The sequence below is a fragment of the Cytobacillus oceanisediminis genome (assembly GCF_004366035.1).
GTDB lineage: Bacteria > Bacillota > Bacilli > Bacillales > Cytobacillaceae > Cytobacillus > Cytobacillus oceanisediminis_C.
Genome location: NZ_SOEE01000002.1, coordinates 519,045 through 576,715 on the forward strand (window position 1 = coordinate 519,045; position 57,671 = coordinate 576,715).

The 57,671-nt window shown below is 40.3% G+C and carries 54 protein-coding genes and 1 pseudogene (1 of these 55 only partly in view); 9 read left to right on the top strand and 46 right to left on the bottom strand.

What is annotated here, in order from left to right; genetic code table 11:
* The 30 genes from DFO72_RS06900 to DFO72_RS07045 form a co-directional block, all read right to left on the bottom strand.
* Positions 1-491, bottom strand: the 5' portion of a protein-coding gene (locus DFO72_RS06900; RefSeq protein WP_113880782.1) for a homogentisate 1,2-dioxygenase. It extends 664 nt beyond the left edge of the window; only the first 491 of its 1,155 coding nucleotides appear in the window; its start codon is at positions 489-491; the stop codon falls past the left edge of the window.
* A gap of 9 nt (positions 492-500) precedes the next feature.
* Positions 501-1,424: a fumarylacetoacetate hydrolase family protein gene (locus DFO72_RS06905; RefSeq protein ID WP_113880781.1), complete on the bottom strand. Its 924-nt coding sequence runs from the start codon at positions 1,422-1,424 to the stop codon at positions 501-503.
* A 4-nt stretch (positions 1,425-1,428) separates the two neighbouring features.
* Positions 1,429-2,049 carry a flavin reductase family protein gene (locus tag DFO72_RS06910; protein WP_113880780.1) on the bottom strand — a complete coding sequence of 207 codons (621 nt, stop codon included), beginning with the start codon at positions 2,047-2,049 and terminating at the stop codon, positions 1,429-1,431.
* A gap of 5 nt (positions 2,050-2,054) precedes the next feature.
* The gene (gene hisC, locus DFO72_RS06915; protein WP_113880779.1) at positions 2,055-3,149 is read right to left on the bottom strand and encodes a histidinol-phosphate transaminase; all 1,095 of its coding nucleotides are present in this window, start codon (positions 3,147-3,149) and stop codon (positions 2,055-2,057) included.
* Between the two features lie 152 nt (positions 3,150-3,301).
* Positions 3,302-4,417 (bottom strand): 4-hydroxyphenylpyruvate dioxygenase, encoded by a 1,116-nt coding sequence (hppD, locus tag DFO72_RS06920; protein WP_113880778.1) that lies wholly within the window; start codon positions 4,415-4,417, stop codon positions 3,302-3,304.
* Positions 4,418-4,531: 114 nt separating this feature from the next.
* Positions 4,532-5,974, bottom strand: a complete 1,443-nt coding sequence (gene lpdA / locus DFO72_RS06925) for a dihydrolipoyl dehydrogenase (protein ID WP_113880777.1) — start codon at positions 5,972-5,974, stop codon at positions 4,532-4,534.
* Positions 5,975-7,198 (bottom strand): dihydrolipoamide acetyltransferase family protein, encoded by a 1,224-nt coding sequence (locus tag DFO72_RS06930; RefSeq protein ID WP_113880776.1) that lies wholly within the window; start codon positions 7,196-7,198, stop codon positions 5,975-5,977.
* 11 nt (positions 7,199-7,209) lie between these two features.
* Positions 7,210-8,205, bottom strand: coding sequence for an alpha-ketoacid dehydrogenase subunit beta (locus DFO72_RS06935; RefSeq protein WP_113880775.1), 996 nt, complete (start codon positions 8,203-8,205; stop codon positions 7,210-7,212).
* Positions 8,205-9,272, bottom strand: a complete 1,068-nt coding sequence (gene pdhA, locus DFO72_RS06940) for a pyruvate dehydrogenase (acetyl-transferring) E1 component subunit alpha (RefSeq protein ID WP_113880774.1) — start codon at positions 9,270-9,272, stop codon at positions 8,205-8,207. The genes DFO72_RS06935 and pdhA overlap by 1 nt, the downstream gene beginning before the upstream one ends.
* A gap of 75 nt (positions 9,273-9,347) precedes the next feature.
* Positions 9,348-10,457: a Leu/Phe/Val dehydrogenase gene (locus DFO72_RS06945; protein WP_113880773.1), complete on the bottom strand. Its 1,110-nt coding sequence runs from the start codon at positions 10,455-10,457 to the stop codon at positions 9,348-9,350.
* Between the two features lie 88 nt (positions 10,458-10,545).
* Positions 10,546-10,935 (bottom strand): thioesterase family protein, encoded by a 390-nt coding sequence (locus DFO72_RS06950; protein WP_113880772.1) that lies wholly within the window; start codon positions 10,933-10,935, stop codon positions 10,546-10,548.
* Between the two features lie 166 nt (positions 10,936-11,101).
* A complete protein-coding gene (locus DFO72_RS06955; protein ID WP_113880771.1) occupies positions 11,102-11,896 on the bottom strand; it encodes an ABC transporter ATP-binding protein in 795 nt (264 codons plus the stop codon).
* A complete protein-coding gene (locus DFO72_RS06960; protein ID WP_113880770.1) occupies positions 11,871-12,902 on the bottom strand; it encodes an ABC transporter permease in 1,032 nt (343 codons plus the stop codon). Before DFO72_RS06960 ends, DFO72_RS06955 begins: the two co-directional genes overlap by 26 nt.
* Positions 12,903-13,131: 229 nt before the next feature.
* Positions 13,132-14,148: an ABC transporter substrate-binding protein gene (locus DFO72_RS06965; protein ID WP_113880769.1), complete on the bottom strand. Its 1,017-nt coding sequence runs from the start codon at positions 14,146-14,148 to the stop codon at positions 13,132-13,134.
* Between the two features lie 259 nt (positions 14,149-14,407).
* Positions 14,408-15,358, bottom strand: a complete 951-nt coding sequence (locus tag DFO72_RS06970) for an NAD(P)H-dependent flavin oxidoreductase (RefSeq protein ID WP_113880768.1) — start codon at positions 15,356-15,358, stop codon at positions 14,408-14,410.
* Positions 15,359-15,503: 145 nt separating this feature from the next.
* Positions 15,504-16,004: a hypothetical protein gene (locus tag DFO72_RS06975; RefSeq protein WP_113880767.1), complete on the bottom strand. Its 501-nt coding sequence runs from the start codon at positions 16,002-16,004 to the stop codon at positions 15,504-15,506.
* Positions 15,988-16,470 carry a hypothetical protein gene (locus DFO72_RS06980; RefSeq protein WP_113880766.1) on the bottom strand — a complete coding sequence of 161 codons (483 nt, stop codon included), beginning with the start codon at positions 16,468-16,470 and terminating at the stop codon, positions 15,988-15,990. Before DFO72_RS06980 ends, DFO72_RS06975 begins: the two co-directional genes overlap by 17 nt.
* Positions 16,471-16,600: 130 nt before the next feature.
* Positions 16,601-17,476, bottom strand: coding sequence for a phenylacetic acid degradation operon negative regulatory protein PaaX (paaX, locus tag DFO72_RS06985; RefSeq protein WP_113880765.1), 876 nt, complete (start codon positions 17,474-17,476; stop codon positions 16,601-16,603).
* A gap of 185 nt (positions 17,477-17,661) precedes the next feature.
* Entirely contained in the window at positions 17,662-18,864 is a 1,203-nt protein-coding gene (locus tag DFO72_RS06990) for a thiolase family protein (protein WP_113880764.1), read from the bottom strand.
* Positions 18,861-19,727, bottom strand: a complete 867-nt coding sequence (locus tag DFO72_RS06995; RefSeq protein WP_113880763.1) for a 3-hydroxyacyl-CoA dehydrogenase — start codon at positions 19,725-19,727, stop codon at positions 18,861-18,863. The genes DFO72_RS06990 and DFO72_RS06995 overlap by 4 nt, the downstream gene beginning before the upstream one ends.
* A gap of 114 nt (positions 19,728-19,841) precedes the next feature.
* Positions 19,842-20,615 carry an enoyl-CoA hydratase-related protein gene (locus tag DFO72_RS07000; RefSeq protein WP_113880762.1) on the bottom strand — a complete coding sequence of 258 codons (774 nt, stop codon included), beginning with the start codon at positions 20,613-20,615 and terminating at the stop codon, positions 19,842-19,844.
* A gap of 18 nt (positions 20,616-20,633) precedes the next feature.
* Positions 20,634-21,413 carry an enoyl-CoA hydratase-related protein gene (locus DFO72_RS07005; protein ID WP_113880761.1) on the bottom strand — a complete coding sequence of 260 codons (780 nt, stop codon included), beginning with the start codon at positions 21,411-21,413 and terminating at the stop codon, positions 20,634-20,636.
* Positions 21,406-21,714 carry an EthD family reductase gene (locus DFO72_RS07010; RefSeq protein ID WP_113880760.1) on the bottom strand — a complete coding sequence of 103 codons (309 nt, stop codon included), beginning with the start codon at positions 21,712-21,714 and terminating at the stop codon, positions 21,406-21,408. The genes DFO72_RS07005 and DFO72_RS07010 overlap by 8 nt, the downstream gene beginning before the upstream one ends.
* Positions 21,715-21,898: 184 nt before the next feature.
* Positions 21,899-22,396 (bottom strand): 1,2-phenylacetyl-CoA epoxidase subunit PaaD, encoded by a 498-nt coding sequence (gene paaD / locus DFO72_RS07015; protein WP_113880759.1) that lies wholly within the window; start codon positions 22,394-22,396, stop codon positions 21,899-21,901.
* 21 nt (positions 22,397-22,417) lie between these two features.
* A complete protein-coding gene (gene paaC, locus DFO72_RS07020; protein WP_243856097.1) occupies positions 22,418-23,218 on the bottom strand; it encodes a 1,2-phenylacetyl-CoA epoxidase subunit PaaC in 801 nt (266 codons plus the stop codon).
* 13 nt (positions 23,219-23,231) lie between these two features.
* Positions 23,232-23,582 (bottom strand): 1,2-phenylacetyl-CoA epoxidase subunit PaaB, encoded by a 351-nt coding sequence (gene paaB / locus DFO72_RS07025; protein WP_113880757.1) that lies wholly within the window; start codon positions 23,580-23,582, stop codon positions 23,232-23,234.
* Positions 23,583-23,607: 25 nt separating this feature from the next.
* Complete coding sequence (paaA, locus tag DFO72_RS07030) at positions 23,608-24,567, bottom strand: 1,2-phenylacetyl-CoA epoxidase subunit PaaA (RefSeq protein ID WP_113880756.1); 960 nt, start codon at positions 24,565-24,567, stop codon at positions 23,608-23,610.
* 34 nt (positions 24,568-24,601) lie between these two features.
* The gene (locus DFO72_RS07035; protein WP_113880755.1) at positions 24,602-25,909 is read right to left on the bottom strand and encodes a phenylacetate--CoA ligase family protein; all 1,308 of its coding nucleotides are present in this window, start codon (positions 25,907-25,909) and stop codon (positions 24,602-24,604) included.
* 254 nt (positions 25,910-26,163) lie between these two features.
* Positions 26,164-27,129, bottom strand: coding sequence for a hypothetical protein (locus DFO72_RS07040; protein ID WP_113880754.1), 966 nt, complete (start codon positions 27,127-27,129; stop codon positions 26,164-26,166).
* A gap of 327 nt (positions 27,130-27,456) precedes the next feature.
* Positions 27,457-28,527 (bottom strand): glycosyltransferase family 4 protein, encoded by a 1,071-nt coding sequence (locus DFO72_RS07045; RefSeq protein WP_113883865.1) that lies wholly within the window; start codon positions 28,525-28,527, stop codon positions 27,457-27,459.
* A 608-nt stretch (positions 28,528-29,135) separates the two neighbouring features.
* Between DFO72_RS07045 and DFO72_RS07050 the strand changes: the two genes are divergently transcribed.
* The gene (locus DFO72_RS07050) at positions 29,136-30,521 is read left to right on the top strand and encodes a peptidase G2 autoproteolytic cleavage domain-containing protein (protein WP_243856081.1); all 1,386 of its coding nucleotides are present in this window, start codon (positions 29,136-29,138) and stop codon (positions 30,519-30,521) included.
* A gap of 485 nt (positions 30,522-31,006) precedes the next feature.
* Here DFO72_RS07050 and DFO72_RS07055 read toward each other — a convergent pair whose 3' ends face one another.
* From DFO72_RS07055 to DFO72_RS07070, 4 genes are all read right to left on the bottom strand, one after another.
* Positions 31,007-31,930, bottom strand: a complete 924-nt coding sequence (locus DFO72_RS07055) for an NAD-dependent epimerase/dehydratase family protein (RefSeq protein WP_113883866.1) — start codon at positions 31,928-31,930, stop codon at positions 31,007-31,009.
* Between the two features lie 263 nt (positions 31,931-32,193).
* Positions 32,194-32,634, bottom strand: a complete 441-nt coding sequence (locus DFO72_RS07060; RefSeq protein ID WP_113883867.1) for a hypothetical protein — start codon at positions 32,632-32,634, stop codon at positions 32,194-32,196.
* Between the two features lie 938 nt (positions 32,635-33,572).
* Positions 33,573-34,649: a glycosyltransferase family 4 protein gene (locus DFO72_RS07065; RefSeq protein ID WP_113883868.1), complete on the bottom strand. Its 1,077-nt coding sequence runs from the start codon at positions 34,647-34,649 to the stop codon at positions 33,573-33,575.
* 33 nt (positions 34,650-34,682) lie between these two features.
* Positions 34,683-35,735 carry a glycosyltransferase gene (locus tag DFO72_RS07070; protein WP_113883869.1) on the bottom strand — a complete coding sequence of 351 codons (1,053 nt, stop codon included), beginning with the start codon at positions 35,733-35,735 and terminating at the stop codon, positions 34,683-34,685.
* Between the two features lie 510 nt (positions 35,736-36,245).
* On the opposite strand from DFO72_RS07070, the gene DFO72_RS07075 reads away from it, so the two are divergent.
* Complete coding sequence (locus DFO72_RS07075; RefSeq protein ID WP_113883870.1) at positions 36,246-37,031, top strand: glycosyltransferase; 786 nt, start codon at positions 36,246-36,248, stop codon at positions 37,029-37,031.
* A 420-nt stretch (positions 37,032-37,451) separates the two neighbouring features.
* Here the strand turns inward: DFO72_RS07075 and DFO72_RS07080 are convergent, their stop codons facing one another.
* A complete protein-coding gene (locus DFO72_RS07080; protein WP_113883871.1) occupies positions 37,452-40,838 on the bottom strand; it encodes a hypothetical protein in 3,387 nt (1,128 codons plus the stop codon).
* A gap of 357 nt (positions 40,839-41,195) precedes the next feature.
* On the opposite strand from DFO72_RS07080, the gene DFO72_RS07085 reads away from it, so the two are divergent.
* Both DFO72_RS07085 and DFO72_RS07090 read left to right on the top strand, forming a co-directional pair.
* Positions 41,196-42,380, top strand: coding sequence for a processed acidic surface protein (locus tag DFO72_RS07085; RefSeq protein ID WP_113883872.1), 1,185 nt, complete (start codon positions 41,196-41,198; stop codon positions 42,378-42,380).
* The gene (locus DFO72_RS07090) at positions 42,377-42,973 is read left to right on the top strand and encodes a class D sortase (protein ID WP_113883873.1); all 597 of its coding nucleotides are present in this window, start codon (positions 42,377-42,379) and stop codon (positions 42,971-42,973) included. Before DFO72_RS07085 ends, DFO72_RS07090 begins: the two co-directional genes overlap by 4 nt.
* Before the next feature lie 53 nt (positions 42,974-43,026).
* Here DFO72_RS07090 and DFO72_RS07095 read toward each other — a convergent pair whose 3' ends face one another.
* From DFO72_RS07095 to DFO72_RS07105, 3 genes are all read right to left on the bottom strand, one after another.
* On the bottom strand, positions 43,027-43,218 hold the full coding sequence (locus DFO72_RS07095) for a hypothetical protein (protein WP_113883874.1): 192 nt from the start codon (positions 43,216-43,218) through the stop codon (positions 43,027-43,029).
* Positions 43,219-43,577: 359 nt separating this feature from the next.
* Entirely contained in the window at positions 43,578-44,297 is a 720-nt protein-coding gene (locus DFO72_RS07100) for a YebC/PmpR family DNA-binding transcriptional regulator (RefSeq protein WP_113883875.1), read from the bottom strand.
* A gap of 193 nt (positions 44,298-44,490) precedes the next feature.
* Complete coding sequence (locus DFO72_RS07105; protein WP_113883876.1) at positions 44,491-45,447, bottom strand: Gfo/Idh/MocA family protein; 957 nt, start codon at positions 45,445-45,447, stop codon at positions 44,491-44,493.
* 165 nt (positions 45,448-45,612) lie between these two features.
* On the opposite strand from DFO72_RS07105, the gene DFO72_RS07110 reads away from it, so the two are divergent.
* Both DFO72_RS07110 and DFO72_RS07115 read left to right on the top strand, forming a co-directional pair.
* Positions 45,613-45,843 (top strand): hypothetical protein, encoded by a 231-nt coding sequence (locus tag DFO72_RS07110; RefSeq protein WP_243856082.1) that lies wholly within the window; start codon positions 45,613-45,615, stop codon positions 45,841-45,843.
* Between the two features lie 270 nt (positions 45,844-46,113).
* Positions 46,114-47,367: pseudogene (locus tag DFO72_RS07115) on the top strand (cytochrome P450).
* A 95-nt stretch (positions 47,368-47,462) separates the two neighbouring features.
* On the opposite strand, the gene DFO72_RS07120 reads toward DFO72_RS07115, so the two are convergent.
* From DFO72_RS07120 to DFO72_RS07140, 5 genes are all read right to left on the bottom strand, one after another.
* Positions 47,463-48,590, bottom strand: coding sequence for a thermonuclease family protein (locus DFO72_RS07120; protein WP_113883878.1), 1,128 nt, complete (start codon positions 48,588-48,590; stop codon positions 47,463-47,465).
* A 114-nt stretch (positions 48,591-48,704) separates the two neighbouring features.
* Complete coding sequence (sdaAA, locus tag DFO72_RS07125; RefSeq protein WP_113884089.1) at positions 48,705-49,580, bottom strand: L-serine ammonia-lyase, iron-sulfur-dependent, subunit alpha; 876 nt, start codon at positions 49,578-49,580, stop codon at positions 48,705-48,707.
* A gap of 34 nt (positions 49,581-49,614) precedes the next feature.
* Positions 49,615-50,277, bottom strand: a complete 663-nt coding sequence (gene sdaAB, locus DFO72_RS07130) for an L-serine ammonia-lyase, iron-sulfur-dependent subunit beta (RefSeq protein WP_113883879.1) — start codon at positions 50,275-50,277, stop codon at positions 49,615-49,617.
* Between the two features lie 71 nt (positions 50,278-50,348).
* The gene (locus DFO72_RS07135) at positions 50,349-51,053 is read right to left on the bottom strand and encodes a helix-turn-helix transcriptional regulator (RefSeq protein WP_113883880.1); all 705 of its coding nucleotides are present in this window, start codon (positions 51,051-51,053) and stop codon (positions 50,349-50,351) included.
* A 139-nt stretch (positions 51,054-51,192) separates the two neighbouring features.
* Positions 51,193-51,426 (bottom strand): group-specific protein, encoded by a 234-nt coding sequence (locus DFO72_RS07140; RefSeq protein ID WP_113883881.1) that lies wholly within the window; start codon positions 51,424-51,426, stop codon positions 51,193-51,195.
* 161 nt (positions 51,427-51,587) lie between these two features.
* On the opposite strand from DFO72_RS07140, the gene DFO72_RS07145 reads away from it, so the two are divergent.
* Genes DFO72_RS07145 through DFO72_RS07155 form a run of 3 tightly spaced genes read left to right on the top strand, consistent with a single transcriptional unit; the run spans position 51,588 to position 54,201 of the window.
* Positions 51,588-52,982 (top strand): HAMP domain-containing sensor histidine kinase, encoded by a 1,395-nt coding sequence (locus DFO72_RS07145; RefSeq protein ID WP_113883882.1) that lies wholly within the window; start codon positions 51,588-51,590, stop codon positions 52,980-52,982.
* On the top strand, positions 52,960-53,637 hold the full coding sequence (locus DFO72_RS07150) for a response regulator transcription factor (RefSeq protein ID WP_113883883.1): 678 nt from the start codon (positions 52,960-52,962) through the stop codon (positions 53,635-53,637). The genes DFO72_RS07145 and DFO72_RS07150 overlap by 23 nt, the downstream gene beginning before the upstream one ends.
* 3 nt (positions 53,638-53,640) lie before the next feature.
* Positions 53,641-54,201: a TVP38/TMEM64 family protein gene (locus DFO72_RS07155; protein WP_113883884.1), complete on the top strand. Its 561-nt coding sequence runs from the start codon at positions 53,641-53,643 to the stop codon at positions 54,199-54,201.
* A gap of 39 nt (positions 54,202-54,240) precedes the next feature.
* Here the strand turns inward: DFO72_RS07155 and DFO72_RS07160 are convergent, their stop codons facing one another.
* The 3 genes from DFO72_RS07160 to DFO72_RS07170 form a co-directional block, all read right to left on the bottom strand.
* Positions 54,241-54,840 carry a YdhK family protein gene (locus tag DFO72_RS07160; protein WP_113883885.1) on the bottom strand — a complete coding sequence of 200 codons (600 nt, stop codon included), beginning with the start codon at positions 54,838-54,840 and terminating at the stop codon, positions 54,241-54,243.
* Positions 54,841-55,035: 195 nt separating this feature from the next.
* Positions 55,036-55,365, bottom strand: coding sequence for a four-helix bundle copper-binding protein (locus DFO72_RS07165; protein ID WP_113883886.1), 330 nt, complete (start codon positions 55,363-55,365; stop codon positions 55,036-55,038).
* Positions 55,366-55,494: 129 nt separating this feature from the next.
* A complete protein-coding gene (locus DFO72_RS07170) occupies positions 55,495-57,462 on the bottom strand; it encodes an LTA synthase family protein (protein WP_113883887.1) in 1,968 nt (655 codons plus the stop codon).
* Positions 57,463-57,671: the final 209 nt, after the last annotated feature.

Consider the following 57,671-nt stretch of genomic DNA (forward strand, 5'->3'; position numbering starts at 1 on the left):
AATTGCTCTTTGTCAGGAATTACCCGGTAAATAGTGCCAATTGGAATAATGACGTAGTCACTCGGATGATAGGTTAATGTTCCGAACATGGTCTGAATTTTCCCTGTGCCATAGTGAATGTAGAGCATCTCATCGCCATCACCATTACGGTAGAAGCTCTTCATCGGCTCTGTAATATTTATAGTGCCTATTAATAGATCATCATTCCCAAGCAGATATTCCCTGGCTGAAAGTGCATTTCCTTTCTTTTCGATTTTATCTGTAAACAAATGGCGATGCTTCAAGCTTTCCTGCTCCTCATACTCGGGGACATATTTTCCTATCAGCTCAGTACGTGCTACTTCTGTCGGCATGTAGTGATGATAAAGAATGGATTGGGTGCCGGAAAAACCCTTTGTCCCCATAACCTGTTCCCTGAAAAGGGTTCCATCCGATTTTTTGAAAGTCGTATGCCGTTTGTGCGGGATTCTTCCCATTTGACGATAAAACATATTTCCACCTCACTTGTTTGCAATTCGATTTTTTAAGACTCCAAGACTTGCAATCTCAAGCTCAACTTCATCTCCATGTTCAAGCCAGCGGTGTATATCTGTACCTAGCTCAAGGATGCAGCCGCTGCCAACAGTCCCAGAGCCTATCAATTCACCAGGGCAAAGGGTCACACCCTCAGAAGCACGCTCAATCATTTCATAAAAAGAATAGTAGAGATCCTGCATATTCCCATCTGATAGAAGAGTTCCGTTTACTTTTGCTGTCATCGGCAAATCATAGCCATTTTCAACACGGAAATGCTCCAGCTCATCTTTTGTAACGATATATGGCCCTGCAGAAGTGGCAAAATCCTTCCCTTTTGCAGGGCCAAGACCTACCTTCATTTCTTTGCGCTGAATGTCTCTTGCACTCCAGTCATTTAAGATGCAATAACCGAAAATATAATCATCCGCTTCAGAAGCTTTGATATCCTTTCCTTCTTTTCCAATGATACAGGCAATTTCCAGCTCATAATCAAGCCATTCGCATTGGCTGGGGCATGAAATTTCTTCATTTGGCCCCTTGATGCTTAAATGATTTGAGAAATAAAAAACTGGTATGTCATACCATTCGGGTATCATATCAAGTCCGCGGTTAGCTCTTGCCGTTTTTACGTGTTCCTCGAAAGCATAGAAATCCCGGAAGCTTTTGGGATTTGGAAGTGGAGCTTTTAAGGTGACTTCTGATAAAGGATATACCCCTCTATCAGTGTCCTTCAGTTTTTTGCTGGAAGATAAGTATTCCATAAAAAACTCATGATTCTCCAGGAATGCCAGCATTGTTTTGGGCAGAACACCATTGGTCGCTTCATGCATATCAACGGCATACTCCTCATTCTTCAGCCAGCCAGCTCTAATGGATCCATCTGATTTTTGAAAGGTTATGAATTTCATAGCATCACCTTGGGTCTGTGTTTCGGATTAATTCAAATACATCCGTCATCGGCCTGGTATAAATATGTCCTGCCATTCGGCCAACTGGCTTCAGTTTCTCAGAATTAATCCTTCCATTTTCATATAGCCCTTCAGCAACATGCACATGCTCCACTTTTCCAATCACCAGGCTTCCTGAACCAGGTTGTTCTCCAAAATGAAGTACCTGATGGAGACTGCATTCCAAGTGGACTTTTGATTCTTTCACCCGTGGAGGATTCACAGCAGCACTTTTTTCCTTAGTAAGCCCAGCAGCGACTAGTTCGTCTGTACCTGCCGGATAATCCGCTGCACAAATATTCATCTTTTCGGTAAAGTCTTCACTGACGATGTTAATAACGAATTCCCTTGTCGCTTCGATATTGGCAAGCGTGTCTTTCTTAGAGCCATCTGTCCCTTTTCGCATCGGTGAAAAGCAAATCAGCATCGGATCTGCACATATGGCAGTAAAAAAACTAAATGGAGCTGCATTTACATTTCCATCCGCATCCAAAGTGGTAACAAATGCAATAGGACGCGGGAGGATAGAACCAACCAGCAGCTTATAAGCGTCATTCCATTCCAGACTGGCAGGATTTAATTCCATACACCTTACACCGCCTTTTCATTTAGAAGTTTGTTTATCACATCGATGGCTGCTTCATTATCCTCCCTTGTACCTAAAGTCATCCGAAAAGCATCAAGATATCCCTCAAGCTTCAATTGCCGGACAACTAATCCATTTGCAATCAAGTTCTCCGCTATAGGATACTGACTGAAAATATAAATAAAGTTAGTTTGGGAAGGAAAAAAGCCAACCTGTAAATCATTTAACTTCTGGCTCACAAATTCCATCTCTTTAGCATTTTTTTCAGCACATTCCCTTATAAAGCCCTGATCATGTAATGCCGCTGCAGCGGCTGCCTGTGCCAGATGATTGACATTAAAAACATCTTTCACCTTATGAAGTTCATTCACTATCTCGGAATCCATGATTCCATAGCCGACACGGAGTCCGGCAAGACCGTAAATTTTGGAAAAAGTTCTTAGAATGATCAAGTTCGGCTTCTTCTCCAAAAGTGAAATAGATTCAAGGTAATCTGCAGATTGCACATATTCATAGTAAGCTTCATCCAGAATAATCAAGATATTCGAAGGAACTGTTTTGATGAATTGCAGAAGTTCTGTTTTACCGACTATGGTTCCTGTAGGATTGTTGGGATTGCAGATAAATATCATTTTTGTTTTTTTGTTGATCTGTGCATACATGGTATTTAGATTATGTGTGCCATTTTGCAGCGGGACAGTTATAGCACTGCCTCCTTCAATCAGGACGTTGGTTTCATAGCGAGGAAAGGTAATCTGTGCCATAATAGCTTCGTCTCCAGGACTTATGTATGCTCTAGTCAATAAACGGATGATTTCTTCTGAACCATTGCTAACAAGAAATTTATCTTGATTTATATTATAGAAACCGGCCAGTTTGCGCTTGAGCAGGGAAACAGTTCCGTCCGGATAAAAATAAAGGCTATTCATCGCTTTGCTGATGCTGTTCTCCACTTCGGGTGAACAGCCATACACATTTTCATTATCAGACATTTTCCGGACAGCCATTAAATTGAACTTTTCCTTAAGCTCTTCCGGCGAGCTGCCAAGCGGGTAAGAAACAATCTTCTCCACGGAGCTTTTTGTCTGGATTCTGGCCATCTTCGCTGCCTCCTCCTTTAATTATTAAAAAAGGGAGAAAGCATCTCCCCCTCAAAAAACAAAGAGTATTAATTCTGAAATTCAATTACGTCTAGCTGCAGTTCCTGCCCCTCGAGGTGTCGGGGGCGGCCAAGGCGCTTCAGCTTTTCTATTTATAAATTCCCTCTTCTTTCCTGCTCACGTTCTATTGATTCGAAGAGTGCTTTAAAGTTGCCTTCGCCAAACCCACGTGCACCTTTACGCTGAATAACTTCAATGAATAGGGTCGGACGGTCTACAATCGGCTTAGTGAAAATTTGAAGCAAATACCCTTCGTCGTCACGGTCAACGAGAATGTTTAATTCTTTCAATTTATCAATCTCTTCATCAATCTTTCCTACACGCTCAGAAAGCATTTCATAGTAAGAATCAGGTGTGTTTAAAAACTCCACCCCATTCTTGCGGAGAATGCTGACAGTGCTGACGATATCCTCAGTCAGGATGGCGAGATGCTGCACACCTGGCCCGTTGTAGTATTCCAGATATTCCTCAATCTGGGATTTGCGTTTCCCTTCTGCAGGCTCATTAATAGGGAACTTTATCCTGCCGCCATTATGCATAACCTTGGACATCAGTGCGGAATATTCTGTTGTAATGTCTTTATCTGTAAAGTGCTTCATTTCCTTGAAGCCCATTACATTTGCATAATAATTCACCCATTCCTCCATTCTCTCTACATTTCCAACAACATGGTCGATTCCGATAAAACCGGCATCTTCAAATGGAACTTCAGTTTGATAAGGCTCAAAGCCAGGCATGAATACCCCTTTATAGTTATTTCGTTCGACTAATGTGTGAATTGTATCCCCATATGTACCAATAACTGCTTTTTTTACTGTGCCATGCTCATCCTTTATCTCAAAAGGCGGCTGTATTTCAATTGCGCCTCTTTCGACTGCAGCATTGTAGGCCGTTTCAACATCATCGACGGCTAAAGCAATATCCTTTACGCCATCCCCATGCTTTTTAATAAAATTCGATACTCTGGAACTGTCATTTAAAGTTCCGGTGATCACGAGACGGATCTTTCTTTGCTGAAGAACATAAGACACCGTTTCCCTATTGCCTGTTTCCAGACCAGAATAAGCAACTGGCTTAAAGCCGAAAGCCGTGCAGAAATAATGGCACGACTGTTTCGCATTCCCTGAGTAGATTTCTAAATAATCTACCTCCTTCACAGGAAAGAAATCGGCTTTTTTTTGTTCCCTTAACATTTTTTCATCTTGCATACTAACGCCTCCATTTCAAATATTATCAATATTTTGAATTTATCATAAATGAAATCTGCAAACGTTCTCAAGAGTTCAAGTTAAAGCTATAATGCACTTCTGCATTAAAGTAAGTCACACTTTTAATTTTTGCTCATTTTTGCTTTTGGGCGGGATGTGAATAGCCTGATTCCTTAAAGCTTCTACAGCTTCAAGCAGGCCTTCGTTTATACTGGGATGGGGATAGTTCGGGAAAATTAGATCTTCATCCCTAGCTGCCATTTCCAATGCCGTAATGCCGGCTGAAATTAGCTCTATAGCCCCAGTGCCTACCATGTGGATTCCCAGAAGAACTTGTTTTTCCTTGCAGCTGATCACTTTTATAAATCCTTCTTTTTTTCCGGCCAAAGTGCTAAATCCGTTGGCAGACATAGAAAATTGGCCAATTTCAATATCGTTGCCCATGTTAATTGCTTCCTTTTCCGTTAACCCGGCACTCGCAATAGGAGGCTGTGTATGAGCTACAATCGGAATGAAATGGAAATCGGATTGAGATTGAATCCCTGCAATTGCTTCTGCTGCTGTTTTTCCTTGTTTAATTGCTTTAACAGCAAGTGCAGGGCCTTCTGTGACATCGCCGACAGCAAAGATATGTTTCTGTGTTGTCCGGCTTTGAGCATCCACCTTTATAAACCCCGCAGCACATTGTTCAACCCCTATTCGGGATAGTCCCAGCTGATTGGTGTTTGGTCTGATTGTAGTAGAAACAAATAAATGTGTGCCTGAAATTGTTTCTATTTTTCCCTTCAATTCAAAAGTTACTGTAAACATGTCTTCCTTATGCTGTAATTCCAATACTTCCGAATTTTTTACAATGTCTATTTTTTTCTTTTTTAAAATTCTCTTCAGTTCCCGGCAAATGGATTGATCGAAATCAAAATCCTCTTTCCCATCATCAAGTATCATAGTTACTTTAGATCCCAGTGCCTGAAAAGCCATGCCAATTTCAAGCGCAATATAGTCACTGCCATAGATTAATAGTTTTTCGGGTATTTCACTCAAATCTGAAATGGAATGCTGATCAAATACCAGTTCACTTAACTCTCTGGCCCAAGGTGGTTTTTCAGGTGTTCCGCCGGTCGCAATGATTGCATTCCTGAATCTGAAAACATCAAATTTGTCTCCTTTTTCAACGCCAACCTTATCCTCAGACAGAAAAAAAGCTGAACCATTAAGTATCTCAATTTTATTGGCTTGGCAGAGCGCTTCAACTCCTGCACGGAGCTGTTCAATTTTCTGCTGTTTGTATTGCTGAAGCTTATTTAAATTAAATGATATACCTCCTCCTTCCAGCCCCCAATTTTCCCCCTCTTGAAATGAAGTGAATTTTTCTGCAGATTGTGTAAGGATCTTTGAAGGAATGCAGCCTTTATTTAAACAAATCCCGCCAAGCTGGTCCTGTTCAACCAAGGTAACACTGCGTCCGAGCTGTGCAGCACGGATCGCAGCATGATACCCTCCGGGGCCGCCGCCGATAATGATAACATCGCACTCATGTGCCAGTTCTCCAACTACCATTTATACCATCTCCAGAACAAGCATTTTCGGATTTTGAATCAATTCGGCAAACCGGTTTGTAAAACCTACAGCTGTCGCCCCGTCTGCAACTCTATGATCAAAAGACATAGATATATTCATCATTGACCGGATCACAATCTGATCATCGTCTGTGACAACTGGCATCTTTTTTGTTTTATGAAAAGATACCAGTGCGGTTTGCGGATGCTGAATAATCGGTGTCGCTCCAAAGCTTCCGCCGAGCGGTCCCACATTGCTGACCGTAAATGTCCCGCCAGATATTTCTTTTACAGAAAGCTTATTTCCCACCGCTTTTTCCGTGAGCTGTTTCATTTCAGCATGAATTTCTCTGATTGTCTTATTCTCAACATGCTTAATGACCGGAACGATGAGCCCCTCATCCGTATCAACCGCAATACCGATATGGTGTTCACTTGCCAAATGTATTTCTTCCTTTTCTTCATGCAGGACTGCATTGAACACAGGAAATTCTTTCAGGCAAATTGACAATGCCTTCAGGAAAAAGGCTGTTGCAGATATATTTTGGTTCAGAATTTTAAGATCTTTTCTGAAAGTGATCAGTCCGGTTACATCGATTTCTTCAAAATGGGTACAATGTGGAATGATAGAGAGGGACTGTGCCATTTTCCTGGCGATCTGTTTCCTTCTGCCCCTAAATGGAATGATTTCCTTGTCAGCAGGAGGGTTTATTAAAGTTTCCGTCACAACCGCTTGCTTCTGCTTAACTGGGTCAGGCTTACTCTGTGAGGATGCTAAGTATTGATAGATGTCTTCATCCAAAATACGGCCAGCAGGACCTGTCCCTGTAATATTCTCAATGTCTATCGAATTTTCCCTTGCTATTTTTCTCGTAAATGGAGAAGCAAGCACCCGTTTTCCTTTGAATGCGGCAAAAGATTCCAATGGCTCATGCAGCTTAGGAGAGTTTGCAGGATGAGAAGTGACCTTCACTTTCTCGATGCCATCATGTCCCGCCGCCTCTAAAATTAAAATGGTCGTCCCCACTGTAATCGTATCGCCAGGCTCCACTTTAAATTCCTTAATAATTCCCGCTCTGGGAGCAGGTATTTCAGCTGTCATTTTATCAGTCTGTACTTCAACTAGCGGATCATCGGCTTTGACTGCATCCCCTGGTTTAACTAAAAAGCAATTGATATCTGCTTCTGTCATGCCTTCTCCAATATCGTGAAGTTTCACTTCCACGGCTTCTCCTCCTAAAACTTCATAACTTTTTCTATTGCTTGCTGGATCCTTGCCGGAGTTGGCAGGTAATGGTCCTCAAAACCGAAATATGGCACTGGTGCATCAAATCCAGTAACCCGTTCAACAGGTGCTTTCTGATATAAAAACGATGTATCATTAATGATGGCAAGTACATCATTTCCTACTCCACCGGTAGCATGAGCTTCATGGACAATGACTGTTCTCCCTGTCTTTTGGACAGATTCTGCGATCATATCTTTATCCAGAGGGAAAAGGGTCCTTAAATCAATCACATCACAATGAGTGTTCTTTTCTTTCATCAGCTTTGCCGCTTTTATAGTCTCAGGCACCATGGCTCCCCACGTAATGACCGTCACATCATCACCCTCCATGAGCTTATTGCCTTTTCCAATTTCAATGCTATACTTCCCTTCAGGAACTTCCTCCTTGGCCGAACGATAACAGCGCATCGGCTCAAGATACAGAACTGGATCCGGGTCTTCAATGGCAGCAATCAGCAGCCCTTTCGCGTCATAAGGACTGGATGGGCAGACTACCTTAATGCCAGGCATATGAGTAAAAATGGCTTCCGTTGAATCACAATGAATTTCTGGAGCTCTAACACCAGCACCATAAGGAGCCCTTATAACCATCGGAACAGTAAAATGTCCCATCGTTCTCATTCGGATCCTCGACGCATGAGTCATGATTTGTTCATATGCAGGATAGATAAAACCCAGAAATTGAATTTCAATTACCGGTAAAAATCCATTTACAGCCAAGCCAATTCCCGCTCCGACAAAACCCGCTTCACTTAAAGGAGTATCAATAACACGGCCTTCGCCATACTTAGCTTGAAGACCATCAGTTGCACGAAAAACACCACCGTTCTTTCCGATATCTTCGCCCAGCAGCAAAACCTCTTCCTTTTCATTCAGCATGGTATCTAGTGCATCGGTAATGGCTTGAACTAACGTCATGGTCTTTGCTTCAACTGCCGTTTTCATTATCGGCCACCTCCCATCTGCTTCAGGTACTCCTCTTTCTGCTGCCTGATTTGCCATGTCGGCTCTGCAAAGACATGGTCAAAAATAACTGCTGGATCGGCAGGGGGAAAATCTTCCATTTCGGCTATAGCCTGATCTATTTCAGCTGCTGCTTTCTCTTCAATGGTCTGCACCCATTTCTCATCAAACCTACCCATGTTCTTCAACCAGCGCTCAAGTCTTAAAATGGGGTCAGCCTCTTGTCTTCTATTGCTGCTTTCGGATTGGTTACGGTACTTAGATGGATCATCTGCAGTGGTATGTGCCCCATATCGCCACGTAACTGCTTCGATTAGTGTCGGCCCTTCACCTTTACGGGCCCTTTCTAATGCATGTAAGGTTTCAAAATAAACCATGAAAACATCATTGCCATCGATTCTGACTCCCGGCATATCATAAGCCAGGGCTTTTTGGGCGATTGTTTTTGTATTCATCTGCTTGTTAAACGGAACAGATATGGCGTATTGATTGTTTTGATTAAAAAAGACAACCGGCGCTTTAAAAACGCTGGCGAAATTCAACCCTTCATGAAAATCCCCTTCGGAAGTTGCACCGTCTCCAAAATAAGCAATAGCAGCATTTACTGTGCCTTTTTTCCTTTCTGCGAATGCAGCTCCTGCCGCATGAGGGATTTGTGTCGCAATCGGGATGGCCGGTGGAAAAATTTTCTTTCCTTCAGGCGGCACACACCCTTCATTTCTACCGTTCCAAAACAACAGGATATTTCTCAGTGAGTGGCCAAAGGTCATAGCTGCTCCGTGGTCGCGATAGGTAGGAAACATCCAATCGTTCTCCCTCAGGGCAGCAGCAGATCCGACCTGGGAAGCCTCCTGTCCTTCGTAAGGTGCATATGTGCCTATCCTGCCCTGGCGCTGGAGTGAAATAGCCTTGCGGTCAAAAATACGGATTCTTACCATATGTCTATAAAACTCTTTTACAAGTTTTTCAGTTATTTTTTCTTCATAATCGGAATTGATGATGTGTCCATTTTCGTCCATTATCCGCCTGATCGGAAAGTGATTTTCCATCTTCTCACCCTTTGGCTAGTTAATTATTTTCAGCACTTTTATACAGTATATATGTTGTTATCCGAGCAAAAAAAATTAGGTTCTTACTGCCCACTTCGGGCGTTTCATATGGGAGAAAAAGCTATTTCTGCGTGTGCGCGCTTCAATACGGCTCTCGCAGAATTGGTTGGATGCTTCCACCGTTGTTATTCCATTTGCGTCAGCATGTTCGTAGATGTTCAGAAGAGAGTTATAAATAGCTTTTGTTTTGCGGAGTACCCTTTCTTTATTCGGTGTGTATAATTCGTCTGCGACCTGGATTAATCCCCCTGCATTCACAATATAATCGGGTGCATATAATATGCCCTTATCTTTAAGGATTTGACCATGGCGCATATCCTTAAGCTGGTTATTGGCAGACCCTACGATTGCTTTTACTTTAAGCAGGCCGATTGTGTCATCATTAATGATCCCGCCCATTGCACATGGAACAAAAAAGTCCGCCTGTGCCTCATATATTTCATTGCTGGAAAGTACCTTCACCCCGGCACCAATTTCTTTCGCTTTGCTGAGAAGCTGGTCGATTGCCTGCCGGCTGATATCTGTAACAAATAAATCTGCCCCTTCCTCCAGCAGTCTTTCTGCCACTTTATATCCAACTTTTCCAAGTCCCTGAATGGCATATCTTTTGCCTGAAAGGTCGTCTGCTCCAGTCAGTGCTTTATTGGTTGCCTGCAGGCCATAAATAACACCATGTGCGGTTGGTACCGAAGAATCGCCGCTTCCTCCATAAACCTCATCAACCCCTACAATGCAATTCGTTTCCTTTAGGGCATGAACAAAATCTTCTGTAGAAGTCCCCATGTCCGTTCCTGTATAGAAGCGCCCGTTCAATGATTCAACAAATTGGCCAAAGGCGCGGAATAGTTCGGGTGTTTTATCTTTTAATGGATCCCCGATAATGACAGCCTTCCCGCCTCCGAAGTCACAATCTGCAGCTGCACATTTATAGGTCATGCCTTTTGATAATCGGAGGACATCTTCAAGGGCATCATCCACACTGTTGTATGGAAACATACGGCAGCCTCCCAATGCCGGCCCCAATATGGTGCTGTGGATTGCAATGATTGCCTTCAACCCGGTAGATTCATCGTTGCAGAAAACGACTTGTTCATGATCTTTAATTTTCTGAAACATATCTGTCATTTCATTCTCCCCTTTATTTATGATAGCGCTTACAATAAAATTAAATTAAAATGCCTTTTTTTGTTTAGGCTCAGCTGCTTCTAATCTTTTAATCTCTCTTTAACATTTCTGCAATCCTGCTTTTCTTCAGAATTACCTGTTTGACTTCACCTTCGCCAGCCAGTATTTTTCCATTATGGACGGTAATAGTTGAGTAAACTGAATTTCCATCCAGCTTGGATACGGTTGCCGTTATAATAATGGATGATCCTTCAGGTGAAGGAGATAAATGCCTGGCAGAAACTGCTCCCCCCATCCCTTCTTCTTCCTCATCCAAGTAGGGGATAATCAGCAGGCGGGATGCCCATTCCATATGATAGATCATCGTTACGGTTGAATAGGCAGGATGAATGACCTCCCCTTCAAACTGTGCGAACATCTCAGGGGAAACCACCGCATGGACAACTGCCTGGTTCCCAATTTGCAGACCAGGTTTCATACCATCCCTCCCTGTTATACATGAAATATGTATGACGTTTATTTAACGATATGATACCATTACGTTAAATAAATAGTCAATAAATTGTAAAAACTTTAAAAATTCTTTTGATTCCCTTCCATGCAAAAAGGACTAACCAGCAAAATTGGCTAATCCTTTTTTTATTCTAAGAAAGCAAAGCACGATCACTTGCCATTTTTGTTCCGCGAATCCGCTGAAATTCGTTTAGCAGCTGTTCAATTGTCAGATGCTGTTTCTGTCCATCTTCCACTTCAAGAATAATCTGGCCTTTATCCATCATAATCAGCCTATTTCCTAAATCCAGCGCCTGCTGCATATTATGAGTGACCATTAAAGTGGTTAAATTGTACTTCTTAACAATTTCCTTGGTCAGATTCGTTATAAGCTCTGCACGAGCCGGATCAAGAGCAGCAGTATGTTCATCGAGCAAAAGAATGGATGGCTCTGTGAAGGTAGCCATTAATAATGAAAGTGCCTGCCGTTCGCCTCCTGATAATAAACCAACCTTTGCATTTAGACGGTTTTCAAGGCCGAGATGGAGGGTTTCCAGAACTTCGCGAAAATAGTCTTTGCGCTTTTTCGTAACTCCTTTTTTTAAGGTTCTTGTTTTATTCCTTGAATATGCCATGGCGAGATTTTCTTCAATTGTCATGGACGGAGCGGTACCAGCCATCGGATCCTGAAAAACCCGGCCTATGAGCTTTGCCCGATTATATTCAGACATGCCCGTGACATTTTGGCCATCGATATAAATGGAGCCGACATCAGGAATCATGACACCGGAGATAATATTCATTAAAGTGGACTTTCCTGCCCCATTACTTCCGATTACGGTTACAAAGTCCCCCTCATTCAATGTGAGATTGATCGTATCCAGTGCAATCTTTTCATCTGGAGTCCCTTCATTAAAGACTTTATGAATCTGATTTAATTGCAGCACCAGTCTCACCCTTTCCGCCTGATGGCAATTCACTTATGTTCATGCTTCCTGCCAGCCTTTTGGCTTTCCGTTTCTTCTCCTTTGTGCGGTCAATAATCTTCGGCATTATTAAAGCAAGGATTACAATTGTTGCTGTAATCAGCTTCATATCACCTGGTTCCAGGAACTCTACCCTCAGTGCCATGGTCACTACAATGCGGTATATTATTGCTCCGCCAATAACCGCGAGAGTAGTCCTGGCAATCGTTTTTGTGCCAAATAGCGCTTCACCGATGATGACTGATGCCAGCCCGATGATAATCATTCCGATCCCCATACCAACATCGGCGAATCCTCCTTGCTGTGCAATCAATGCACCGGAGAAAGCAACCATTGCATTTGACAGGCCAAGCCCTAAAATCACCATCATATTGGTGTTGGCAGAAAGACTGCGGATCATCCTCTTGTTATCACCTGTAGCCCTTAAAGCTAAACCAATCTCCGTCTGAAGAAACCGATCTGTCAAAAATTTTATTGCCAATGTTACAACTAACATAAATAGGATAATGCCCCATGTTCTTGGGAGGCTGCCGCCAAGTCCCGCCATGGTCAAAATACTGTTGAAAAAAGAATCAATTCCTGTTTTATCCCAAAAATCCCTGACATGTGTAATAGCAGTTTCTGTGTTCAAGAGCGGAACATTTGATTTACCCATGATACGAAGGTTTATTGAATACAGAGCAATCATCATAAGGATTCCTGATAACAGCGCATTGATTTTTCCGAAAGTATGAATAATACCAGTAAGGCAGCCGGCAATAAAACCTGCAAATAAGGCAGTGATCGTTGCCAGAAAAGGATTAGCACCGCTGACAATCATGGTTGCGGCTACCGCCGCTCCAGTCACAAAACTTCCATCGACCGTTAAATCAGGAAAGTCCAGGACCCTGAAAGATAAATAAACTCCAAGTGCCATAATTGCGTAAATAATGCCTGACTCGAACGCACCGAATATGGCTGTAAACACGAAGAATCACACCCTTTATAAATTAAATTAGAATTAAAATGCATTTAACGCCGATAACTGTCAAGATTCACAGGGAATGACCGACACCTCAATAAACATACGGTTAAAAGCATTAGCTTTTTGGAGAAGCGCCTCCCCCTCGAGGTGCTGGGAGCGGGTAAGGCGCTCTTGGCTTATAGCTTAAAATTCAGCCGGCTGGATATTGCACTGCCAGAGGGCGGATTTACACTTACTCTTCATGGAACTCAGCGAAATCTGCCCATTCTTCTTTTACTTCCAGTCCTTGTGCTTCAGCTGCTTTTTTATTGATAACCAGTTTGAGGCTTCCGGGAAGCTCAACCGGAATTTCAGATGGTTTTTTATTTCCTTTTAAGATCTCAGCGGCCATTTTGCCTGTCTGATAACCAAGATCAAAATAGTTGAATCCGCTGGCTGCAATAGCCCCGCGTTTCATGGAATCCAGTTCACCCACGAATAAAGGAATCTTTTTGCTGTCAGCGACAGAAATAACCGATTCAAGCGCAGACACAACCGTGTTATCTGTAGGGATATAAATGGCATCTACTCTTCCAACAAGAGAGTCGGCTGCCTGCTTTACTTCAGCAGAGGTTGAAACAGATGCTTCAACAATTTTTGCTCCTTTTGGTTCAGCAAGTTCTTTTACCTGTTTAACCTGAACCTCGGAATTTTGCTCTCCAGAATTATAAATGATGCCAATATTTTTAACACCCGCTTCATCAATCATAAAATCAATTGTTTTTGAAGTTCCTTCCGGGTGGTTATCAGTAGTACCTGTGATATTATCTCCGGGCTGATCGAAGGATTCAACAAGGCCGGCTCCAACCGGGTCTGTAACAGATGTGAAGAGAATTGGAATGTCCTTCGTCGCATTTAGAGCACTCACGGCACTCGGAGTAGCATTTGCAAAAATCATATCCACTTTATCGCCGACAAAATTATTTGCAATCGACTGCGTATTATTCATATCGGCCTGAGCATTTTGAAAATCGAATTTTACATTATCGCCTTCTTTAAAGCCTTCATCTTCCAGTGCTTTTTTAAATCCTTCTGTCGCAGCATCTAAAGATGGATGTTCAACAAATTGTGTGATGCCAATTGTGTATTGCTTCTTCTCATCTCCTCCAGAAGAAGAACCACTACCACTGGATTTTTCCTCTCCACAGCCGCTCAAAACAAGCATCCCTGCAGCCATTAATAAAGAAAGAGTTTTTAACGATTTTTTCATTATATGACCCCCTATTCAAATTTATTAACTATCAGATTGCTGATAGTTTAGATCCCTTATGTATGCGCTTACATCTCGAAGTGGAATCAGTACGCAAATTGGTTTTCACTATTTATATGATATTTACTTTCAATATCGTAAATACAACGTTATATTATCACCCTAAGTATCAGAGTGTCAATAATATTCTAAAAATTTAATATATTTTAATAAGTTATGATTACATAAAAAAGCAAGCAGGAATATTACTGCCTGCTTGCTAGTTTAATAGCTTTTTAGCCATATGAAGCTGAGTGTTAGCCTCCTCTATCATATTATCCAAAAGCTCCTTTACGCTTGGAAGATCAGCAATCAGGCCAGCTACCTGCCCGCTGTTCATGAACCCTTCATCACCGTCTCCTTTTATCGCTCCAATTTTATGATAGTCTTCTGAAGTGAGTTTATTAAACTCATCAGGACTGATGCCCTTTTTTTCGTAATCCAGCAATTTATTGGCATAACCGGTGGAAAGGACTCTTCGTATTCTGCCAACTGAACGCCCCACTATAAGGGTTTCATGATCGGATGCTTCAATAATTTTCTGTTTATACTGCGGATGGAATGGTGCTTCTTGGGTTGCTATGAATCTAGTGCCCATTTGCACACCGCTTGCCCCGAGTGCTAGCATGGCAGCAAGCCCTTTGCCATCACCGATTCCCCCGGCAGCCACGACAGGAACTGACACCACGCCTGTAATTTGAGGGATCAATACGAGTGTCGTGGTTTCAAGAGAACTATTGATTCCTGCTGCCTCATACCCTTCAGCAGCAATAATATCCGCGCCGGCTGTCTCTGCCTTCAGCGCCTGTCTTACCGAAGCAGCTACAGTTATAACTTTCACACCATTTTCATGCAGCTTAGGGATAAAAGGAGCCGGGTTTCCAGCCGAAAGGGATACGGCTGGAATCTTATGTTTAATTATAAGGGTAAGAATTTCCTTTACATATGGGGAGACACTTAATGCAACATTAACAGCAAATGGCTTATTTGTTAAACTTCTTGTTTCCTCAATTATCTTCTCAACTTCCTCAGGAGGCATTGTTCCTGCTCCAATGGTGCCGAGCCCTCCAGCTTCCGAGACCGCCGCTGTTAAAATGGCATTGCTAATATTCCCCATGCCGCCCTGAATAATTGGATATTTAATATTTAAAATGTCCGTTAATATATTCAACCAAATTCCTCCTCCGTCAAAATAATGTTATACTAATTTCAATAGTTTGACAATTAGAAACGCATATACTTAACAATGAAGGATGAGGTCAATGACTCAGGTAAAATACCCGTTTCAATCACATCGCCATTTTGCAGACAGGCCTCTATTCAGGCCCCTTTTCCATTTTTAGTGAAATTTTATAAAACATTATTTGCAGGGTCTGAACAAATGCATATATAGGGAAAGACCAGGCCATCTGATAGCCCTTTTCATAATGAAATATGCCGAGCTTAACAGAGAACCATTCAATCACAACAGCCAAAATAGACCAGAGGGTGACATACAGGATATTCATATATCCCTTTAGATTTAATTTCACATATAAATAAACGAAAAAGTAACTGTATGGCCCGTACATAATATAGCTCAAAAAATCAATGAATTGATATTTCGATGTATCATTCACATCATAAAAATCCCATGGCCCGACACTAATGGTGTGATCGAAGAACATCCCGATAAATATGCCGATGGTGATATGAACCGCCATTTCCAAGCCAGATAACTTTTTGGGCAGCTTCCATATAAGAATTAGCGATACCAGTAAATTGGCCAAAACAAACCATTCATTTGCGTCAAAAGCACTTTCATAAACCTTTACCATAATTAGTAGGCTCCTGCATTAGATACCTTATCCCCCTGGACAATCCGAGGCCGGCAATCAAGAAAGCCGTATTTCCTATGCCAGCTTTGAGTAAATTCCAGTTTAAATAGGTAATTACTCCGGACGCGAAGCTGAAAAGATCCATACCAAGAAGACAGATTAAGAAAATGGCGAAGACAGTTATCCTTTTTACACCAGATTGAGTTTTCCAATAAATATTTATAAACATAAGAACTAGAAAGGGTCCAATAATTTCACGATGAATCAAGAACACAATAAATAAAATAGAATCATCTGTAATATGAATCCACTTTAATTGCAGAGCAAGTATGGTTGTGTAATTTCGGGCTGCAATTGAAATTAGCATAAGAACCAGAGAGTTTTGCAAAAAGGAAAGCTTTTTTTCTATAACAAAAAAGAAACATAGTGTATAAAATGCAATTACAAGGGCTGCAGGCAGAACCATTAAATCACCTTAAGAGGCTTATTTTTAAATATCATCATACATATAATATTGTTTTGGTAAGATGCATTTATTCATTAATCCTAAGATTGTATAAATGAAAGAGCCATCCTGCCTGCAAGATGGCTCTTTCTCACTCAACCATATAGGGATGATTTAATGCGTCATAATCGGCATCCCTGTTTTTAAGTTCATTTCCTTCCTTAAAAACACTTTCAAAAAATCTTGATGCCGGTTCTGCCAGTTCTTTATAATATTCACTAAACAAAGCAGCAGCATGACTGCCGAGCCATTTATCCGGAAGAAGTTCTTCCGGAAGCCCCGGATCCACAAAGAGGAATTTCCGGTATTCATGCACAAGCTTTGTTCTTTCCACAAAACATTCTGCATTAGTCATATTCCCCTTCTGGATTTTATTTTTATCAATGATATATTTCTGGCTGTATTCGGAAATAAACTCCTGGTATCTTTCATTGATCTCTGTCAGGTTCCAGCTTTTTTCAACAATTTCGATATTTTTATGCGGACCTGCATACCTGGCAATAAAGAAATCAACATAGTCGGCAATTTCATATTTCTCAATCAAATCAAAAACTTGTTTCTCAAGATTATTAGCTGAGATCCAGCAGCTGCTGGACATGGAGCCAAAACCGCTCCAAACAAGTTCCTTCCGCAATTCATCCCGTACATTGCGGATTTCCTCCGGAATAGTATACATGAGTATGCGCCACTTGCCATCCCACTCTTCAGGTTTTAATTTAAAAATGCGCTTAGCCGCTTCCTCAATTCTTTTTTGCCCTCTTGGCGTTAGGGAGTAATAGCTTTTATTGCCGATCTTTTCTGCGCTCACCCATCCCTGCTTATTCATTCTTGAAATAGCTGCTCTGACAGACTGATCATTATGACCAAATTCGCTTAAAAGCTTTATTAGGCTTCCAATCCAAATTTTGCTTCCATAATGTGAAATATAATCGCCATAAAGTGTGAAAATCATTGACCTTGTATTCAACTTGCTTTCATCCTCATTTCATCATGTAGGTTGAACGGAAAAAATTCGTTATATACAATTGTACTAAAATTAGATAGTTTTGAACAATACTTTTTCGGCATACTAAATAATTTGACTGCCTCTGCCTTTATACATCATCGCTTTAAAGTCTTTATTAACCCTAAAAACCATAGAGTAAAAAGTCTCTATGGTAAGCGCTCGACGATTGTAGAAATCCCCTGGCCAACTCCCACACACATCGTTGCCAGGCCGTATATTGAATTCCTGCGCTTCATCTCATGTAATAAAGTTGTCAGAATACGGGCACCGCTCGCTCCAAGCGGATGGCCAAATGCAATCGCTCCACCATTTACATTTACCCGCTCCGGATCTGCACCAAGTTCTTTTATGCAGGCTAGGGATTGAGAGGCAAAAGCTTCATTTAATTCGGTTAAGTCTATATCATTCATCGAAAGACCAGCCCTCTTCAAAGCTTTCTGAGTGGAATAAATAGGACCTGCCCCCATAATCGAAGGCTCAAGCCCTGCTGTTGCCGATACAATATAAGTTCCAAGGGGCTGTAATCCAAGTTCACTCGCTTTTTCCTCTGACATCAGCAGCAGTACAGACGCACCGTCGTTAACACCCGAAGCATTGCCCGCCGTTACAGTTCCGCTCTGAAAAATGGGTTTTAAGCTTGAGAGCTTTTCAAAAGTAGTTTCCGGACGGGGATGCTCATCACGCGAAATCGTTATCTCATTCCCTTTTTTATCCATATATGTAACAGGAATGATTTCATCGTCGAATTTTCTTTTTTCAATGGCTGATTTTGCTCTCTTCTGGCTTTCCATAGCAAACAGATCCTGTTCTTCACGAGATATGCCATACTTATCTGCAACATTTTCTGCTGTCTTGGGCATGCTTTCAGCACCGTACATTTCCTCAAGCCTGCGGTTTGTAAATCGCCATCCGATGGTTGTGTCATACATCTCCATATTCCCTCTTGGAAACTCGCTGCTTGGCTTTGCCATGACAAATGGTGCACGTGTCATGCTTTCCGTACCGCCTGCAATAAAAATATTTCCTTCTCCGGCTAAAATGGCCCGTGCAGCATAATTAACAGCGTCCAAACCGGACCCGCAAAGCCGGTTAACTGTTGAAGCAGCCACTTCGACAGGCAAACCGGCAAGCAAAGCTGCCATCCTGGCCACATTGCGGTTATCTTCTCCTGCCTGATTGGCATTTCCCAGTATGACCTCTTCAATTTCTGCAGGATTCACCATCGGATTTCTATCCAGCAGCGCCCTAATGACGATAGCTCCCAAATCATCCGGCCGGATATCCTTTAACCCGCCTTTATATCTTCCGATCGGAGTCCTGACAGCATCCACAATTACTGCTTTTCTCATTGCTTAACTCCCTCTCTGGCAATGTAATCATAGACACCCCTGCCCGTTTTGCGCCCAAGCCTTCCAGCTTTGACATATTGCTCAAGGAGCGGTGCCGGCCGGTATTTTTCTCCCAGCTTGCTGTGAAGGTATTTTAAATTATTCAGGCGCGTATCGAGGCCGACAAGATCGCCAAGTTCGAATGGCCCCATCGGATAATTCAGCCCAAGCTTAATTGCCTTATCAATTTCTTCAGGTGTGCCGAGACCTTCCTGAAGCATATAAAATGCCTCATTTCCTACGAGCGCACTTATTCTGCTTGTTACAAATCCTGGAAACTCATTAATGACTACGGTTTCTTTTCCCATCTGCCCGGCAGCACGTTTAATTGACTGCGCTGTTTCTTCGCTTGTTTCAAGCCCTTTAATAATTTCAACAAGCGGCATTTTATGGACGGGATTAAAGAAATGCATGGCAATCACTTTGTCCGGACGTTTTGTAAAGGATCCAATCTCGGTTGGACTCATGGTAGAGGTGTTTGTTGCAAAACAGCAGTGCTCAGGTGCGTGCTGATCAATGACCTCAAAAATATTTCTCTTAATATCCATCACTTCTGGGACTGCCTCAATAACAAGATCAGCTGCACTTACATGCTGAGCCAGACTGACAGAATAGGAAAGGCGATTTTTGCCTGCTTCCATATCAGCGGCTGTTATTTTATTCCTGGCGATTCCTTTTTCAAAGATACTATCAATCTCTCTTTCCGCTTGGGTTAATTGTTCCCGGCTGATATCTACAAGAGTGGTATAAAATCCTCCGACAGCACTGACATACGCAATCCCGCGTCCCATTACGCCTGAACCGATTACGACTATATTTTTCATGGTGTAATCCTCCTCTCAATTTAAAAAAAGACGAGCACCCGAAACGAGATGCTCGCAAGAAGAACAAAACGGGCAAATATTTTAATAGTTTCTAAATTTTAATCCAGCAATGGTCTATTTCCCTTGAAACACAGGCTTTCGCTTTTGCATAAATGCGGCTACACCTTCTTTATGGTCAAGAGTAAGGCCAGCCATCCGCTGTCCCTGTGCGTCTCTCTCCAAACATTCCTCTAAAGTGGATTCCCAGCTCGCTTTCAGGTTTTTCTTTATTATTGCAATGGCCGCTGTCGGCATGCCGGCAAGCCTTTCTGCAAAAGCAGTTATTTCATCCTGCCATTTCTCCATAGGAATTACCTTAGTAGCCAGGCCTAGCTCTTTGGCTTCCTGTGCATTAACCTTTTCACCAAGCACGGCAAGCTCCATGGCTTTCGCATGACCGACCAGCTTTGGCAGAAAGTAGAGGTTCCCGGCATCAGGCACCAGCCCAACATGGATAAAAGCTTCTAAAAAACTGGCTTTATCAGATAGGAGCCTGAAATCGCATGCTAATGCGAGACTCATGCCTGCACCTGCTGCCACCCCATTGACCGCAGCGATAACCGGCTTCTTGCATTTATGAAGCTCCAATACCATTGGATTATAGAATCGGCGGAGTACTTCGCCGTGATTCATATCCTCATTTACCCCCTGAAGGTCCTGGCCAGAGCAAAAAGCACGTCCTTCACCTGTAATAACAAGACATCGGACTTCGTTATCCCGGCTTGCCAGTTTTATGGCCTGCTGAACCTCTTTATTAAGCTGTTCTGTGAATGCATTCAGTTTATCCGGGCGGTTTAATGAAATCCAAGCAACACCGTTTGCGACCTCATAATTCACCGTTTCAAACATTTGCTATGTACACCCCCTTTACTTCCCTTTAAATTGCGGCTTGCGTTTTTCAATAAAGGCACTCATTCCTTCTTTTTGATCTTCTGTCGAAAATAATAAATAAAAATTCTTCCGTTCAAATTCCATTCCCTCATTTAAAGAAGTATCTACTGCTTTAAGGACTGCTTCCTTTATGAGGCGTATAGCAATTGGCGCCTGATTGGCAATTTGTTCAGCCACCTTCATCGTTTCTTCCAAAAGAAGCTCCTCTGATATAAGCTGGTTGACGATGCCATGTTGAAACGCTTCTTTGGCATTGATTCTTTTGCCGGTAAAAAGCCATTCCATTGCTTTCGTTTTTCCGACAAGCTTAGTAAGCCTCTGCGTTCCGCCTGCACCTGGCATTACTCCCAGGTTTACCTCAGGAAAGCCAAATTCCGCGTTATCAGCTGCATAAAGCAAATCACAGCATAAAGCAAGCTCAAAGCCCCCGCCAAGGGCAAAACCATGAACCGCCCCGATAATCGGTTTCTTGATCATGGCAAGGCGATCCCAATCCTTAAATTGATTGCGAAGCTCAAAATCTATTGCCTGGTCGTTTGCCATCTCATCAATATCTGCTCCGGCTGCAAAGGCTCTGCCATTTCCGCTTAATACGATAGCCTTAATGCTGCTGTCAGCCTCAAACCCTTCCATCGCATCCAGAATCTCTGAAACCATGGGGCGGTTGATTGCATTTAAGACTTTTGGCCGGTTTAATGCAATTAAACCAAGCTTTCCATGCTGTGAAACTTCAATAGCTTCATAGCTTTTACTCATCTGCTTCCTCACCAATCATAAGTGTGATAATATCACCTGCAAATTTCATGGCGTCTTTTCCTGATGCCTTGCCTTCATCTGTTCTCATAGCCTCCTGTAAAGCTTCATGGCTGTCATAGTACATTTCGCACATCAAATAGTACTTCCCTTCGCCCCCCATAGGACTGCCAACAATTTTTGTAACCTCCATTTTGCGGAGACCCGGAATTTTGGCTGTAAGCGGCGCGTGCGCATTAAAATAATGGTCATCAAATGCCTCCTTATTTTCAGGGTGCTTATAAAGAGCGATTAATTTTACCATTTGTCAACTTCCTTTCAGGTTTAGTGGATTTGATTCATTTAATAGTATTCCCGGAGCCGGATTCATATGTTATTTGTGTTATCTCCAGGAATTTTTCATGGAAGGATTAACAGTTTTCCAGCATCTTAAAAATAGCATTAGACACATTGACCGGCTTTTATAACAGATTCGAAAGTCCTTATAGCTACATCATCGTTGATACAGGCTTCATAGCTTCAAAGGGGTTCCTGCAGGATTTGCAGTATAAAATGCTGCGGCAGGCCGTAGGGCCAAACAGGTTATCCATTGTCGTATATGTGGACCCGCAAAATGGGCAATCCACATGCCATTCACCTGTTTCACTTATTAATTGTGGAGGCGGCGCAATCCCGAATTCCTTTAGCTTTAACCTTCCTGTTTCTGTTACCCGGTCAGAAGTCCAGGGCGGATGATAGATAAACCGGACTTCTATTTTTTCAAATTTCCCTGCCTTGAGTATTTCGGTTTCCACGTTTTTTCGAATGATATCCAGTGCCGGGCATCCCATAAAGGTAGGCAGGAGTTTAACCACTGCTGAATTGCCTTCCACCTCAATCTGCTCCAGCATTCCTAAATCAACGATGGAAATGGTATCTATTTCAGGGTCCTTAACATTATGAAGCGCTTCCAACGCGTTTTTTATCAACTTTTGATTCTGCTCCATTTACATCACCCTTTAAAAAACTTACCAGCTTGCAGCTGGATTTATGTTATACACCTCGCTCAAAGTAGCTAATGCAGCATCAAGGTCGGCTGTATGCTCTCCTATACGGCCATTTCCATTTTTCATTGCAAGGTCTGCCTCTGAGACTGCCAGATTGATAGATTCAAAAACAGGCTTCATGATAAGCAGCCATCGCTGTTTTAACACTTCTTCCGGTTCAATGAGACCATGGTCCGCCATATCTTTTGCCAGCGGTCCCAATGTTATGACTCCTTCAAAATCAGCTAAAACCTTCCCAACGGCTGCTTCCATCCTCGTTCTGGCTTCCCCGCCAGCCTGCATCAGCTGGATAAACCATGTTTTCCAGTGAAGGAGATGATAATAAAGCTCCATATTAACCTTTAATGCCAACTCGGCTAAAGGCTGATAAGAAGAATTTTTTAGAGAGTCCAATCTGATTTTCTTTGATTGGATATAAAAATAATTTCTTGCTACCGCGAATGCCCAGTCATATTGTGCTGCAGACAAGTAATGACCTGGACCATTTACCGCTTCCAAAAGGACCGCATTTCTCCTTTCGGCCGCTTTTCTTGCATGGGCAAGACTGTCTACTTTGCCTTCTCCAAGATCCTCAAGCAGCTGATAAAACATGGCAGCATGGCCCATGGTATCCTGGCTGATGGATGAAAAGGCGACATCCTCCTCTATATGAGGCGCCAGTCCAAGCCACTCAGAACCCCGGTAAGCAAGAATGAAGTCATCGTCAGCCAGCTGATATAATAATGATGTCAGTGCCGGCATAACCTTAGCATCGATTGGCATTTTATTAACTGGCTCAGTCACCTTTCTTCATCCCTCCCCATGATAGAATTTCCTTTTCATCAAGCATTTCCTGCTCGTAGTGGCGCCACTTTTTCTTCAAATATCCGTATCCTTTTGTCGTGCGGTAATCTTTGTTGTCCAGACGCTGAAGTGATTGCTTTTCTTCTGGTGCCAGCTTCCGGATATCAGATCGTTTGACGATCCAGATATCAGCAACCGGTTCTCTCCTCATAAAATTTTCCTGTGCCATGACGAGTGCGAGCTCGCGATTTGGTGCCAGCAGGGAAAATTGATATTGCAGAGGCGAGGTATCGGTTCTTTGACTAAAGACTTCGAATTCCTGATAAAATCCTTCGTTTCCCAAAGGAGACCCCTCCCATCTGAACGGTTTAGTTTGCAGTATTGAGAGCTTCGTGCACCCATTTGTTAGTCTCATAAGCTTTGCGGCGGAGTCCGAGTCGCTCCTGAGATTTTGGCCCATTATTTTTAATAATGTCCTTGAACTTATTCCAGTCAGGCTGCCTATAGACCCAAAGCTCCTGATCCTGGTCAAAATGCATTGTCTCATCCGGCAGTTTGAGTCCAAGTGAGAGAACGCGGGGAATATACTTTGTAAAAAAGTCCTGTCTTAAGTCTTCGTTCGTCTTTGTCCGGATTCTATATTTTATCGTTGTATCCTGTTTGGAAGTGCCGGTAGTAGAGGCATCACCGGGACCAAAGAACATTAACAGCGCTTCCCACCAGCGGTTAACCGCTTCCTGAACCATCACTTTCTGCTCCTCGGTTCCTTCTGCCAGCGCCATAATGATTGCTTCACCATGCTGGGCATGAAAAACCTCTTCCGCGCAAATCCGTTTAAGCGCTCTTGCATAGGGCCCATATGAAGCATTAAGCATATTGGTTTGGGTAATGATAGCAGCACCGTCAACCAGCCAGCCGATGAGCCCGGCATCCCCCCAGGTTGGAGCCTCCATATGAAAAACATTGTGGAATTTCAGTTTTCCGCTGAATAAATCCTGCATAATATCTTCTCTAGTTTTGCCGAGAGGCTTCATTAAATCTTCTGCTACACGGAGCAGCAGCTGTCCATGTCCCATCTCATCCTGCACCTTTGCCATGATTCCAAGCTTGCGTTTTAAGGAAGGAGCTTTTGGCACCCACTCCTTTTCAGGAAGTGCTCCCATAATTTCACTGATGCCATGCATCGAAATCAATTTGATTAATGTCATTCGGTAATCTTCGGGCATCCAATCATCCGCTTCAATTTTTTCTCCTGCATTTATTCGTTTCATGAACTGCTCGTATTTTTGTTCTTCTGTCATCTCTTGAAAGAAAAGAGCTTCTGACATGTGATTCACCCCCAGTGAGTTAAAAATTATTCCTTCAGGTTACTGCATTTTTCTCTGCCGGATTTACAATTCTGATAGCTTTCCCTTCCGATCTCGGCAGCGTTTTCGGCGGATGGAGAACAAGTCCAATGGTAATAAAGCAATTTTGCTTCACCGCTTCCTTGATCTTCTTTTTCACATGTTCTGCTTCTCCCATATCTCTATAAAACTCTTCGCTCCATTCAGCATGAAGCTCCAAAACTTTTAAACTTCCCTTGTTATACACTTGGATATGGTAGTGGGGAGAAAGCTCAGGCATCTGAAGAATGCACCGTTCAATTTCGGAAGGAAAGACGTTTACACCATTCACATTAAGCATATCGTCTATGCGGCCTTTCACACGGCTCATGCGAAGCGTAGTTCTCCCGCAAACACACTTCTCTTTAGAAAGGGAGGCGATATCACCCGTTCGGTAGCGAATTACCGGAAAAGCTTCCTTCGTTAAACTTGTAAAAACAAGCTCGCCTTCCTGTCCGTTTGGAAGCGGTGTCATTTTTTCCGGATCGATCACCTCTGCATAAAAATGATCCTCTGCAATGTGCAGGCCATCCTGCGATTCATGGCATTCCATGGCTACACCTGGTCCAAGAACTTCACTCAGTCCATAAATATCGCATGCTTTAATCCCAAGCTTAGCTTCTAGAGTTTTCCTCATTTCTTCAGACCAGGGCTCTGCCCCAAGAATCCCATACTTTAATGGTGTATTGGCCGGGTCTATTCCCCTCTCTTCCATCTTCTCTGCTAAATTGAGGATGTAGGAAGGAGTTCCGCAAATAACTTCTGGCTTAAAGTCTTGAATCAGCATAATTTGTCTGTCAGTATTTCCTCCAGAAACAGGTACGGTAGCCATGCCAAGCTGTTCGCTGCCATAATGCAGTCCCAATCCACCTGTAAAGAGACCGTATCCGTAAGCATTATGCAGTGTCTGACCAGGTTCGCCTCCTCCGATTGAGATTGCCCTGGCTATCAGATTGCTCCACATTTTGATGTCGTTTCGTGTGTAGCCCACTACAGTCGGCTTTCCGCTCGTTCCCGATGAAGCGTGCAGACGGACAATTTCTTTTCTATCCACAGCAAAAAGCCCGAATGGGTAATGTTTCCGCAAATCTGCTTTAACAGTAAAGGGGAGCTTTTGAATATCATTCAGGCTGATAACGTCTTCAGGTGTATTATTACTTTCCAAAAACTTTTTCCGATAAAAAGGCACATGATTAAATACTCTTTCCACTGTCTGCTTGAGCCGGTCCAACTGCAATTGTTCTATAAAATCGCGGCTTTCCGTTTCGATATCATGCAGAATCAAGACATGACCTCCCAGATTATCATCATATTAAGATAATAATTTTGTATAACGTAAAAATATCGTAACATGAAATATGTGTTATATATTTAACACAAAGATACCGTGTGAACAGGAAAAAGTCAACTTATTTTCTGAAAATTTACTCATTTATTTGAAAAATAATAAAAAGACCTAGCCCGAGGGCTAGGACCATTCTATTAATATTTATAAATGAATGTTATCTTAACTTCCCTATAGAAATGAGGGTGTCTCCTTTATACGTTATGAATAGAATAGATAGCGTTCATTCCATAATCCTCAAGCTGCTGATCCCAAAGATGCTTTCCCTTTTTTAAGTCATAACAGGCAATTCTTGTTGGCAGCATACCATATTGCCCTTCCCAAACGAATGTTCCGTCTTTTTGCTCCTTTTTCGAAGGTCTTATTCTTGTAAAACCAACTATTACCCTATGATCATCTACCACTTTAATTCCTCTGCACCAACCTAACTGTTTGCTAGTATTGGTTATTTTATTTAAATCAACTACTTGTTTTACATGAAGGGTATGAATATCAACGATAACAATCTTCCCGTTTACTTGCGTAAAGTAGATCAAATCCCCGACCACAATACCATCATGCACATAGGCACTGCCAATTTTAATTTGTTGATTAGGCTTCGTTAAACAGATTGCATCTTGTTGAAGACAACGAGTCACCCATACATCCTCCCCGAGTTGAAATATAAAGTTAGGATGTGATTGATGTGGTTTAGTGGTGGGTACTTTACGGTAATCGATCGAATGGGAAAATCTTTTCCATGTATCTTCCCCTATTACATTCCATTCATTTAGAATTTCACCTGTTATTAATACCTCTGATACCATATCCAAACCGGTATTTGCAACAAGTAAACTTCCTTTTGCTGTAGGTTTCACATGGTGAATATCATTAAAGCACGGATGTGATAGGTATCCCACTTTTCGAAAGTCCGGAAGGGTATATATCAATATTTCTGTCTGTGTGCCTACATATAGATGGTTATTTTTTATAGTCCCTGCGGTAAACGAAATGGAAGGTTCTTTATCTGGAAGCACTTCTGGAGGTGATGTATATTCAAGGCATTTCTCAATAAGGTTTTTTACTGGTGAAACCTTTAGAATCAAACCTTTTTGATATTGCTCCCAATTTTCATAGATACCGTTCTTTTGTTGAGCTCCAACCACATAATATGTTTCCATTCTTGTCACCTTCTATCCATTACTTATCAATTTAATCACTAAAGTGGAAAATTCACTTTTATATAACAAAGGTTTCTCAGAGCATCTGAAAAACACAATTAATCGTTATAATATAATATATTAATAGAGTGAAACTAATGTATAGGTCAAATCATTAATTCCATATAAGAACTGTAAAATTAATTTCTCATGCTATTTCCATTTAATCTATACCAGGAGGTAAAATTATCCATTCCTCTATTACAGTAAAGGGTATACAGCAATCACCACTGAAATTATGCAAAAAAAAATCCTCGAGAAGGACTCCTTAGATCTTAGTTAAGGGTTTTATTTTGTTGAGATTCCTAGACAATTAAGCATAGTTGTAAAGTTCGTTCGATATCTTTCTAGACTGAAATTATTTTGTACATGGGTTAAGGCTTGCTGTCTAATCTTCTCCCTTAGTGTTAAATCTGTCATCAGCTGTTTCGCCTGCTTGAAAGCGTCATCAACATGACCAATATTATAGTACTTTCCGGTTTCATCTTGAACCACCATCGTTTGTATACCATCGCAGTCTGTAGTAAGGACAGGACAAAGACTGCTCATAGCCTCCAAGGGTGCATATGGAGCTCCTTCTACTTTAGAAGTGATACATAAAAATCCACCTGAATCCCCTATTTTAGAGAAATAATGGCTCATTTCCGTATTTGGTATATTTGCATGAATGGTTAAGTGATTGTCTAAGTTCAGCTGTTTTACCATTGATTGAAAAAGGATGCGTTCTTCTGGATGGGATAATGTTGGGTCTTCAAACATATAGAGTTCTATATTCGGGTTATCTTGAACTAGTCTTTGACCGATTAACAAAAATTCTTTCCAATTTTTGTTATCTTCAATGCGTCCAATCCAAGCTGCTATTGGCCTAGGGTGTTTGGGAAGATTTTTATATGCATACTGGGTCCAGTCTAAACAGTTGTTAAAGTTAAATTTGGGAATAGCAGGGTAAAGTTCGTTAAATAATTTAGTAATATGTGGGGTTCTAGGGTTTAAAAGCCCATCTGCATATTTAGAAATGATTGGTTTAGCTTTTGTTAAAAAACGGCTTGCTTGATCTTTTGACCCAAGCCCCTGAATTTCATAGATCAACTTTCCTTTAAATCCCATATTTCGCAATCGCGGCAATGTTCCGAAGTCTGATATTATGACAGCGGCATCATAGTTTCCTTCAGATATAATATGCTTGATCCTTGCATCTTCGTTTGTAATATAAACTGGAGCACGGTGGTCGTTTACCAGTGTTCTTTGTTTCCGAAAATAAAGAAATTCACATTGAAAATTTTTAAGAGCCGCTTGCCGCTGGCGGTTATGTGTCTCAACACCTCCACTTGGCAAATAGTAAACAAATAAAATCTTCATGAAAAACCTCCATTTCTCCATTTATATATGACTTAAATTCCTTCTTCTAAGTTTTTATTATGGTATCGGACCGTATTTATCATTTCGAAAAATCAGTTGTTATTGCCCTTTCCCTTCCTTGTGAAGTGGTACACTTTAACATATGTAAAATATGAAAAATGGTTCACAGCTGTCTAAACTATGAATATTCAATACATACCAATGCTCCGAAATAGCAGAGCCTAAAAGGAGAAATTTTTTCAGGTGTGGTTAGCGTATTCTTAACCTCTTACACTCACTAAATAGAATTCCTTAATATGATTTTTATTGTTTACTAAGCTTCTTTAAGTGCTGTTAAACAAGTTGTCCATAATCACTCCCCTCTTTTTCCATATCATTGAACTGTATTAATCTACAGTAACTTACCCATAGTTGCAATACCTTCCCAAATCAATAAGTCAAAAGTGTATTTTTTATCTGGTTTACTGTTTGTCTATACCAATATTTGAACAATACATATTGTAATTATTAAGAAAGGAAATAAAGAAAGAACTAATATCTTTCAATCTTGAAACATCTGATTTTTTTCAGAAGTTATTTTTATTTAATATATAAAGGAGTGAAATAATGTGTCCAATGGGTGTAATCAAAATCCGATAGGGGTCTGTTCCCAAGCAGAAGGAATTGGTACAACGGCTAATGGAGCCGCTTCACATGCTGAAGGATTCCAAACTATGGCAAATAATGATACTGCACATGCAGAAGGCACTTCTACCACAGCCAGTGGAGCAGCTTCACATGCGGAAGGTTTCGCAACAACTGCCTCAGGTGCACATGCCCATGCAGAAGGCTCCAACACTAGAGCCCTAAACTTAAATGCACATGCGGAGGGGAGCAATACAAGCGCAAGTGGAGCAAGCTCCCATTCTGAGGGAAATCTGACGACTGCTTCTGGTATTGCTTCCCATGCAGAGGGAGAAAATACAGTCGCCAGCGGGCTTGTATCTCATGCTGAAGGACAAGGGACGATTGCCCAGGGAGAATCCTCGCATGCAGAAGGTGATCAGACAAGAGCTAACGGCAGAGCGTCTCACGCTGAAGGAAACTTGACAGTGGCTAGCGGTATTTTTGCTCATGCGGAGGGGCAGCGCTCAATAGCTTCCGGGGATCTCTCCCATGCAGAAGGAAACCAGACGCAAGCTATTGGTCAAAACTCTCATGCTGAAGGAGCTCTTAACATTGCAAGCGGTTTTACTTCTCATGCTGAGGGAGTAAACACTGTTGCTTCCGGAACCTTCTCACATACACAGGGACAAGCGACGAATGCGAATTTCTTGGAAGGCGTTCACGTCATGGGAAAATTCGGTGCTGCGGACGAACTATCATATTCATGGTATCTTGCTAATGGGACAAATCCCTCAATGCCGGGTTTTGCTGCAAAAATACTTAGCGACGGCAACGTTAAAATTGACGGATCTGTCTCCAGCCCTGCCGCAGATTATGCAGAATTATTCGAAACGACAGATGGGAATCCTATTGATTTCGGCTACTTCGTCACATTAGAAGGGGAGAAAGTGCGCATTGCAAATGATCAAGATGACTATATTCTTGGAATCACAAGCGCAAAGCCTGCTTTTTTATCCAATAGTGGCGATTTGCGATGGAAACACAAGTATTTAACTACTGAATGGGGAGAAATAATGTACGAAGACATCGTACTTCCTCCCATTTTTGACATTGACGGCAATGTAATCGCCCCCCAGCGGAAAGAACGCAGACAGGTAATAAATCCTAAATGGGACCCTTCAAAAGAATATATTCCACGTTCCCAAAGACCAGAATGGGTTGCGGTTGGCATAATGGGGCAGCTCCTAGTTCGGGATGATGGAACATGTCAGCCAAATGGATATTGCAAACAAAATGATGAAGGGATTGCTACACTTGCAAATTACGGATATAGGGTTATGAAACGGACGGGACCCAATCAAATATTGGTGGTAGTTAATCCAGCCTAAAACCAAAAATATTGTTGAACAGCTCAGATAGTAAATTTAACATCAAGAACAGGGCTATCTTATTGAAAAAGACTAGCTGATTTAAAAACGAAAGCTATTAACCTAGGAATCTTGAGTTTGATGCATTGTAATATTCGTCATCATTTAACTTATCTATTCAATAAGAATATCATTAAGTAAGTTCATATTATGGTTTTGTTATGCATTATTAACAAGTTCGATATGCCTGGTATTCAAAAGCTAATTGGCATAAATAAAATTAAATGTCATTTAGCTTTTGAAAACGATATAAAGCAAGAATACACCTTTACCGTTCCTGCTCGACTGCAGAGCTTACTTTATAACTGGAATAACAATCTTTCTTTACTTTCAAAAATACTAATGAATTGGTTTATCATTTTATCAGACTGCCCTGTCTAGAATTTTGAAAAGGGGTCTTTATGCTCTGAACCTTACAGGCTGTAAAGCCACCTAAATTCATTTATTTAAACTTTTTTATTCTGAAAAGCAAATTTATATGTTTCCAGTAATCCATGAAATATACCGATTTTTGGCTGCCATTGCAGTATATGTCTTGCTTTTTTGTTATTAAGACAGCTATGTTTTATATCACCGCTTCGTGGATCCGTATATTGAGTAATAATTTTGGTACCATGGATTTGCGTCAACATGTCAATAATTTGATTTACCGATGTCCTTTTTGAAGTGCTAACCTGAATAATCTCGTGATGACCACAATCTATAGCAGCTATATTTGCTTGAACAATATCTTTAACAAAAATAAAGTCGCGTGTTTGTTCTCCATCACCATGAATATTTAAAGGTATTCCTTCTTTTATTTTCTCCAGAAAAACAGCTACTACTCCACCTTCCCCTTTTGCTGTCTGTCTTGGCCCATATACATTTCCATATCGAAGAATAGTATAAGGAAAATCATATAATTGAGAAAATATTCGAATATAGAATTCTGCCGTTAACTTAGATAACCCATAATAAGAAATAGGTATTGTTTGATCATTTTCCGATAAGATTTCTTTTTGTAAGTTTCCATAAACTGCAGAAGTAGAGGCAAAAATCATTTTTTTAACTTTGGCATCACGACAGCCTTCGAGTATGTTAATGGTTCCTTTAATATTTACATCAGCATCATATTGTGGTTCATTGATCGATCTTCCCACATCCGCCTGGGCTGCTAGATGAAAAACTATATCTGGTTTTTCTTTTATAATTAATTGTTTTGCCTCTTTACTGCAAATATCTTGTACATGAAGATCCACCTCTGTCGGAATATGCTCTAAATAGCCCGAGATCATATTATCTAACACATGCACCTTCCACCCATTAGCAATAAGTTCTTCAACAAGATGTGAACCGATAAAACCTGCTCCTCCAGTTACCAATGCCTTCATCATCATACTCCTCTTATATGTTTTTGACATTGTATGTAAATAAAGGAAGCTAGTATAAGGCATTGACCCAGAAGTTGGTAAATATCTAGATTTTCCTCAAATTTTGTATCTTGGCCTAACCTTTATATATAATCACCTTCTTTTCAAATAAAGGTTGACTAAAAACATTAATATGTCTACATAAAAAAGAGCGAGCATTTGATATGCGCTCGCTCCTTTTTTCATAGGTAATTCCCTGTTTGATGCTTTATTAAGTCATATATTTAATCTGAATAGGCTGCTGCATAAAAGCTTTCAGGACCAGTACGTGTTGGAGCAACCGCCACACCGCCAGCTGTATTTATGAATGCTTGGTAAACTAATAAATTGTTAGGAGCAGGAGGATTAAAGTCAGCAGCAGTGACAGTTATTAATCGAGTAGCTGCTATCCCCAGAACTGAAACCGGCAATGTTTCTCGTGCAGAATAAATAAGAACTCTATTCGGACCTGTTCCTCTATAAATAGTGATGTCGACAGGAGTTAAAACGGTAGCTGCAGAAGTAAAAGCTGCTGTTAAAGACAATTCAACTCTTATATTTGTTCCTGCACCTGTTGCATTTAGACCAAGCGTTCCAAAAAGTTGAGGGGCAGCGGTAACTGGTACGGCGATGGAATTGAAATAACTGGCATTTTGCGATGTTCGTGCATCTAATAATTTTACCATATTTTTTAACACTCCTTTCATTAAAGGCTACTGTATTTTATGATTTCCAGTAAATTATGTGTGGACAAGTTAATCTATTTTTCTATGGCTGATGACCATTTAAATAAAATAATTTGCAATGCAGTGCTGGATATATAAATAATGAATGATTATTGGCAAACAAGAAAGAGAGGATTTTAGCATAATAAGGAGAAACTGTATTCGACATGCTGTCAAAATGAAAAGCGATTAAAAAAAGAAAGCAACTATGGCTTGCATCCATTAAAAATGAGGTGGATTAATTCTGATGAATCACGAGGTAAATTGTAAGAGCAGGCTAATTTAACAGTTAATGACCGTATAGGAGACTTCTTCCCTCAGGATATGATGTTATTATTGTCAGAAGTAAAATGCCTTTGAAAATGAAATACTATAGAATACGTGATCGTACAAATCAAATGAGGTAAAAAGATTTAATTACAAGGGACAAAGCTGCTCCTGTTTTGCACCCTAGTATCCGGTCTTAACTTAAAGTGAATCGTTGAGAAGTTAATAGATTGGTAACTGAATATAACCACAAACCACTAATACTCATCCATTCATTCCAAGCAAGATATCATAAACTCTATCAATAATTATCTCGATTAAAACCTTCTTTTCCCATGAAAGCATGTGAAACTTCTGAAATAACGGGATAAAATTCCGCTATAAGAAAATCAGTTAAGTTTAAAAATACTATTAAAAATGAACCAATTTAGATAATTACTATCAAAAAGAACATAAAATTTAGCAACCTTAAGTTCAAGACTGAACGAAAAGTTGCTTAGATTTACATTCTTGTTATGTGGATTATTTTTTTGAAGATCCCCTTAGTCATTATATATTACATCTTGATACTTAATGATAGACAGATAACATTTTAAAGTGCATGGCAAGACACTGTGATATAAAAGGGAAATCTATACATTTAACCCTAATTTGCCAAGCATATTGATAAAATTCCGGCTGTATAGCTCAGGACTAAAGTTAGCTTTTACATGTTCGAAACCATTGGCACGTATATATTCTCTTAATTCATGATTAGTCATTAATTCGGACGCTTCTTTTACAGCTTCCTGTATACTGCCAATTTGATAATATTTTCCCGTTTGGTTATGCATAATTGAGCTCCTGACTCCGCCAGAATCTGTTGTCAGAACAGGACATTTGCAACTCATAGCTTCCAGTACGGAATAAGGAGCGCCTTCCGACTTAGACGTAGAACAGTAAAATCCACCCGAGTCGCCAATGATAGAAAAATATTCAGCCATTTTCGCATTCGGAACATTCTGAAGAATGAATAGCTTTTTTTCTAATTTCAACTGAACAATTAATTGTTCAAACTCTTTCCGTTCATGAGGGTCAGAAAGTGTTGGATCTTCAAACATATACAACTGTATATTAGGATTTACTTGATGAATGAGCTGGTGACCGATATGGAGGAATTCTTTCCAGTTTTTATTATCCACGATTCGTCCGGTCCATGCGATTATAGGTTTAGGAAATTTCGCTGATTTTGTATAATAAAATTGACTTGTATCAAAACAATTATTAAAACTGAATTTTGGAATTGAAGGAAATAATTCTTTATATAACTGTTCGATATTTGGAGTTTTAGGATTCAGCAAAGCATTTGCATGATTTGTGATTGCAGGTGTTCCATTGGTTAGAAACTCTCTTGCTCTCTCGTTAGATCCTAGTCCTTGGATTTCAAAGATTAATTTTCCTTGGTACCCTAAATGTCGCAACAATGACAGGATATGATAGTCAGAAACAATTACAATTGCACTGTATTTCCATTTAGATAACATTTCTTTAATCATTTTTGGATCTTTTCCTATAAAGATATTACTGTTATAAGGATTGATTTGATCCCTTAATCTCTGGTAATAAAGACAATGACAGGTAATATTGTATTTTTCCAATGCAGCACATCTCTGGCGGTTTAACGTTTCAACTCCGCCGCTTGGCACATAGAAGACAAATAATATATTCATTCTGCTACTCCTTGGATGGAATTCACCTCGTCTTTAATTTCTTATTATATTTGAAAGACAGTTTACATCAGAAAAATTATATTGATTTGTGTAAACTAGATTATATGGAGTCTTTGGAGCTTGAATACTATTTAAAAGGTTGTTGTCTTCCCCAGCTCTTTCCATTACTGTAATCCTGGGATCATTGATCCCCAGGCTTTTTAATTTATTTGTTACTTGCTTTGTCTTGTCAATTATTACCAGCAAATAGTTATGATAACGTTGGTCCAAAAGATTTTCTAAATCTTCAATCGTGCTTTCGCTGAATGTAAGTACCGGAAAAAAAATAGTAGTTTCATAAGATAGTCCCCTTCTTTCACGAGCCATATGCCTTGCTAAATTATACTGATCCCGCCACCAGCGATGTTTAGTTTCGTCCTCTTGAATCTCCTTAGAAAGGCTTAATGATGAATGATATCTATAAGCCATCAGCTCTTCTGGAACAAACTCAACATCGCAGATTTCAGTAAGACGCAGCCAATAATCATAGGTTTGGACGGGGTCTAAATAGTAGCCGCCAATTCGCTTGGCGTAAACCTTCTTATACATAAAAGAAGTTCCAATAAAACTAAAATCCAGCAAGTCATCCAGGGTTTTACTTTCCTGCCATTTACGAAAATGGTCTTGTTCCATTTTGGAATATAATAATTTTCCATTTCCATCAATATGATCAAAACAACTATAAACAAGTCCAACATTCGGACCCGAGTCTTTAAGTTTATTACGGAGCTTTAAAAAAAAATCAGGATATATTATATTATCACTCGACCCCCAGGTTAACAATTCAACCTCATCAAGCCTAAATAAATAATCGAACCCCGTATTTAGAGCATGTGCAATCCCCTCGTTCACAGGTTTATCAATGATTGTAATTCTTGATTCATTCTTATATTGGTAAACAATGTCTCTAGTCTGCTTATTTGCCCCATCGATGACAATCACTAGATGGAATTTCTGATAGGTTTGTTGAAGAACAGAGTCGATCGATAACACCAAGTAGTTTGGGTCTTGGTCATATACTGGCATTACCATACCTACAACGTTCATAATATTATTCCCTCCTTGTTGAACTAGAATGGTATTGGGTATCAAACAGCTGTATATGGTGAATAAATTGATTTATGCTTTATATGGATGCGGGCTGCCTCAATTAATTCTTACCCTTTTACATGAATTTCAGCTTTTAATGTACTTGCAAGTATTTTATTCATAAGAAGTTAAATTGTTTGGACTATTACATAGTAAACTGATTCCTTTAAATTGATCTAGGTGCACCTTTAAATACAGCAGCAGTATTATTTGGGAACCTCGGTCCAAACCAGGTCTGTTCTCTCGCGCTTATCTTTATCTCAAAAAAATCTATGACACATCACATGCTTTGCTCCATAATCTCTATGATTTAATCCAAGGTTAGACATATATATAAAATCGACTATACAACTCTTGATCTTCATGATTTTTTTTACACACAAAAAAAGAAAGAAAAGCGCCTACGCCAAAATAGGAAACAAACATATTGTAATGAATAAGGCTATCAATTTATAGGGAGTGATTTTTTTGTCTGTTTCTAATCCTTGGGTAAGTGTCATAATCCCTTTTTATAACTGTCCTTATGTTGCACAAGCTATTGAGAGTATATTAAAACAAACTTACCCTAATGTTGAACTAATAGTTGTAAATGATGGTTCTAATGAGCATCAGCACTTGATAATACCCTATTTAACTAAGATTATTTATATTGAAAAAATAAATAATGGTGTGGCATCAGCAATAAATCAAGGAATCCAGCAAGCAAAAGGAGAGTACTTAGTCTGGCTTAGTTCTGATGATATAATCGATCCGTATAAAGTAGAATATCAGCTTCGATTTATGCAGAAAAAAAACTCCTTTTTCAGTTTTACAAATTTTAATAAAATTGATAAAAACAGTCGCATCATTAAATCTAATGTTATTCCGCATAATGTCGAAGTTAACTATAAAAATGATTTAAAGTTCCTTCAAGCCTTAAAGAACTATAATCCTATTAACGGATGTACGGTTATGATGTCTAGAAAAATAATTGATCGCGTTGGCTATTTTAATGAAAATTTAAAGTATGCACAAGATTACGAATACTGGATTAGAGTAGCTCTTCAATTCCCTATTCATTATTTTCCATCAACGCTGACAAGTTACCGGGTCCATGATGCAATGGGTACTATTCGTCATTATAAAAAACAAATAGAAGAATTCGATTCTATAAAAAGCCAATATAAATATACGCTTGATTATTTAATTCAAAAAAAAATTAATGCTTCTATAAAACGCACGAAACGAAGAAGGAATAATTCTAGTCGGAAATAATCAAAAGCAGGTTTCTATGTATGGATTATGGCTTAATAAACCTATCCCATGCACGTTTAACCCTTTAGTCCATTAAAATGTTGTTATTTTTCGTGGATGATAATAAATTGCACCCTATCGTAGGCAGAAAAAGGAATAATAATCTGTCTACTTTGGGGGATTTTCTATGAGGAATTTTAACCTAACATTACTTTTAGGAAAAGATCTGCAGACCTTTACTTAAAAATGGATAATTTTTCATTTTATAAACAAATGCAAGATGCAAAATAAATACATAAGCCACTGTAAATATTAGTGCTTCCAAGAGGAAATAAATAACCAGAGCCCATATCAATAAAGGACTCAGGCAACAAAATTGTGCTTTTTAGTACTGTCTTCTTTTATAAGCATGGGGGCACTCAGACATACAGGATAAATTTTTCAGGACCATTCTTTTAATTTATTCATTATGCTATTTTTCCATTTAGATATTAAAGGCTCCTCACCTTTAGCTGTCTTTTGCTTCTGCCATTCATTATAGCTTGCTGCAGAAATAAGAATAGAGCCTGCAATTAAAAGATACGCCCACCAAGGAAGATTTCCCCAATAAGGTCTTGATTGAAGCAGTACATTCAGGAGCAGAACCCCAGAGCCAACAAAGAAATAGGACTTTATTCTCCAGAAGGTGCCAGCCAGCATCGAAATCAGGGAGAGTGTGCCAACTATGAGCGCATCATAAACCGTATTGCTTGCAAGGCCATCCTGTACAAGCAGCAGGGAAACCGTTATTAGGACTGCCCACTGAATTTTGTTTGTTTGTGCTGCGTATTGCCCTTTCAGTACTTTTCTGACAAAAATAATCAGGATGATCCATGGGAGCACGTATGCCTCCCTTATAAAAAGGCCAGGCAGCTCAATATTCTTTAGTAAACTATAATAAGGCTCCATCAATAACGCTCCCGACAGCAACCCAGGCAGCCATACATATTTGGATGCCATTCTGCCCCTCTGTAAAAATAAAAGTGCGCTGATAAGGAGTCCGGGGAGAACTTCCGCCCATAGGGAAACTTCCGGAAAAAGATAGGCGGTAAGGAAAAATACCAGCGAGATAATAGTGTAGCTATCGGCTTTTTTGTTCATTAGAATTTTGGCATATAGCATTTTGCCGATGATCGCCGAAGCCAGGCCTGAACAAGCCACAACCAGAATTTTCATATCTGGAGCGATTCCGTTAATGAACAGAAATTTGAGTACTGCCGCATACAGTAATACCAATGGAACAGCAGCCAATAGATCAAGTTTAGTTCTATGCAAATATACGATCAATCCTGCAGAATAGATAATTGAAACGAAAAACGGCACATACCCAAAGGGATATGAAGTTAAAAACGACAGGATCCCAATCACAGACCAGGGTACAAGAAAGTAAACACTTCTCATTTTATCTTGAGTTTTTCCGGTTAGCCAGAATAAGAATACGGCACAGCTGACTAAAAGAACGGCATACTCACTGAAGTTCTCTTCCCATATATGATCCACGCCCGTCAAGATTACCATGAATAAAGTTAAGAATGAGCTGTAAAGGAATATCTTTACCTTCCACTCTTTAGCAGAAACCCTGAAACTGACCCAATAGACCGCCAGTGTGACCAGGAATGGCCAAATACTATTATCCCTATAGATAAAAAATGTCAGGATCATGGCAAACGGCATGTAAATATGGCCAATCCAGCTGAACCCTCTTGCCAGGACAAGGTCCTTATTAGAAATATAGAAAGCCGCGCCAAGCAAAATCCATGCGCCTAGCGGCAATTGCACCCAATTAAAAAAAGGAAAGTTAAATGGTAAACCAATCAAGATCATAAAGTAAGCAAAAAGTGAAATCGATGCTGACACAAACGGAATCCAGCTTTGTTTATGGAATCTATAAAGGGCAAGATACATAATAATGCCCCCTATAAATACTGCGGGTCTCATCCAGACTTCATTGATTGACAAAGCAGCTGCTGTAAATAGTGAGATTGTATAAAATCCCAATGAGATTAAAAACACGTTTCCGGCTTGAACTTTGTGCCCTTTCTTCGAAAGAACGCCATAAAGTATAAGCAGGGCAATACTTGCCATTACGGTATTCATGGCCATACCTAACTCATTCTGATAAAAGCTTGACCAGCTTCGCAGATGTTCACCATAAAACATAAAGGCAAACCCGATTGACAAAGGAATGGCCCAGGGAATCGCTTCTGTATAAAAAATCCGATTCTCAGCCATGTTCATAAGGTACATGACAAAGCTAAAGATTAATAGCATGGAGCCTGCAGCGAGCCAATCAAGAAAACCTACTGCAGTCACAACTGAAAATAACATAATACTAACTGCCACATCCCGTGAGCTTGATTCCACCATTTTTAGAAGCGGATACTTAAGCAGATACCCGAGACTTATAAAAAGCACAAAGCCAATGAAGAAAACAGGTAAAGATAGATTATTGAACTCAAAGCCTTTATCCAATATTAGTACTATTTCAAATAGAGCAGAGGCTAAAAATACGGGTGCCAGGTAAGCAAATAGCCCGTTCCCCATAACATTAGCCAAATATATAAACTGCACCGCTAGAATAATATAAGCCAGCAGCAGTGCTGCAGATGGTTCGCCGGCCATTAACATGATACCTTCCAATGAAATATATAGAAAAGAAAGTATGGAAACCGCTGCACTGGTCAGTCTAAAAATCTTATCCCAGGAATATTGCTTATCCATAACCTTAGGAACAAACAGAAAACTAATCCCTACAAACGCAAATAAAACTGGTCCTGCCGAATTTAAAATGGTATTTTCAATCAGCTGATAGGCACCATAGACAATCAGTAAGCTGAAGACGAAATGAAACTCCTTCCTGCCTGTTACATATACCATTGATAAGTAAACGGCTGCTGTCAGCAGAATATTCACACTGTATAAAACATGGCTATTGAAAAATAAAAGCATCAATAATGTAGAGATCACTAAATTGATTTGAGCAAAGTAAATCAATTCTCCCGAAAACAGTTTAAGGGAAGCTTGTTTTTTCAGGCGGTGATAAGCTGCGGACAGCAGAGCATTGAAGATCATCAATCCAAGAAAGAAACTGTCATTTTCAAGCTTCAATGCTGCCAAGGTATAACCAGCCCCGGCAGACAGGGCAATATAAGCAAACCATACAAAAAGACGTGAGCCCAGCTTCTGTGCAAATATACTGTATACTGGAACGACCAGTAAACTGCCAGCAGCCCCGAGCACAAAGCGTCCTTCCCCATAAAAAGAAAGATAAGGGCCAAGCAATTGAAACCAGCCTATGGACAAAATAAATATTGGCAAGAATAAACTCCCAAGAACAATAAAAGCAAACGACGTTCTTTCTATCTTTAATACCTTACCCGAAATAAAGGCAAAGCCATAGAAAATAAGTGAAACAACTGCAATAGATGCACTTTTCATGAGATTTGACATTGTATCCCAATTGCTTGTTGCCACAAAAAGTCCGCCAATAAGGAGCAGGATGACTCCTACATTCAGCAGCCAGGAAATATTTCTTTCACGGACTTCTTCCTGAGATAATTTCTTTTTCACCGTTTTTTTTGCCGGCTGAATGGGCTTTTGTCTGATTTCTTCTGCAGCTTTTGCTGCCTTAACCTGCACTTGCTGCAGCTCTTCAAAGTCCTGATAGTACTGATGGTGGGCTTTCAAGGTGATTTCATAATGTTCCGATGATATATAATCCTTTTCTTTCAATTTCGTGAGTTCAACTTGAAATATGTTCTGATGATATTTTTCTGTTTCGATCTTCAAGGATCCACCTCTTTTAAATCAAATTATATTCAATTGTTTCTATTAGTGTAATTTTACACATTATAAACTAATTAATCAATCCCGGTTTTGGCATTTTTCACCTCTCAAGGATGTTTATATAGATATTATTTAATTACAGGAAGAAATGGAATTTTGAGGAACTTCACGCACGCTTCTGGCCCAAACTCTCCCACCCCAATTATGGAACCCCTTGATTAACCCGCATTCAACCCGTACCTTGCTGCTGCAAAAAAATCCAAATATTATATCTAATAAAATATTAAATAACAATTCTATCCGGAAAATTTTTTTTCCATTATATTATTCTAGAAATTATTACATTTGGAGGAACCATCATTGAAAAGACTAAGTATAATTATTGCGTCAATCTTATTGTTAAGCTTGTTTCCGGCTGTCAGCCTTGCAGCCCCAAGTAAAGATGAATTGGCTGAGTTTGTGAAGGAAACTAATTGGTCTGAAGAAGGATTAATTGACCACCTGGAATATTTTTGGGATATGAATATCGAAGATTTTGATACGCTGGAGGAAATGATCGAATACCTGGGTGAGCCTATTACGGAAGAAAATCTTCAGCAGCTCTTAGCTGAATATGATTTTGAAACTGAGGAAGAGTTAGCGGCTCTTCTTGCGGAGAATGGAGAAATGGAAACGAGTGACGATGTTCGGGATGTTTTCCGATATATTGATGCTTTGGATTCCACTGTTTCTTTTTTAACATATACAGGCACTGAAATTAACGACGAAACTCTTAATCAGCTATTAAATGATTACGGGCTTACAAAAGGAGAGCTCATTTCCCTGCTTAAGGAGAACGATGACTCCCTTGAAAACTACGAATATATTGAGGACCTTGATATCATGGTTTCCATTTATCTGGGTGGAGATGAATGGCCTGGTGAAGACGAAATGAACCAAATACTCGCAGATATAGATCTTACCGATGGAGAACTTGAAGCATTATTTGAACATTTTATGACTTTAGATTTCGAGAACCCTGACTTGCTTGATAAAATGATGGACCTTGAAAGCCGTTTAATGGCATTTGGCGAGTTTGATAGTGCCGGGGATTTAACAGAAGCAGAAATAGCTGAACTTATCAGCATTATACAGGAAATGATGGATCTGTTCCAGCTTGATGCCGAGTTTTATCTTATGAAAGATGGCGAAAAAACCCATTTAACAACAGCTGAAATGGTTGCTTTGGAAGAAACAAATGGCCATGACCTGCTTATTGAACTTTATAATACTGAAGGCCAGTTCCTGGCAGATATGATTATTACAGCTGAGATGTTCAGTTCAGAGCTAATTGAAGACACAGTGACTGATTTGAATCAGGCTGAAACTGTTATTAAAAAGCAGGATCATGCTAAAGTCAAACCTGTTTCAAAACACGCAAAAACTGTAAAAGGCGGAAAGCTGCCAAACACAGCAGGCAACTATATAGAAGGAGTATTAGCAGGCATCGGCCTGGCCCTTATAGGATTTGCCATTTTACACAGACGGAAAGTAAAAGCAGCGTGAAAAGGAAATTTACATTAAAAGGAGCTATTGGTCTAATTTTTATTTTGTGTGGAATTTGGATTGCCGCTTCAAATCTTATGCCATATGTGAATAGCCAAAAAACTTCAGCCCATATAGATCCCTCCATCACTGTAAAAACAGATGTGAAGACTGAACAAAAAACGGAACAGCATAGCCTATACACTGTTCGTCCTAAAATGGGAGAAGATATGGGCGTTCTATCAATACCGAGGATATCGGCCCAACTTCCAATCTTCCATGGTACGGACGAAGATGAGTTAGAAAAGGGAGTTGGCCATTATGCCGGCAGCGTCCTTCCAGGAGAAGAAGACAATTCAGTCCTTTCCGGCCACCGGGATACAGTCTTTCGCAAACTTGGAGAAGTAGAGATTGGCGATTTGCTTGTCGTGAACACTTCTGCTGGTGAATTTACCTATAAAGTTCGTAAAATAAGAATCGTCGATGCAGACGACAGAACCGTAATTGTTCCTAAGCCAAGAGCAACCCTTACTGTCACAACCTGCTATCCTTTTGACTTTATTGGAGATGCACCACAGAGGTATATCCTCATTGGGGATCTTGTAAGAAAATAAAAAACCCGCTAACCAGGCGGGTTTTTAGAGGGAGGCCGTATTTGGCCTTCCATTTATTCTGTAATTGTGACTAACTTTACATCTGTAAAATCAAATCGATGGTAGTGACCTTCAGTACAGGTTAGTTCTACAAATCCTTCAAGGTCTTTAATGCTTCCAATTACTTCGGATTTATTTTCTGCTTCAACCTCTTCTGTTACGGTAACACCTTTTTCAAAAGTATAAATAACCTTAAACGTATTCATGTGTGCTAAACTCTCCTTTCCCCATTCATGTTCCCGTGTACACAGTGTTTAAACAAAGAAATTTCTATTGCAGTTATTTTCCATTAGTCAGATATAGCTCCACTGTATCTCTCGATGGGAAGTTAAGGACAATACTTACATTCGGCAAGGAGATAGCGTTTGATAGCAAAATGATATTCGACAGATATCGGCTGATATCACCATAAAACCACATATATTTCAGCAGTTTTTCAAAAGAGAGATTCAGAATTTCTTTTCTTCCATATGGATAATACTTTAAATCTGGTTTTATTAGTTTACATAATAAAATTATTTTACAAAAAAAGAAGTCCAGCAATTAAGTGGACTTCTCTTCCCGGTTATTCACCTAGGTCTGCATTATGATAAACTCGCTGGACATCTTCCAGATCCTCAAGAGCGTCAATCAGCTTTTCAAATTGCGCCTGTGCATCAGCCTCAAGGGTGACTTCATTTTGCGGAAGCATTGTTAATTCAGCAACTGCAAACTCATTGATGCCTGCTGACTTAAATGCTTCCTGAACTGCATGAAACTGATCGGGTTCTGCATATACGATTACCGTATCATCTTCTTCCAGAATATCACGTGCATCTAAGTCTGCTTCCATCAGGATTTCCAGGACTTCTTCCTCCGTTTTGCCTTCAATGCCGATAACAGCAGTTGAGTCGAACATATAGGATACAGATCCGCTCACGCCCATATTCCCGCCATTTTTTCCGAATGCAGCACGTACGTTAGAAGCTGTGCGATTTACGTTATTTGTCAATGCATCGACTATTATCATCGATCCGCTAGGCCCGAATCCTTCATAGCGTAGCTCATCATAGTTTTCTTCCGCTCCGCCTTTTGCTTTTTCAATTGCACGATCAATGATATTTCTTGGCACGTTATATGTTTTTGCACGTTCGAGCACAAATTTTAAAGCCTGGTTTGCTTCCGGATCAGGCTCCCCTTGCTTGGCAACCACATATATTTCAAGTGCAAACTTGGAATAAACACGGCTCGTATTTGCGTCTTTTGATGCTTTCTTTTCTTTAATATTGTTCCATTTACGGCCCATATGTCCCACTCTCTTTCAACTTTGGATCTATGAAATTTATGATCAGAAATAGAGTCTTCTTTACTCGGAAGAACTCTCACCTGATTATTATACATTAAAACACCTGATTTTTTCGAGTATTGTTTCATAAGAAGAAGCGTGGGATTGCAGCGAGTATTGATAAATAAAAAAAGAGACACAAATGTGCCTCTAATTAGCTGCTTAATAGGATTTTTTCAAGCTCCTTCTGCACCTGATACCCTTCTTTAAAGGAAACCAATATTGCATGATCTCCTCTTATTGCTTTGAGGAGTTCAGCTGGCAGACTGTTTTCAGGCTCATCAAGCCTTAATATTTCTCCGCTGTTTTCAGACGTACTCTGTACAAGAACACTCCAGTTCTGCATATCCAATGTGCCCTTATCACCAAAAACCTTAAAAGACAGATGTTCTTTTTGCCCAATTCCCGCAATTCCGTTTAATAGAACAGGAATGCCGCCTGGAAGCTTCAATGATGCGGTAAAGCTGGTTTCACATTGATGTTCATTATCCGGATATTCCACAAAAGAACGGATATTGAGCAGCTCTCCAAAGGTATCCTGTATCATATGAATAAAGTGAGGAGCTACTTCCCGGATAAAGCCTCCCTGTTCCCTGCTGGAAATCCAATCGTTCTGCTGCCATTCACGCGGCCATTGTGTAAATTGCAGGTGCAGTTCTACCTTCTTAATCTCGCCCAGTTCACCATTCTGTATCTTTTTCCTAAACTCTTTAAAGGCTGGGCTGTATGCCATTGGAAAATTCATGGCATGGATGATTCCTGCATTTTCAGCAGCTTCAAACATTTCCTTCGCCTCTTCAATGGAATTGGCCAGAGGCTTTTCGCAAAGAAGATGCTTGCCGCTCTTTATAATTTCCATACTAATTGAATGATGCCATTTGGGCGGAACACCTAAATAGATGAGTTTGATGGTTTCGTCCCTGAGCAGATCGGAATGATTTGTATGTATCACCGCATCTGGCAGCTCAGTTTTAAATTTATCTAATCGTTCGGCTTTTCGATCACAAAGCGCTGCAATCTCAAACTCCTCATGCTGCCGAAATTGACGCAGTATCCTTTCCCCTACAGCACCCATTCCAATTAATCCAACTTTAATCTTTTCCTTCAACATACTTCACCTGCTTGTTTAATTTCATAGTTCTCAATTGAATTATACAGTTTATTATAAAAATTCTAAAGTTGTAAATTCTCTAATAAGTTAATAAACAAAAGCTGGCCAATAATTGGATAGAAAAACAATGAATGGGGATATTAAAAATAATTAACTAATTAGGAGGTGTCTTCGTTGAACCTTGATAAGGATATGCAGTTTGAAATCAAAAGTACTTTCGCCCCGAATCTTAACCGTTCCCAAACACTTAGAATTCTGGAGGTGACACAGAACAGCGTTGTCATCCAGATGGACAGGTCAAATGGACGCGGAGTTTTCCCGGCAGATAATTTTCATTATTGGATTAAACGAGGTTCCCTTATTAAATTGAATGACTATCATAAAAGAACCTCTTAGAACACTGGGCAGGAGCCAGTGTTCTTTATTTTTTGGATTCATCTATTTTAGCTTTATGATGCAACTCTTACCTTTCTGCCTCAATCAGGCAGATCCCTGCGCCTGCAGAATAACCAGTTATTATTTTCCCTGCAGCCGAATCTATCTTATCCCTCCTGTATTACATATTTAATATTGTAATCATGGACCCTGAACAGGTTTAAAGAAATGAAATGAAGTAAATAGCCTAAAAGAATGGATTAGTACAACTTAGATAAGGAGCATTGATAGATGAATAACCGTAACATCGCTCATGACAAAAATCTTGATAGCAGCCTTACCTTATTACAGGAAGCGTATCTATTCATTAAAAATAGAACAGAAAAGTACCACTCTGATCTGTTTGAAGCACGCCTGCTCGGCGAAAAGGTTCTTTGCATAAGCGGAGAAGAAGCTGCAAACGTATTTTATGATAACAGCCTGTTTCAGCGTAAAGGTGCTGCGCCCAAAAGGATACAGAAGTCACTTTTTGGGGAAAATGCTATTCAGTCGATGGATGGCGAGGCACATATTCAGAGAAAGCTTCTGTTCATGTCACTAATGACTCCTCCACATCAAAAAAGGCTCGCCCAGCTTGCCATACAGGAATGGGAAGCATTAATCCCAAAATGGGAAGGAGCAAGACATGTCGTTCTTTTTGATGAGGCGAAAAAGCTATTAACCCGTATTGCCTGCAAGTGGGCAGGAGTCCCCCTTAAGGAATCGGAATAAGAGGAGCGTGCTGAAGATTTTTATGCGATGGTTGATGCTTTTGGTGCTGCAGGACCTCGTCACTGGAAGGGCCGGAGAGCTCGATCCCGAACGGAAGAATGGGTAAAATCGATTATTGAAGATGTACGCAAAGATACATACAGTGAAGAAAAAGGTTCCGCACTGTATGAAATGTCGTTTCATAAAGAACTTAACGGCAGACAGCTGGATGCTCAGATGGCTTCAGTTGAATTAATTAATGTGCTGCGTCCAATTGTCGCCATTGCAACCTTTATCGTCTTCGCTGCAGTTGCTGTACATGAATATCCGGAAGTGAAACACCAGCTGCAATCGGGGTCTCCGGAATATCTTGAGATGTTTGCTCAGGAAGTAAGACGCCATTACCCATTTGGACCTTTCCTTGGTGCAAGGGCTAGAAAGAATTTCACATGGAAAGAAGCTGAGATCACAGAAGGAATGCTTGTGCTCCTTGATATGTATGGTACAAACCATGATGAGCGCCTTTGGTCGTCACCGAACGAATTCAGGCCAGAAAGGTTTAAAGATTGGGATGGAAGACTTTTCGAATTTATTCCCCAGGGCGGTGGTGATCCTGCCAAAGGACACCGCTGTCCAGGTGAGGGCATTACGGTTGAGATTATGAAAGCGAGCATAAATTTTCTAGTGAACAGTTTAGACTACAATGTTCCAGTTCAAAATTTAAGCTTCAGCCTGGCACGAATGCCTTCATTGCCAGAAAGCGGATTTGTCATGGATAATATAAGAAGGAAATAAAAATAGAGGCATCCTGCTTATTAAAATGACAGGACGCCCCTTAATATGGTTATTTCGCTATTAAGCGGTTGAACTTAAATATAAGTTGCAGGTTATTAGCGTTCGCACGCATAATTGTCCTTGTCTCTATCATGTTTTGAGTCATAGGCAGGATGTGTAGAAGGCACACCATTTGGATATACCTTCCTTAACTCTGTACAGTTTTGGTAGGACTCATTGCTGCCTTCTCCAGAAGCAGAATTGCTGGCTGTATCACTGCTGTCATTCGACCCGCTGCCGCCGGCATTCCCCGAACTTGATGAAGAGCTGCTGGCTGCTGCAGAATCCAGGTCCCCTTTTGTTGTTCCCTCATCACCGAGAGCCCATAACCCTTTATTGGCTTCCCTTGCTTCCCTTCCAAATTCTCTGAAGTATTCGCTGTATTTTACATCCGGATTGTAGGTGGATGGCTCGGCATAACCATTCAGAACCAAGTGTGCATTGAACATTTTTTCACGTATTTCATTTTCGTCCATATCATCTGTTGGGATGTCCACCCAAATGATTCTTAGCAGGCGCCCATACCGGTCTGTATCAGAGACATCTTTTTGCATCCAGATTTTCTTGCCAGTCAGCTCAGATGTGGTAAATTGGCTCGCTTCTTTTCCGTATTCCTCTACTCTTGTTGTTGATTCGGGAGTGTTCACTCCAATCAGGCGGACTTTCCTCCCGTCTGATGTCTCAATTGTGTCACCGTCTACTACTCTGCCAACGGTAACTAGTTCCAGGCCCAGGCCCTCTGCAGCCTGATTTTGATCCTGTTCCTGTTTTTGCTTTTCAGCCTCTTCTTGTTTCTGTTTTTCTTCCTGTTCTGCTTCCAGCTGTGCCTGATCCTCTGCCTGCTTTTTGGCTTCCTCTTCTTCAGCCTTCTCTTCAGCAAGCTTTTCTTCTTCAGCCTTCTTATCTGCTTCATCCTGATCTGTCTCTATTTGTTCTTTCTCAGGCACATGTACAGTTTCTGTTGCATCTGAATCTCCAGTTGCTAAAAAAATGGATAACACAAAGCCAGCAGCCATAATCCAGCCGGATCTTTTGAAATTTATCTTATATTTCCGGTACTGATTATTTAAATATAATCCAATTAAAAAAATAGCTAACCCAATAAATGCGGCAGGAGCTGCAATTCCCAGTAATAGCATAAACACAATAGCAATAGTGAAAATAGTCCATCTTATAACTTTCAAACTCTTTTTTCTCTCCCCTTTTTAAAAAATTATCCTAAATTAGCATAACTTTTTTCTGCATAAATATAAACACCAATTCACTAAAGAATTGGTGTAATAAGCCAATAAACTAAATTACTGTTTTTTCCCAAAAATCTCTTCCTGCAGTCTTCTTCCTGTTGGCGTTGCAGCCAGTCCTCCCTCAGCTGTTTCTCTGAGTGCTGAAGGCATGGATTGCCCGATAAGATACATTGCGTTGATGACTTCATCACATGGAATTCTGCTCGTAATTCCGGCGAGGGCCATGTCTGCTGCTGTCATGGCGTTGGAGGCTCCCATGGCATTTCGCTTAACACATGGAACTTCTACTAGTCCGGCAACTGGATCACAAACAAGGCCCAGCATGTTTTTAAGTGTTATTGCCATAGCTTCAGCAGCCTGTTTTGGTGTCCCGCCTGCCATTTCTACAATAGATGCTGCCGCCATGCCGCTTGCAGACCCTACCTCAGCCTGACATCCTCCTGCTGCACCGGATATGGAGGCATTGTTTGCCACCACAAAACCAAATGCTGCTGAAGTAAACAGAAATTCTATCATTTCCATTCGTGTTGGATTGAGAACTTCTTTTACAGCGAACAATGTACCCGGCACTACTCCAGCCGAACCTGCTGTAGGGGTGGCACAGATTGTACCCATGGCTGCATTCACTTCATTGGTTGCAACCGCTTTGCTGACAGCATCCAATAAAATATTTCCTGATAAAGCCTTTCCGCTCTGAATGTACTTTTGCAGAAGGACTGCATCACCGCCAGTCAAACCCGTAACAGACGTAACACCTTTCAGTCCCCTCTCGACAGCCTGTTCCATCACAGTCAGATTGCGGTCCATTTTAGCGATAATATCGTCACGAGTTAAACCAGTTACTTCTATCTCCTGCTGAATCATGATTTCAGCAATTTTTACACCTTTATTTTCAGCCAGCTCAACAAGCTCAGCAACATTTCTAAACAACATTAGACTTTCCCTCCTGATGACCAGCTAACTATTAGTCAACCATTCTGATAATTTGCGTGATATTCGGAAGCCCTTCAAGCTCTGTCATCACATCATGGCCGATTTTCTGATCCACTTCAATGACCATAATTGCCATTTTTCCTTTTTCCTTACGTGAAACTTCCATATGTCCTATATTAATCTGGTGCTTTGATAAAATATTTGTAACAGCGGAGATAACTCCAAACTGATCGTTATGAACAACTAAAATGGCAGGATGTTCACCAGATAACTTAAGTTCAAAGGAATTCAGTTCGGTTATTTCAATTGTTCCGCCGCCAATGGATATTCCTACAAGTTCAAGTTCACGATCTCCTTCGGTAAGCTTGACTCTTACAGTATTAGGATGGTCTGTAACGGTATCTTCAACTGTAAAAATGACTTCAATCCCTGCTTCTTCAGCTAATTGAAGGGCAGAAGGAATCCGCTCGTCAAAAGTATCAAAGTCGAGGATTCCGCCAATAATGGCAACATCCGTACCATGTCCTTTATAGGTTTTTGCAAAAGAACCATATAAAGAAATCTCGGCTTTGGACGGCTGTTTTCCGAAAAGAGTCCGGGCAACACGCCCAATGCGTGCAGCTCCGGCTGTATGTGAACTTGATGGTCCGATCATAACCGGACCAATAATATCAAACGCAGATCTGTATTTCATTTTTTATGCCCCTTTACGTTTAAGGTCTTTAAATTCAGATAGCTGCAATGAAAATTACAGCAGCAAGCTTTTTATTTATGCTCCACAGCTTCGGGCTGCAGCTCATTAATCGTTCTGATTTTCTGCAGGTAATTATAAATGGTGAATTTGGAAACTCCAAGCACAGTTGCAACATAATCAGTTGCCCCTTTAATGAGAAATGTCCCTTTATCTTCAAGCTGGCGGACACATTCAACTTTTTCTTCTAGCGTCATCAATGAAGGTGCCTTCCTAAAACCTTGAAGTACCTGATCCACCATCTCGTGAATAACATCCTGGACGGAATTAAAAAAGGTCTCCGATTTAGAAGAATGTTCATCAAAGCTTATAAACTCTTCAATTTCTCCTCCAAATTGCATGAGCAGACTAATATCATAATTAAGGCATAATGCACCAATTACTTTATTTTCATCATCACGGAGAAAAATCGTGGATGATTTCATGACATTCCCTTTTTTGGATTGTGTTTTATAATTGGCTATATCATTAACTTCGTTTTTATGTTTGGCTAATTCATTCAAAACAAGATCTGTGATGGGTGAGCCGATTTTCCTGTCCGTTATATCTCCTGCAATATGAATAAGCGATTTTTTTAAGTCGCTGAAATCGTGCACTGCCACTTCACAGCGGGAACCAAACATTCGAACTAGCATATCTGCTGTCCGGATTGCCAGGTCAAAAACAGGTCTATGGCATTCCTTCAACTTTGTCACTCCCTTTTGTGAAATCGCTTTCATTATTATACTGCTCTATATTTCTATAATTTCATATTAACATAAAAACATAGATTGTTAAAATAAAATTTTAATAGCTACAAAAAAATTGTAAGTTACATAAAAAAATTGCCGCAGCAAAATCAGATGCGGCAATTCTATATTATACATTTTTTAATACAAGATAAAGCCTGTTGACTCTCTCAGTTCGTTCCTCCTCAGAAGCAAGATCAAATTTTTTCAGCAAATGGAATACCTCATTTAAAATATCCTGTGTATGTTCCTCCTGAAAAAAAGATTGAAACAAAGAACTCATATCGTCCGGCAGAAAATCTTTCTGCTGTTCAAACTTATTTTGTACATCTTCCGGTGTGTGATCCAATTTACATTCACTCATAAAAAAACCTCCTGTATGACTGTTACTTGCTTTTTTCATTATGATAAATCATTATTCTATTTTACCTTCTACAGTCCTATTAAAACATATACCTCTTCTGCATAGTTTCTTCAAACATTTCAACTATAATAGAAGTAATTGATTTGAAATGAGTGAGTTCTTTGAGTAAACTTTCCATGAAGCTTGGCCTGCTGTTCTTTCTGATCCTTTTCGGGCTTGAAACAATTATGTTCTTCTTTTTACATAGTACCCTTGTTGAATCTCGTGTGGAGGAAGAGCTTATAGCTCTGCAGACACGCGGCAATTCACACCGTGCTATTCTTGAAAAGCACTTTGATGAAAATACGATTTCACACGTGGCTCTGATGGAATCTGAAGCAAATACAGATGTAGTCATTACAAATTCGAATAAAGAGATCCTTGGTGCTTCTGTTGATAGCAGTTTGATCCAAAGGTACATAAAAAGGCCGATTACATCTTCAATAAGGAAAGGTAAAACCATCGAGGACAATTGGAAAAAAGAAGAATATATCTCAACAGTCAGCCCGATCGAACAGGATGGAGTGCTGATTGGCCATGTATATATGTTTCAGGATACAGCCTGGATTCAGTCGTTAATTTCACGATTAAATAAACAATTTTTAATCGCCGGGTTCATTGCTGTCATTTTCACCATTACTATCATCATCTTTTTATCAAAGGCACTGGCAAAACCGCTGATTAAAATGAAGGAAGCCACCTCACAAATAAGCAGCGGTGATTTTTCAGTTTCCCTTCCTAAAACCGGTGACGATGAACTTGGGGATTTAGCACGGTCCATTCAGTTATTGGCGGGTGACCTGAATTACCTCAGAGAAGAACGAAATGAATTTTTATCCAGCATATCGCACGAACTTCGCACTCCTCTTACTTATATAAAGGGCTATGCTGATATAGTTCAGAAGCGGGACCTGAGCCCGGAAGAAAGAAGTCAGTATTTATCAATAATCCTGGAGGAAACCAACCGGCTTTCAGATATGGTTAAAAATCTTTTCGATTTGGCTAGAATCGATAAAAATACCTTTGACATAAAAAAAAGACCTATTGATCTGAAGGAATTTATGAAAAAAATTGAAACAAAATTCTCACCGGCTTTCACCGAAAAAGGCATGCTGCTGTCTGTTAATTGTCTTGAATCAATTACCATATCTGCGGATGCATCAAGGCTGGAACAGATCATATTTAATCTTTTGGATAACGCCATTAAGTATTCCTCACCTGGAGATAAAACAACAATTAATATAAGCAGGACCAAAAAACATGTCATCATTAATATAAATGATACCGGAAGAGGGATCTCTGAGGAGGAACTGCCCTTTATTTTTAATCGATTTTACCGAGTGGATAAATCACGGGCAAGAGCTCTTGGAGGAACAGGTCTTGGACTCGCCATTGTTAAGGAACTTGTCCATGCTCATGGAGGGACTATATCTGTCTGCAGCAGAGAAGGTGACGGAACAGAATTTGAAATTGTTTTTAAGGGAGAAACGGAATGTGAAAACAATACTTTTGGTTGACGATGAAACGAGAATGCTTGATCTAATTTCTTTATACTTAACGCCACGCGGCTACAATTGCATTAAATTGGCTTCAGGTTCAGATGCCTTGCTATACTTAGAAACCCGTTCTGCAGATCTCGTTCTTTTGGATGTTATGATGCCTGAAATGGATGGATGGAAAGTATGCGAGGAAATAAAAAAATATTGGGATATTCCCATCATCATGCTTACTGCCAAAAGCGAAAAGCCTGACATTGTAAAGGGATTGAACATCGGAGCAGATGATTATATTTTAAAGCCATTCGATGAAGAGGAATTATCCGCAAGGATTGAAGCAGTTCTGAGAAGAAGCAAAAAAGATGGAAAAACCAAAACCTTTAAAGGGCTGGAACTTAAAGAAGATTCTTATGAGCTTTCCTATAAAAATAAGGAAATCCTTTTGACTCCCAAAGAGTTTTCAATGTTAAGCCTGTTCCTCTCAAACCTGAACAGAGTTTTTTCACGTGAGCATTTAATAGGCTCAGTATGGGGCTATGGAGTGTCAATCGAAGACCGCACCATCGATTCTCATGTCAGAAATTTACGGGAAAAATTAAGAAAAGCCGGGTTTCCTGCAGATGAGTATCTGACGACTGTCTGGGGTTTGGGCTATAAATGGGCCGGAAAGGATTAATGGATGTTTACTAATATCATCGGATGGCTTTCAGATGTACCGATATTGGCAGCTTTTTTTAGCATATCTATGAACATTGCTGCGGCGATAACGGGGTTCCTCCCTAGTGCATTTATTACTGCGGGCACAGTTGCCGCTTTTGATCTGAAATTGGGGCTAATCCTATTAATCATCGGAGAAGCTGCCGGAGCAATTATAAGTTTCATTCTTTATCGCAAAGGACTCACCAAGCTTACCTCCTCTTTTCCTCAGCTTAAGAATAACAAATTATTTTTTAAGCTGAGGAATATCGAAGGGCCAGCTGCCTATTTCATGGTTGTTTTGTTGAGAGTCCTGCCGTTTGTCCCATCAGGCGCAGTCACACTGGCAGCAGCATACAGCAAAATGAGGCTTCTGCCCTTTGGCATTGCCAGCACCATAGGAAAAATACCTGCTTTGTTTATTGAAGCCTTTGCGGTTTCACATGCACTAAAATTTAATATGGAGCTGCAAATAGCCATATTCCTTTTAGCTGCTTTCTTCTTTTTGGTTTACTATTTATATAAAAGTTATAAATTAAGTTAAAGAGCTTATCTTAGGCAGATAAGCTCTTTCATTTTCTATTTATTTAGAAGGAGAAAGCTCGTTTTCTGTTACCCACATGTGGTTTTTTACTTCCTGCCCGTCAGCTGTAGTAAAGTCAACCATATAGACAGTTGTTTCCTGCACAGAATCGATTTCGGCAGCTGCTCCTTCCATCCCCTTCATGTGACTTGCATTTAATGTTACCTCGTCGCCTTCTTTAAATGGCTCCTCTCCTGCATCTGCAATCTCTTCATGAACTACCCATTTATGATTTTCAACTTTTTCACCTCCGGTAGTTGGTGTGTAAGAGACCGTATATACGTTTGTATCGTATGCACCTGAAATTATTGCTTCGGCTCCCTCCATCCCTTCCATATGTCCTGCTGTAATGAAGGCCTTGCTTCCAACTTCATATTTAGGGTTCTCTGCTTCCTTTATACCTTCAGGGACTTCTCCGGAGCCGGAATGGTCCATGCCTGAATGGGCTCCTGAATGGCTGCTGCTTTCATTTTTCGTTGTGCTCTCTTCCTTGCTGGCACCTTCCTGTTCAGTGTCCCCGTCATTTCCGCCACATGCAGTTAAAGTTAATACTGCAGCCAAAGAAACAAACCAGATGGCGAATTTTTTTCTTGTCAGCATATCTATTCCTCCTTTTCTTCATGTTGTTAGTATGGCAATAAATTGTGCAGAAATTATGGAACAGGCTTACAAAAGGCTTATTTAATTTCCCTTTACTAATTGAAAATATGTACATTTATTCTGAGCCAATTTTGGCAAATAAAAATGGTAAACAGACACCCTGCTGGATGTCGGATGTCTGTTTAGTCAGTTTAATTAAGCAGCCATTTTACGGCATTCTTCCGCACATTTAAAGCATGCTTCAGCACAGCGCTGACAGTGGCCATGGTCGTGTTTATTGCACTCGTTTCCACATGCTTCACAAATCTCTGCACATAGGGTGCAAATTTGCTTGGCAAAAGGGCTGTTTGACTGCATCGCCTTTGCTGCAAAGGCACAGATTTCTGCACACTCCCTGTCCAGGCGGATACAATCCGCCATCATTTTAACATCCTCTTCAGCTAAGCATTCATCAAAGCATACATTACAGGCTTTCATGCATTCTAAACAAGCCTGGATGCATTCTTCAAAAGATTGGCTATACATTTTATCATCCTTCCTTTTATCTCTTTACAAATATACTCTACCCCTGCATTTTTTTAGTAAACTGCATATTTTCTGCATATATTCCGCATGCAAAAAAGAGAGCAGAGAGTTATTCTCTGCTCCTAAATATTACTTCTGTATACCCGGCCCACTTCTTTCCTCTTTATATGGCACCTCTTTTTTTACATATGAGTAATCATTTCGGTTGACTGGAATAAATCCTTCCGGCTTATAAAAGCGCAGCAGGTCTTTGTAAACAATGTTATCTGACATCTCAAGCTCTTTTTTTGCCTGATCGGAAAACAGCTTACAGGCATTAGCTTCAGCTATTTCGCCGGTTTCAGTAAAATAACAGGTCTCTTCAATCTGTGTATATTCAGGGGAAATGAAGTTGCCGTTTCGGAACGGGACTACTTCACGGTGCTTATCTGATAATAGATCTGATCCCATTTCCAGGTGATTTTTTGTATCAATGCCCAGCAGGTGAAGTAATGTCGGACGCACATCCACCTGTCCGCCAACATTATGGACAATGCCGCCATCCACTCCTGGTACATGGATGAATACTGGCACTCTTTGAAGCTTGGCATATTCAAATGGTGTAATTTCTTTTCCGGTTACTTCCGCCATAGCTTCATTGTGGTTTTCGGAAATTCCGTAGTGATCGCCATACAGAACAACGACTGTTTGATCATACAGCCCGGACTCCTTTAAATCATTAAAGAACTGCTGGAGTGCCTGGTCCATATAATTCGCCGACTGGAAATAGTGGTTAACCACATCATTATCCGTTTCGCCAGCAGGAAAATCAGTATCCCACTCATCCATTTTAAAAGGGAAGTGATTAGATAGAGTGATGAATTTTGTATAAAAAGGCTGTGGAAGACCGGTCAGCATCGACATGGATTCCTTGAAAAACGGTTTATCCTTCAACCCGTAGTTCTTAGTATTTTCATCGCTCATATTGTAATACTCAGCATCAAAAAACTTGTCATAGCCCATGGTTTTATACATTTCGTTACGGTTCCAGAATGTCTTGTAGTTTCCATGGAAAGCTGCTGAAGTATAGCCTTGAGACTTTAAGATAGCAGGTGTGCCATGGAAGGTATTTTGCGCTTTTGTTACATATACCGCTCCCTGTGACATTGGATATAGCGATGTATCCATGATGAACTCCGCGTCAGAGGTCTTTCCCTGTCCGGTTTGATTCACAATATTGTCAAAATAAAATGTCTTGCCGCTGTGTGCAAGTGAGTTCAGGAATGGAGTAACTTCTTTTCCATTCAGCTTGTAGTCAATAATAAAGGTCTGCAGAGATTCCATGGATACATAAATAACATTCATGCCCTTAGCTTTTCCGAAGTATTCAGGGTTCGGAGGTGAATACTTGGCTTTCACATAGTTCTCCACTTCAGTTACATCATTATTATCCGCCAGAGCCCTTTGGCTGGCAGACTTGGCATTTTGTACAATATCATATACGGTGAAATTGTATGCTCCAAGGTATTTCACCAAGTAATTGCGGTCAAAGGAACGTGTAAGCAAGTCCGGACGGTCATTCTCGGCTATCTCAAGATTAATGAAGAATACTATGATTCCTGCAGCGATAACAGCCAGTGCAGGTTTACGGCTAATTTTCTTTCCTGGTTTGTACCATTTCCTGACTGCCAGGAAAAGAAGCAGAAGTGTATCAGTAAAATAAAAAATATCCCATGGGGACATTAAAGAAAGAGCACTGTCCCCCAGCTGCCCCCCATTTACTTTTGCCTGCATTAGTACGGGAACTGTAATAAAGTCGTTAAAGAATCTATAATAAACGACATTTGCATAAAGCAGGAAAGATAAAAATAAATTCAGGCCAATAAGTATGCCCGATTGCCATTTTCCTTTGAAAAACAAAGCAAATCCCAGGAATACCAATGTAGAACTTAATGGATTCAAAAACAGCAGAAATCGCTGTATGTCATTATTGATCCCTAAATTAAATTCGATGCGGTAGGCTATATACGTTTTTAGCCAAAAAAGGATAACTGTCAGAAAGAACACAGCAAGGCTGCTTTTCGCCACTTTCCCAGGCGATTTAAATAACTTTCCCATAAGTGTGGTTTCACCTCTTAAATTGTAAACATGCGAAAAACTTAGCAGCGGCTAAGTTTTTATATGTAAAAAATATGTAAAGCCAACATTACTAAATGGTGAATGAATGTAAAATAATATAGCACAGTTTCAGATGAATGAAAACTGATATCTTCTTAATATCTTTCGCCTTTTTCCTGCAAAATCCAACAACTTTTTATAATAATTTT

What these genes read in the sequence shown, in the direction of transcription:
- DFO72_RS06905 (WP_113880781.1), bottom strand. Translation starts at nt 1,424, where the DNA reads ATGAAATTCATAACCTTTCAAAAATCAGATGGATCCATTAGAGCTGGC.
- DFO72_RS06910 (WP_113880780.1), bottom strand. Translation starts at nt 2,049, where the DNA reads ATGGAATTAAATCCTGCCAGTCTGGAATGGAATGACGCTTATAAGCTG.
- hisC (WP_113880779.1), bottom strand. Translation starts at nt 3,149, where the DNA reads ATGGCCAGAATCCAGACAAAAAGCTCCGTGGAGAAGATTGTTTCTTAC.
- hppD (WP_113880778.1), bottom strand. Translation starts at nt 4,417, where the DNA reads ATGCAAGATGAAAAAATGTTAAGGGAACAAAAAAAAGCCGATTTCTTT.
- lpdA (WP_113880777.1), bottom strand. Translation starts at nt 5,974, where the DNA reads ATGGTAGTTGGAGAACTGGCACATGAGTGCGATGTTATCATTATCGGC.
- DFO72_RS06935 (WP_113880775.1), bottom strand. Translation starts at nt 8,205, where the DNA reads ATGAAAACGGCAGTTGAAGCAAAGACCATGACGTTAGTTCAAGCCATT.
- pdhA (WP_113880774.1), bottom strand. Translation starts at nt 9,272, where the DNA reads ATGGAAAATCACTTTCCGATCAGGCGGATAATGGACGAAAATGGACAC.
- DFO72_RS06945 (WP_113880773.1), bottom strand. Translation starts at nt 10,457, where the DNA reads ATGACAGATATGTTTCAGAAAATTAAAGATCATGAACAAGTCGTTTTC.
- DFO72_RS06950 (WP_113880772.1), bottom strand. Translation starts at nt 10,935, where the DNA reads ATGAAACCTGGTCTGCAAATTGGGAACCAGGCAGTTGTCCATGCGGTG.
- DFO72_RS06965 (WP_113880769.1), bottom strand. Translation starts at nt 14,148, where the DNA reads ATGAAAAAATCGTTAAAAACTCTTTCTTTATTAATGGCTGCAGGGATG.
- DFO72_RS06975 (WP_113880767.1), bottom strand. Translation starts at nt 16,004, where the DNA reads ATGGTAAAGGTTTATGAAAGTGCTTTTGACGCAAATGAATGGTTTGTT.
- DFO72_RS06980 (WP_113880766.1), bottom strand. Translation starts at nt 16,470, where the DNA reads ATGGTTCTGCCTGCAGCCCTTGTAATTGCATTTTATACACTATGTTTC.
- DFO72_RS06990 (WP_113880764.1), bottom strand. Translation starts at nt 18,864, where the DNA reads ATGAGAAAAGCAGTAATTGTGGATGCTGTCAGGACTCCGATCGGAAGA.
- DFO72_RS06995 (WP_113880763.1), bottom strand. Translation starts at nt 19,727, where the DNA reads ATGAAAAATATAGTCGTAATCGGTTCAGGCGTAATGGGACGCGGGATT.
- DFO72_RS07000 (WP_113880762.1), bottom strand. Translation starts at nt 20,615, where the DNA reads ATGTTTGAAACGGTGAATTATGAGGTCGCAAACGGTGTTGCTTGGATT.
- DFO72_RS07005 (WP_113880761.1), bottom strand. Translation starts at nt 21,413, where the DNA reads ATGAGTAAAAGCTATGAAGCTATTGAAGTTTCACAGCATGGAAAGCTT.
- DFO72_RS07010 (WP_113880760.1), bottom strand. Translation starts at nt 21,714, where the DNA reads ATGGTAAAATTAATCGCTCTTTATAAGCACCCTGAAAATAAGGAGGCA.
- paaD (WP_113880759.1), bottom strand. Translation starts at nt 22,396, where the DNA reads ATGGAGCAGAATCAAAAGTTGATAAAAAACGCGTTGGAAGCGCTTCAT.
- paaC (WP_243856097.1), bottom strand. Translation starts at nt 23,218, where the DNA reads ATGCCAATCGATGCTAAGGTTATGCCGGCACTGACATCATTATTATAT.
- paaA (WP_113880756.1), bottom strand. Translation starts at nt 24,567, where the DNA reads ATGTCAGAAGCTCTTTTCTTTCAAGAGATGACAGAAGAACAAAAATAC.
- DFO72_RS07040 (WP_113880754.1), bottom strand. Translation starts at nt 27,129, where the DNA reads ATGGAAACATATTATGTGGTTGGAGCTCAACAAAAGAACGGTATCTAT.
- DFO72_RS07045 (WP_113883865.1), bottom strand. Translation starts at nt 28,527, where the DNA reads ATGAAGATTTTATTTGTTTACTATTTGCCAAGTGGAGGTGTTGAGACA.
- DFO72_RS07055 (WP_113883866.1), bottom strand. Translation starts at nt 31,930, where the DNA reads ATGAAGGCATTGGTAACTGGAGGAGCAGGTTTTATCGGTTCACATCTT.
- DFO72_RS07060 (WP_113883867.1), bottom strand. Translation starts at nt 32,634, where the DNA reads ATGGTAAAATTATTAGATGCACGAACATCGCAAAATGCCAGTTATTTC.
- DFO72_RS07065 (WP_113883868.1), bottom strand. Translation starts at nt 34,649, where the DNA reads ATGAATATATTATTTGTCTTCTATGTGCCAAGCGGCGGAGTTGAAACG.
- DFO72_RS07070 (WP_113883869.1), bottom strand. Translation starts at nt 35,735, where the DNA reads ATGAACGTTGTAGGTATGGTAATGCCAGTATATGACCAAGACCCAAAC.
- DFO72_RS07095 (WP_113883874.1), bottom strand. Translation starts at nt 43,218, where the DNA reads ATGAATACGTTTAAGGTTATTTATACTTTTGAAAAAGGTGTTACCGTA.
- DFO72_RS07100 (WP_113883875.1), bottom strand. Translation starts at nt 44,297, where the DNA reads ATGGGCCGTAAATGGAACAATATTAAAGAAAAGAAAGCATCAAAAGAC.
- DFO72_RS07105 (WP_113883876.1), bottom strand. Translation starts at nt 45,447, where the DNA reads ATGTTGAAGGAAAAGATTAAAGTTGGATTAATTGGAATGGGTGCTGTA.
- sdaAB (WP_113883879.1), bottom strand. Translation starts at nt 50,277, where the DNA reads ATGAAATACAGATCTGCGTTTGATATTATTGGTCCGGTTATGATCGGA.
- DFO72_RS07135 (WP_113883880.1), bottom strand. Translation starts at nt 51,053, where the DNA reads ATGAAAGCGATTTCACAAAAGGGAGTGACAAAGTTGAAGGAATGCCAT.
- DFO72_RS07140 (WP_113883881.1), bottom strand. Translation starts at nt 51,426, where the DNA reads ATGAGTGAATGTAAATTGGATCACACACCGGAAGATGTACAAAATAAG.
- DFO72_RS07155 (WP_113883884.1), top strand. Translation starts at nt 53,641, where the DNA reads ATGTTTACTAATATCATCGGATGGCTTTCAGATGTACCGATATTGGCA.
- DFO72_RS07160 (WP_113883885.1), bottom strand. Translation starts at nt 54,840, where the DNA reads ATGCTGACAAGAAAAAAATTCGCCATCTGGTTTGTTTCTTTGGCTGCA.
- DFO72_RS07165 (WP_113883886.1), bottom strand. Translation starts at nt 55,365, where the DNA reads ATGTATAGCCAATCTTTTGAAGAATGCATCCAGGCTTGTTTAGAATGC.
- DFO72_RS07170 (WP_113883887.1), bottom strand. Translation starts at nt 57,462, where the DNA reads ATGGGAAAGTTATTTAAATCGCCTGGGAAAGTGGCGAAAAGCAGCCTT.